The organism is Herbaspirillum sp., from assembly GCF_035644555.1.
GTDB lineage: Bacteria > Pseudomonadota > Gammaproteobacteria > Burkholderiales > Burkholderiaceae_D > Herbaspirillum.
Genome location: NZ_DASQOH010000012.1, coordinates 171603 through 229273, shown reverse-complemented (window position 1 = coordinate 229273; position 57671 = coordinate 171603). Strand labels below are relative to the sequence as shown.

At 64.0% G+C, this 57671-nt stretch carries 43 protein-coding genes (2 of these 43 cut by a window edge); 21 read left to right on the top strand and 22 right to left on the bottom strand.

Translation table 11 applies throughout. The annotated features are described in order from the left end of the window. Positions 1 to 902 carry the end of a VTT domain-containing protein gene (locus tag VE092_RS04875; RefSeq protein ID WP_324874361.1) on the top strand. The gene continues 1459 nt to the left of window position 1, outside the view, so only the last 902 of its 2361 coding nucleotides appear in the window; its start codon lies beyond the left edge, outside the window; the stop codon is at positions 900 to 902. Continuing rightward, positions 902 to 1693 (top strand): endonuclease/exonuclease/phosphatase family protein, encoded by a 792-nt coding sequence (locus VE092_RS04870; protein WP_324874359.1) that lies wholly within the window; start codon positions 902 to 904, stop codon positions 1691 to 1693. The genes VE092_RS04875 and VE092_RS04870 overlap by 1 nt, the downstream gene beginning before the upstream one ends. A gap of 12 nt (positions 1694 to 1705) precedes the next feature. Here VE092_RS04870 and VE092_RS04865 read toward each other — a convergent pair whose 3' ends face one another. From VE092_RS04865 to lepB, 3 genes are all read right to left on the bottom strand, one after another. Then, a complete protein-coding gene (locus VE092_RS04865) occupies positions 1706 to 2041 on the bottom strand; it encodes a hypothetical protein (protein ID WP_324874357.1) in 336 nt (111 codons plus the stop codon). A gap of 406 nt (positions 2042 to 2447) precedes the next feature. After that, complete coding sequence (locus VE092_RS04860; protein WP_324874481.1) at positions 2448 to 3020, bottom strand: TetR/AcrR family transcriptional regulator; 573 nt, start codon at positions 3018 to 3020, stop codon at positions 2448 to 2450. 182 nt (positions 3021 to 3202) lie between these two features. Beyond that, entirely contained in the window at positions 3203 to 3898 is a 696-nt protein-coding gene (lepB, locus tag VE092_RS04855) for a signal peptidase I (RefSeq protein ID WP_324874355.1), read from the bottom strand. 361 nt (positions 3899 to 4259) lie between these two features. Between lepB and VE092_RS04850 the strand changes: the two genes are divergently transcribed. From VE092_RS04850 to VE092_RS04825, 6 genes are all read left to right on the top strand, one after another. Further along, complete coding sequence (locus tag VE092_RS04850) at positions 4260 to 5720, top strand: efflux transporter outer membrane subunit (protein WP_324874353.1); 1461 nt, start codon at positions 4260 to 4262, stop codon at positions 5718 to 5720. Positions 5721 to 5778: 58 nt separating this feature from the next. Beyond that, positions 5779 to 6993 (top strand): efflux RND transporter periplasmic adaptor subunit, encoded by a 1215-nt coding sequence (locus VE092_RS04845; RefSeq protein ID WP_324874351.1) that lies wholly within the window; start codon positions 5779 to 5781, stop codon positions 6991 to 6993. Next, a complete protein-coding gene (locus tag VE092_RS04840) occupies positions 6990 to 10157 on the top strand; it encodes an efflux RND transporter permease subunit (RefSeq protein WP_324874349.1) in 3168 nt (1055 codons plus the stop codon). The genes VE092_RS04845 and VE092_RS04840 overlap by 4 nt, the downstream gene beginning before the upstream one ends. Positions 10158 to 10249: 92 nt before the next feature. Next, a complete protein-coding gene (locus tag VE092_RS04835) occupies positions 10250 to 10942 on the top strand; it encodes a heavy metal response regulator transcription factor (protein ID WP_006462301.1) in 693 nt (230 codons plus the stop codon). Next, complete coding sequence (locus VE092_RS04830; protein ID WP_324874347.1) at positions 10935 to 12371, top strand: heavy metal sensor histidine kinase; 1437 nt, start codon at positions 10935 to 10937, stop codon at positions 12369 to 12371. The genes VE092_RS04835 and VE092_RS04830 overlap by 8 nt, the downstream gene beginning before the upstream one ends. 118 nt (positions 12372 to 12489) lie before the next feature. After that, positions 12490 to 13410, top strand: coding sequence for a bestrophin family protein (locus VE092_RS04825; protein ID WP_324874345.1), 921 nt, complete (start codon positions 12490 to 12492; stop codon positions 13408 to 13410). Between the two features lie 22 nt (positions 13411 to 13432). On the opposite strand, the gene VE092_RS04820 is transcribed toward VE092_RS04825, so the two are convergent. Together VE092_RS04820 and VE092_RS04815 are read right to left on the bottom strand one after the other, a co-directional pair. Further along, positions 13433 to 14383: a glyoxylate/hydroxypyruvate reductase A gene (locus VE092_RS04820; RefSeq protein WP_324874343.1), complete on the bottom strand. Its 951-nt coding sequence runs from the start codon at positions 14381 to 14383 to the stop codon at positions 13433 to 13435. Continuing rightward, the gene (locus VE092_RS04815) at positions 14380 to 14796 is read right to left on the bottom strand and encodes a VOC family protein (RefSeq protein WP_006462307.1); all 417 of its coding nucleotides are present in this window, start codon (positions 14794 to 14796) and stop codon (positions 14380 to 14382) included. Before VE092_RS04815 ends, VE092_RS04820 begins: the two co-directional genes overlap by 4 nt. 256 nt (positions 14797 to 15052) lie before the next feature. On the opposite strand from VE092_RS04815, the gene VE092_RS04810 reads away from it, so the two are divergent. Then, the gene (locus VE092_RS04810) at positions 15053 to 15877 is read left to right on the top strand and encodes a universal stress protein (RefSeq protein WP_324874340.1); all 825 of its coding nucleotides are present in this window, start codon (positions 15053 to 15055) and stop codon (positions 15875 to 15877) included. 16 nt (positions 15878 to 15893) lie between these two features. Here VE092_RS04810 and VE092_RS04805 read toward each other — a convergent pair whose 3' ends face one another. After that, positions 15894 to 17144: a PepSY-associated TM helix domain-containing protein gene (locus VE092_RS04805; RefSeq protein ID WP_324874337.1), complete on the bottom strand. Its 1251-nt coding sequence runs from the start codon at positions 17142 to 17144 to the stop codon at positions 15894 to 15896. A gap of 444 nt (positions 17145 to 17588) precedes the next feature. Here VE092_RS04805 and VE092_RS04800 point away from each other — a divergent pair, with 444 nt between their 5' ends. The 3 genes from VE092_RS04800 (at position 17589) to VE092_RS04790 (ending at position 18527) form a co-directional block, all read left to right on the top strand. Continuing rightward, complete coding sequence (locus VE092_RS04800; protein WP_324874335.1) at positions 17589 to 17822, top strand: hypothetical protein; 234 nt, start codon at positions 17589 to 17591, stop codon at positions 17820 to 17822. A 2-nt stretch (positions 17823 to 17824) separates the two neighbouring features. Continuing rightward, positions 17825 to 18145, top strand: coding sequence for a hypothetical protein (locus VE092_RS04795; RefSeq protein ID WP_324874333.1), 321 nt, complete (start codon positions 17825 to 17827; stop codon positions 18143 to 18145). Between the two features lie 61 nt (positions 18146 to 18206). Then, positions 18207 to 18527, top strand: a complete 321-nt coding sequence (locus VE092_RS04790) for a hypothetical protein (protein ID WP_324874331.1) — start codon at positions 18207 to 18209, stop codon at positions 18525 to 18527. A 16-nt stretch (positions 18528 to 18543) separates the two neighbouring features. Here VE092_RS04790 and VE092_RS04785 read toward each other — a convergent pair whose 3' ends face one another. The 3 genes from VE092_RS04785 to VE092_RS04775 all read right to left on the bottom strand — a co-directional run bounded on the left by VE092_RS04785 (position 18544) and on the right by VE092_RS04775 (position 23270). Next, a complete protein-coding gene (locus VE092_RS04785) occupies positions 18544 to 22365 on the bottom strand; it encodes a PAS domain S-box protein (protein ID WP_324874329.1) in 3822 nt (1273 codons plus the stop codon). Positions 22366 to 22711: 346 nt separating this feature from the next. Next, positions 22712 to 23077, bottom strand: a complete 366-nt coding sequence (locus VE092_RS04780; protein ID WP_324874327.1) for a hypothetical protein — start codon at positions 23075 to 23077, stop codon at positions 22712 to 22714. 13 nt (positions 23078 to 23090) lie between these two features. Continuing rightward, the gene (locus VE092_RS04775; RefSeq protein WP_324874325.1) at positions 23091 to 23270 is read right to left on the bottom strand and encodes a hypothetical protein; all 180 of its coding nucleotides are present in this window, start codon (positions 23268 to 23270) and stop codon (positions 23091 to 23093) included. 554 nt (positions 23271 to 23824) lie between these two features. Between VE092_RS04775 and VE092_RS04770 the strand changes: the two genes are divergently transcribed. After that, on the top strand, positions 23825 to 26023 hold the full coding sequence (locus VE092_RS04770) for an ATP-binding protein (RefSeq protein ID WP_324874323.1): 2199 nt from the start codon (positions 23825 to 23827) through the stop codon (positions 26021 to 26023). Between the two features lie 18 nt (positions 26024 to 26041). On the opposite strand, the gene VE092_RS04765 is transcribed toward VE092_RS04770, so the two are convergent. From VE092_RS04765 to pgi, 5 genes are all read right to left on the bottom strand, one after another. Then, a complete protein-coding gene (locus tag VE092_RS04765) occupies positions 26042 to 27148 on the bottom strand; it encodes a hybrid sensor histidine kinase/response regulator (RefSeq protein ID WP_324874321.1) in 1107 nt (368 codons plus the stop codon). Continuing rightward, on the bottom strand, positions 27145 to 27615 hold the full coding sequence (locus tag VE092_RS04760; protein ID WP_324874319.1) for a response regulator: 471 nt from the start codon (positions 27613 to 27615) through the stop codon (positions 27145 to 27147). Before VE092_RS04760 ends, VE092_RS04765 begins: the two co-directional genes overlap by 4 nt. A gap of 32 nt (positions 27616 to 27647) precedes the next feature. After that, positions 27648 to 29255 carry a sensor histidine kinase gene (locus tag VE092_RS04755; RefSeq protein ID WP_324874317.1) on the bottom strand — a complete coding sequence of 536 codons (1608 nt, stop codon included), beginning with the start codon at positions 29253 to 29255 and terminating at the stop codon, positions 27648 to 27650. A gap of 249 nt (positions 29256 to 29504) precedes the next feature. Beyond that, positions 29505 to 30047 (bottom strand): hypothetical protein, encoded by a 543-nt coding sequence (locus VE092_RS04750; protein WP_324874315.1) that lies wholly within the window; start codon positions 30045 to 30047, stop codon positions 29505 to 29507. 32 nt (positions 30048 to 30079) lie between these two features. After that, on the bottom strand, positions 30080 to 31777 hold the full coding sequence (gene pgi / locus VE092_RS04745) for a glucose-6-phosphate isomerase (protein ID WP_324874314.1): 1698 nt from the start codon (positions 31775 to 31777) through the stop codon (positions 30080 to 30082). 745 nt (positions 31778 to 32522) lie between these two features. On the opposite strand from pgi, the gene VE092_RS04740 reads away from it, so the two are divergent. From VE092_RS04740 to VE092_RS04720, 5 genes are all read left to right on the top strand, one after another. Then, positions 32523 to 33128 carry a hypothetical protein gene (locus VE092_RS04740; RefSeq protein WP_324874312.1) on the top strand — a complete coding sequence of 202 codons (606 nt, stop codon included), beginning with the start codon at positions 32523 to 32525 and terminating at the stop codon, positions 33126 to 33128. Then, positions 33125 to 37615 carry a calcium-binding protein gene (locus VE092_RS04735; RefSeq protein WP_324874309.1) on the top strand — a complete coding sequence of 1497 codons (4491 nt, stop codon included), beginning with the start codon at positions 33125 to 33127 and terminating at the stop codon, positions 37613 to 37615. The genes VE092_RS04740 and VE092_RS04735 overlap by 4 nt, the downstream gene beginning before the upstream one ends. 346 nt (positions 37616 to 37961) lie before the next feature. Further along, a complete protein-coding gene (locus tag VE092_RS04730) occupies positions 37962 to 38174 on the top strand; it encodes a DUF2892 domain-containing protein (RefSeq protein ID WP_324874307.1) in 213 nt (70 codons plus the stop codon). After that, a complete protein-coding gene (locus tag VE092_RS04725) occupies positions 38164 to 38700 on the top strand; it encodes an RNA polymerase sigma factor (protein WP_324874305.1) in 537 nt (178 codons plus the stop codon). Before VE092_RS04730 ends, VE092_RS04725 begins: the two co-directional genes overlap by 11 nt. 299 nt (positions 38701 to 38999) lie before the next feature. Continuing rightward, entirely contained in the window at positions 39000 to 39347 is a 348-nt protein-coding gene (locus VE092_RS04720) for a carboxymuconolactone decarboxylase family protein (protein ID WP_324874303.1), read from the top strand. Between the two features lie 44 nt (positions 39348 to 39391). Here the strand turns inward: VE092_RS04720 and treY are convergent, their stop codons facing one another. The 7 genes from treY to VE092_RS04685 form a co-directional block, all read right to left on the bottom strand. Continuing rightward, a complete protein-coding gene (gene treY / locus VE092_RS04715; protein ID WP_324874301.1) occupies positions 39392 to 42373 on the bottom strand; it encodes a malto-oligosyltrehalose synthase in 2982 nt (993 codons plus the stop codon). After that, complete coding sequence (gene malQ, locus VE092_RS04710; RefSeq protein WP_324874299.1) at positions 42373 to 44652, bottom strand: 4-alpha-glucanotransferase; 2280 nt, start codon at positions 44650 to 44652, stop codon at positions 42373 to 42375. The genes treY and malQ overlap by 1 nt, the downstream gene beginning before the upstream one ends. Then, complete coding sequence (treZ, locus tag VE092_RS04705; protein ID WP_324874297.1) at positions 44649 to 46535, bottom strand: malto-oligosyltrehalose trehalohydrolase; 1887 nt, start codon at positions 46533 to 46535, stop codon at positions 44649 to 44651. The genes malQ and treZ overlap by 4 nt, the downstream gene beginning before the upstream one ends. Further along, a complete protein-coding gene (gene glgX, locus VE092_RS04700) occupies positions 46532 to 48793 on the bottom strand; it encodes a glycogen debranching protein GlgX (RefSeq protein WP_324874295.1) in 2262 nt (753 codons plus the stop codon). The genes treZ and glgX overlap by 4 nt, the downstream gene beginning before the upstream one ends. 1 nt (position 48794) lies before the next feature. Further along, positions 48795 to 51218 carry a 1,4-alpha-glucan branching protein GlgB gene (gene glgB, locus VE092_RS04695; protein WP_324874293.1) on the bottom strand — a complete coding sequence of 808 codons (2424 nt, stop codon included), beginning with the start codon at positions 51216 to 51218 and terminating at the stop codon, positions 48795 to 48797. Between the two features lie 161 nt (positions 51219 to 51379). Next, the gene (gene glgA, locus VE092_RS04690) at positions 51380 to 52990 is read right to left on the bottom strand and encodes a glycogen synthase GlgA (RefSeq protein WP_324874291.1); all 1611 of its coding nucleotides are present in this window, start codon (positions 52988 to 52990) and stop codon (positions 51380 to 51382) included. Between the two features lie 563 nt (positions 52991 to 53553). Next, on the bottom strand, positions 53554 to 53781 hold the full coding sequence (locus VE092_RS04685; RefSeq protein WP_324874288.1) for a dodecin: 228 nt from the start codon (positions 53779 to 53781) through the stop codon (positions 53554 to 53556). Between the two features lie 447 nt (positions 53782 to 54228). Here VE092_RS04685 and VE092_RS04680 point away from each other — a divergent pair, with 447 nt between their 5' ends. After that, the gene (locus VE092_RS04680; RefSeq protein WP_324874286.1) at positions 54229 to 54411 is read left to right on the top strand and encodes a hypothetical protein; all 183 of its coding nucleotides are present in this window, start codon (positions 54229 to 54231) and stop codon (positions 54409 to 54411) included. Between the two features lie 167 nt (positions 54412 to 54578). Here the strand turns inward: VE092_RS04680 and norR are convergent, their stop codons facing one another. Continuing rightward, on the bottom strand, positions 54579 to 56168 hold the full coding sequence (gene norR / locus VE092_RS04675) for a nitric oxide reductase transcriptional regulator NorR (RefSeq protein ID WP_324874283.1): 1590 nt from the start codon (positions 56166 to 56168) through the stop codon (positions 54579 to 54581). A 165-nt stretch (positions 56169 to 56333) separates the two neighbouring features. Between norR and hmpA the strand changes: the two genes are divergently transcribed. Both hmpA and VE092_RS04665 read left to right on the top strand, forming a co-directional pair. Then, positions 56334 to 57527 carry an NO-inducible flavohemoprotein gene (gene hmpA / locus VE092_RS04670; RefSeq protein ID WP_324874281.1) on the top strand — a complete coding sequence of 398 codons (1194 nt, stop codon included), beginning with the start codon at positions 56334 to 56336 and terminating at the stop codon, positions 57525 to 57527. Between the two features lie 57 nt (positions 57528 to 57584). Continuing rightward, positions 57585 to 57671: the 5' end (the start) of a hemerythrin domain-containing protein gene (locus VE092_RS04665; RefSeq protein ID WP_324874279.1), read on the top strand. The gene runs 321 nt beyond the window's last position; the window shows 87 of its 408 coding nt (coding positions 1-87); its start codon is at positions 57585 to 57587; its stop codon lies beyond the right edge, outside the window.

Genomic DNA, 57671 nt, shown 5'->3' with positions numbered 1-57671 from the left:
TGTTCGACCCGGAGCGGCCGGTCAGCCCGGACGAAATCGTCGATGCCTATGTCCCTCGCAGTGCCCGTAAGCCGGTGCCGCGCCGCATGATCGGACTGGGGGTGCTGGCGGTGGCACTGGTCGCCTTCGCGCTGGCCTGGCGCTTCACGCCCTTGCGCGACTGGATCAACCTGAGTTCGCTCATTGCACTTGCGCGCAGTGTCGACCAGATGCCGTTCACACCGGCCATCGTGATCGCTGCGTTCGTGGTGGCCGGCATGCTGATGGTACCCATCACCATTCTGATCGCGGTTGCGGGAGTGGTCTTCGGCCCGGTCAACGGTGGCCTGTATGCGACCGCCGGGGTCGGCCTGAGCGCCCTGCTCGGCTTCGGCCTGGGTCACTGGCTGGGCCATGATGCCTTGCGCGACATGCTGGGTCCGCGCATCAACAATCTCAGCCGCCGCTTTGCCCAGCGCGGCATCGCCGCGATGGCGGTGATCCGCCTGCTGCCGATTGCCCCGTTCACCGTGGTCAATGTGGTGGCGGGGGCCTCGCACCTGGGCTTGCGTGATTACCTGCTGGGCACACTCATCGGCATGGCGCCGGGGATCGTGCTGACGGTGGTGTTTTCGCACAATCTGGCCGAGGCGATCCGCCATCCCAGCCTGCAGACGGTGTTGGTGCTGGCGGCGGTGACGGCGGCGCTGATGTTGACCGCCTTCGGACTGCAGAAACTGCTCAAGCCACGCAACAAGGTGGGCGGCGATGCGCCTCGCAAGTCCGGTCCGGCCACTGCCGGTTCCGGCCCCTCCGGCGCTTCTCCCCCGGCAGAGCCGGGCGGACGCCGCGACGACCCGCTGCCCCGCATCAATGCCGACCGCGTCAGTGCGGAACATGCCGTGGAGGTGCGCCAGGCCTGATGCGAACCGCGACCCTGTCCCATCGTCAGCCGGCGCCGACCGCGACGGCCGAGACGCCATCGGAACTGGTGCTCACCGCCGACGTACCGCTGCGCCAACTGGATCCCTGGCCCCTGACGGTGGCCACCTACAACATCCATGGCGCCATCGGCATTGATGGCGTCTTCGCGCCCCAGCGCATCGCTCGCGTACTGGGCGAGATCGGAGCCGATGTGGTGGCTTTGCAGGAAGTCCCGCTGGGCGGTTCGGCGCAACCGGACGTCCTGGCCCAGTTACGGGAAGAAACCGGATTTTTTGCAGTGGAAGGTCCGACCATGGAAAGCCCGCAGCGGCGCTATGGCAATGCCGTCCTGAGTCGTTACCCGATCCTGGCCAAGCAGAGCATCGATCTCTCCTTTGGCAGCCGCGAGCCACGCGGCGCGCTGGATGCCGATATCGACTGCCACGGTCACATGCTGCGGGTGATCGCCACCCACCTGGGGCTCAAGCCGGCCGAGCGGCGCGCGCAGATCAAGCGCTTGCTGCAGGCCTTCGATACGGACCAGGCGCCAGTCATCCTGATGGGCGATGTCAACGAGTGGTTCATGTGGGGGCGCGCCTTGCGCTGGCTGGTGTCGCATTTCGAAGCGGCACCGGCACCGCGCACCTTTCCCTCGCGCTGGCCGCTGTTCGCGCTGGACCGCATCTGGATCAGTCCGCGCCACCGGTTGCTGCAGGTCAACGTGCACCGCACGCCGCTGGCCAGACTGGCCTCGGACCATCTGCCGCTGGTGGCTCACATCGACGGCTGAGGCGGGGATCGCTCAACGCGCGCAGCGCTTGCCATTCCATAGCTTGACCGCCAGCGCGATCCAGATCAGCAGGAACAGCATATTGCCGGGCAGCCAGATCATCTGCGTCCAGACATAGTCGCTGACCCACAGCGCCAGGACCTCGCGGCAACCGCACACCTGATCCGCATAGAACAGTTCACCGCTGCGCGCGGCCGCGAACTGCAGCCACAGAAAGGCCAGCAGCATCGGAATGGCGATCACCCCGGCCAGGCAACAACGTCGCAACTGGCGCTGCCGTCGCCAGTGTCCCTCGCGCTGCCATGCGCTGGCTGCGCCCGCGCACTCCTGCATCGCCTCGCCGTGCATATTTCCCCCTTGCACTTGCATGTATTGTCTGCCCCTGGGTCGCCGCAACGCCGCCACGAGGGCGCCCAAATGCGGAACGGCAACCATAGTCCGGCGGCCTTGCACGGCTGCCGGTGCTGCTGTCTGTATGGATCAACGTAAGGTAAAGAGAGGCCTTGCCGTGACCGGCAGGCGGAAAGAAACGGGCCGCCGGCCTGGCTGGCGGCTCGCATTTCCCATGGGAAGACCTCCGCGTGCGATGGCGGAAAGTCTGGAGGTGCAGGCCGTTTTAAGCTGACAAACGACCTGGGGACCCTTTAAATGGCCCGAACTCCTGTTTCAAAAGACAAAAAGTCTCTTGCCCAGAACCAATACGATACGTTTCGTCTCGGATTCTAGGTGCAAATTATCTGCTGCTCAACAAAATTTACGCTTGTTGGGGCGAAATTTTACTAGGTGCCAAAAAAGGCTGTGACAGCGCAATGCTGCCCAGGACCAGCTTCAGTTGGGACTGGATCTGGCGTTCGTCGATGTCGGCACTGCCGGTCAGGAGCCGCTGCAGCAAGGGGGCATACAGCAGATCGAAGACCAGGTTCAGGTCGGCATCATCCCTGAACTCGCCGCGTTGGGCACCGCGGCGCAGCACATTGACCAGCGCCTGCCGGCGCGGTTCGAGATAACTGTCATTGAAGATACGCTTGCTCTCTTCGTCGAACTGGGCCAGCGCGATCATCTCGCGCACCACGCGCCCGGACTTGCCGCGCAACAGTTGGGACAGTTGCAGCATGTGCAGCCCGATGTCTTCCCGCGCCGAACCGCTGTCGCCGATGGCGGGCATCGGTTCCACGGCACGCAGCAGGGCTTCCATGGCCAGCGCGCTCTTGTTGGGCCACCAGCGGTAGATGGTGGCCTTGCCGACGCCGGCGCGCGCCGCCACTCCCTCCAGGGAAAGCTTGTCGAAACCGATCTCCTCGAGCATCACATAAGTGGCATCGAGGATGGCGTCATGACTGACGGCATTCCTGCGGCGACCGGTGGCCGGATCGGAGATGAAGGTAAGAGAAATGATGTGCTCCAGAAGGCAATGGCATGTTTTCCGTGTCTGGTAACGGCATGCTTTTGGACAACTTGAGCAATTGACAGCAAAAAAAACGATTTTTTTGCGACAAAATTCGCGGAACGTTATTTTTTGTCGCTCACCGGGTCCAGCAGGCGGCCAAAGCGGTCCAGGCGCGGCCGGTAACTGCTGTCCGCATCCAGTGAAAAGGCGATGCGCCGGGTCCTCCCCATCAGCTCGCTACGGGCAAAGAACCCGAAATAGCGCGAATCCATGCTGTTGTCGCGATTGTCCCCCAGCATCATGTAATGGTCCGCGGGCACCACCACCGGCCCGAAGCTGCTGTGCAGGCTGGGATGCGATTCCGACAGGCGCACCAGGTGGTTCATGCCGTCGATGCGCTCATCCCGATAGACCGCCTGATCCACGCCGTCACCGGCCTGTGGTCTGACCTGGGCCGGCCCGTAGCTGGCCGGTCGGCCGTTGATGGTCAGCACGTTGTCGCGCAACTCCACCACATCCCCCGGCAGGCCGACGATGCGCTTGAGCAGCAATTCCCCGGCCTGGTGCGAATCGACGGTGACGATATCGCCGCGCCGCGGCTCGCCCAGGCGCATCAGGCTGATGTGCGTCAGCGGCAGGCGCAGGTCGTAGGCCAGCTTGTCGACCAGGATGCGGTCACCCACCATCACGGTGGGCAGCATGGAACCGCTGGGCACCACGTTGTAATCGGCAATGGCACTGCGAAACACCACCATCAGGGCGATAAAGGCCAGCAGACCCTTGTTGTGGGCGAGCAGCTTGCGGGCGGTCGAGGGCATGGTCCATCTCCTGATGCGGGGTAAGCTGCACATCCTACCGCAAGCCAGCGTCGCCATGGGTTGGCAGCTCTCGGCTGGCGGGACGGGAGCGCGGGCGGGAATGCAGTCGCCGTGCCGGCCCACCCTGGCTGACAGAATTGTCATGTGGATGTCAGCCTGACGTCGAGCGGCAACGATTACATTAACGCCGTAAGCAGGGGCCGGTCGCAGGCGCTGAGGGGTGCCGGATTGGTCTGTCCGTTATCCGCCAGCCATCTCCGTGAACCTTATGGTCGTCCCGTTTCGCCGCGTCGCAGCCAGCGTCAGTATCCGTCATTTCACTCATCCCAATAATCGAATCCCCTTCCGCGCCAAGAAGGGAATGATGGTACTGTTGCTGGCCGCGCTGCTGGGCGGTTGCGCGGTCGGCCCTGATTATGTACGGCCAACCATGGACCTGCCGACGGCCTACAAGGAAGCCGGCCCCTGGAAGGTCGCCGCGCCGCGCCAGGTTGATGACCGTCAGCAGTGGTGGGAAGCCTATGGCGACCCCATCCTCAATGATCTGATCGTCCAGGCCAATGCCGCCAACCAGACCATTCAGCAGGCCGCCGCGCAGTACCGCCAGGCCCAGGCCACCGCTGCACTGGCGCGTGCCAGCCTGTGGCCAAGCCTCGGAATACAGGCTGGCGCCACGCGCGGACAGACCAATACCAATGGCGTACAGCGCCTGGCCGACACCTATACGGTGGGCTTGAATGCCTCCTGGGAGGCCGATGTCTGGGGCCGCATCCGACGCGGTGCCGAAGCCGGCGATGCCAGCGCCCAGGCCAGTGCCGCCAGCCTGGCCGCAGCCCGTCTGGCGATCCAGGCCACGCTGGCCCAGGATTACCTGCAACTGCGCGTGACTGACCTGCAGAAGGACCTGTATCGCCGCACGGTCGAGGCCTATCGCCGCTCGCTGCAACTCACCACCCATCAATACGAAGCCGGCACTGCGCTGCGCTCCGACGTGGCCCAGGCCGAGACCCAGTTGCGCGCCGCCCAGGCGCAACTGATCGACCTCGATGCCACCCGCAACCAGCTGGAACACGCCATCGCCATGCTGATCGGGAAGGCCCCGGCGGCCTTCTCGCTGGCGCCGGTGACCGCGGCCACCGCCAGCGACGATGCCATGGATGCCAATGCCCAGCGCCTGCAGGCCAGCCTGCCGCAGATTCCTGCCGGCCTGCCCTCGGAGCTGCTGGAACGACGCCCCGACATCGCCAACGCCGAGCGCCTGGCCGCTGCCGCCAATGCCAACATCGGCGTAGCACGGGCGGCCTACTTCCCCACGCTCACCCTCTCCACCACCGGCGGCTACAACAGCCTGGCCTTTGCGCAATTGTTCGACACGCCCAGCCGGGTCTGGTCACTGGGCGCGGCCCTGGCCGAGACCCTGTTCGATGGCGGTGCCCGCAGCGCCCGCAACGATGCCGCCCTGGCCGCCTATGACGCCGCCGTGGCGCAGTACAAGCAAACCGTGCTGGGCGGCCTGCAGGAGGTGGAAGACAACCTCTCCACCCTGCGCGTGCTGGACCAGGAAAGCGCGGTCCAGGCGCAGGCCGTGCAATCGGCGCAGCTGGCCGAACGCCTGGCGTTGCGCCAGTATCAGGCCGGCACCGTCACCTATCTGTCGGTAGTGACTACCCAGGCCACGTCGCTGACCAACCAGCGCACGGCCGTGACCCTGCTGGGCCGGCAACTGGTGGCCAGCGTCGCCCTGATCAAGGCCACCGGCGGCGGCTGGCAGGCCGCGGCGCCGACGCCGGCCACGCCGCCCGCGCCGATGGCGGCCCGCTGAGCGTGGCCACGCACCCATTTCCGAATCAACAGCGATCATTTCAGGACGAGTTTCAGGCATGACCACCTCACCCCAATCTCCCCAGCGCTCTCCCCTCGCCGTGTTCGTTGCCACGGCCCTGATCCTGGCTGCCGGCATCGGCAGCTGGGTCTATGTCGAACGCGCCCGCGCCGCCGACCAGCCGGCGGCCAAGGCCCCGCCGCCGGTGGCCGTCTCGCTGGCAAGCGTGCAGGAACGCGACCTGCCGCTGTACCTGGCCGGCGTGGGTACGGTCACGGCCAATGCCAGCGTGGTGGTCAAGACCCGCATCGACGGCCAGCTGGACAAGGTCGGATTCAAGGAAGGTGAAGAGGTCAAGAAAGGCCAGTTGCTGGCCCAGATCGACCCGCGCGCCCTGCAGGCGCAACTGGCGCAGGCCGAGGCGCAACGCGCCAAGGACGCCGCCACCCTGACCAATGCACGGCTGGACCTGCAGCGCTACACCACCCTGCGCGGCCAGGACGCGGCCACCCAGCAGCAGCTGGATACGCAAAAGGCATTGGTGGCGCAGCTGGAAGCGGCGGTCAAGACCGACGAGGCCCAGGTGGCCTATGCCAAGGTGCAATTGAGCTATACCACCATCAACGCCCCGCTCTCCGGGCGCGTGGGCGCACGTCTGGTGGACCCCGGCAACATCGTGCATGCGAGCGATGCCAATGGCCTGGTGGTGATCAACCAGATCGATCCGATCACCCTGGTCTTCACCCTGCCCGAGGAGGCGGTGGTGGCCATCAACCGCGCCCAGCGCAGCAGCCAGCAGCCGCTCAAGGTCAGCGCCTATGCCCGCGACTCGCAGGAGGTACTGGCTACCGGCAAGCTGGTGCTGCTGGATAACCAGATCAACACCACCAGCGGCACGGTGCAGCTCAAGGCCCGCTTCGACAATGCCGAGCACAAGCTGTGGCCGGGCCAGTACGTCAATGCCCGCCTGCAGATGAACTCCCACGGCAATGCCCTGACCGTGCCGGCCGCCGCCATCCAGCGCAACCAGCAGGGTACCTACGTCTATGCCATCGACCAGGACGACAAGGCCAACATGCAGCCAGTCAAGGTCGATCGCATCCAGGACGGCGTGGCCGTGCTGGCCGCTGATAGCGGCGTCGCCGCTGGCCAGCGCGTGGTCATCGACGGCCAATACAAGCTCAAGCCGGGCAGCCGCATCGTCGAGAGCAAGCCGCAGCCGGCCAAGGCCCAGGTCAGCGCCGGCACCGATGCGAAAGGAAACACCAAGTGAGCGTTTCCGCCGCCTTCATCAAGCGCCCCATCGGCACCACCCTGCTGGCCATCGCCATCCTGCTGGTGGGCATCGCGGTCTGGCCGCTGCTGCCGGTGGCGCCGCTGCCGCAGGTTGACTTCCCGACCATCCAGGTCACCGCGCAATTGCCCGGGGGCAGTCCCGAGACCATGGCCTCCAACGTGGCGCAGCCGCTGGAGCGCCAGTTCTCGCTCATCGCCGGGCTCTCGCAGATGACCTCGCAGAGCACCCTGGGCACCACCCAGATCACCCTGCAGTTCGACCTGAACCGCAACATCGACGCCGCCGCGCTGGATGTGCAGGCGGCCATCAACGCCTCCACCGGGCAGTTGCCATCCAACCTGCCCAACCCGCCGACCTTCCGCAAGATCAACCCGGCCGACTCGCCCATCATGATCATGTCGGTGCAGTCCGATGCACTGCCGCTGACGGTGGTCAACGACTACGCCGACAACATCCTGGCCCAGCAGATTTCGCAGATCTCCGGCGTCGGCCTGGTCAACGTCAACGGCCAGCAGAAGCCGGCCGTGCGCATCCAGGTCGATCCGGCCAAGCTGGCCACGCTGGGCCTGAGCCTGGAAGACATCCGCGGCGTCATCGCCACCACCACCGTGAACCAGCCCAAAGGCACGGTCGATGGCGCGCGCCAGGCCTTTACCGTCTATACCAATGACCAGTTGCTCAAGGCTGACCAGTGGAGCGACATGGTCCTGGCCTGGCGCAATGGCGCGCCGATCCGGGTCAAGGACATCGGCATCGCCATCGACGGACCGGAAAACAACAAGATCGCCGCCTGGGCCTTCTCGGGGGCGGCCAACACGGCGGACCACACCATCACCAACGGCCGCTCCATCGTGCTGGCCATCACCAAGCAGCCAGGCGCCAACGTGATCGAGACCGTGGGTCGCATCAAGGCCGCCATGCCGCGCCTGCGCGCCGCGATTCCGGCCGCCATCCACGTCAACACCCTGATCGACCGCACCCAGACCATCCGCGCCTCGGTGGAGGATGTGGAATTCACCCTGGTGTTGACCATCGCTCTGGTGGTGATGGTGATCTTCGTGTTCCTGCGCAACGTGGCGGCCACCCTGATCCCCTCGGTCACGGTGCCGCTGGCCATCATGGGCACGGCCGGCGTGATGTACGTGGTCGGCTATAGCCTCGACAACCTGTCGCTGATGGCCTTGACCATTGCCGTGGGCTTCGTGGTGGATGACGCCATCGTCATGCTGGAAAACATCTACCGCTACGTCGAGGAAGGCATGTCGCCGCTGGAGGCAGCCTTGAAGGGTGCGGGCGAAATCGGCTTCACCATCATCTCGATCTCGGTCTCGCTGGTGGCGGTGTTCATCCCGCTGCTCTTGATGGGCGGCATCGTCGGGCGCCTGTTCCGCGAGTTTGCGGTGACGGTCACGCTGACCATCGGCGTATCGGTGGTGATCTCGCTGACCTTGACGCCCATGCTGTGCTCGCGCTTCCTCAAGAACGAGCACGGACAGCGCCACGGCAAGCTGTATCAATGGTTCGAACGCTGCTTCGACGCCATGCTGGCCGGCTACAAGCGCGGGCTGGATGTGGTGATGAAGCACCAGTTCATCACGCTCATGAGCTTCCTGGCGACGGTGGCGCTGACGGTGGTGCTGTTCATCTTCATCCCCAAGGGTTTCTTCCCGCAGCAGGACAATGGCGTCATCGTCGGCTTTGCCGAATCCTCGCAGGACACTTCCTCGGCGGCCATGCATGAACGCCTGCTGAAGGTGGCCGACGTGGTGCGCCAGGACCCGGACGTGATCGGCTTTGCCATGAGCGCCGGTTCCACCACCTTCAATACCGGGCAGTTCTTCATCGCCCTGAAACCCAAGGACCAGGGGCGCACCACCAATGCCGACGAGATCATCGCCCGCCTGCGGCCCAAGGTGGCTCGTGTGCAGGGGGTGAACCTGTTCATGCAGGCCAGCCAGGACATCAACGTCGGTGGCCGCCTCTCGCGCACCCAGTACCAGTACACCGTCACCGATACCGACCTCGATGAACTCAACGTCTGGGCGCCGCGCATGCTGGAGCGTTTCCGCCAGCTGCCGCAGCTGACCGATGTGGCCTCCGACCAGCAGAACCAGGCGGCGGCGGCCGTCATCACCATCGACCGCGCCCGCGCCTCCAGCTTCGGCATCTCGCCGGCCCTGATCGACGCCACCATCTATGACGCCATCGGCCAGCGCCAGGTCGCGCAGTATTTCACGCAGATCAACAGCTATCGCGTGATCCTGGAAGTGACGCCGCAGCTGCAGAAGGACCCGTCCCTGTTCGACAAGCTCTACCTGACCTCGCCCCTGACCGGGCAGCAGGTGCCGCTGTCAACCTTCGTCAAGGTCGACACGAGCAAGACCTCCTACCTCTCGATCAGCCACCAGAGCCAGTTCCCGGCGGTGACAATTTCCTTCAACCTGGCCAAGGGCGTGTCACTGGGCGAGGCGGTGGACGTAATCCAGAAGACCAAGGAGCAGATGGGCGTACCGCAGACACTGGTGGGCAATTTCCAGGGCACGGCCAAGGCCTTCGGAGATTCGCTGTCGTCCCAGCCCTACCTGATCGCGGCCGCACTGATCGCGGTCTACATCGTGCTGGGCCTGCTCTATGAGAGCTACATCCACCCGCTGACGATTCTCTCCACATTGCCCTCGGCCGGGGTGGGCGCCCTGCTGATCCTGATGATCGGTGGCTATGACCTGTCGGTGATCGCGCTGATCGGCATCATCCTGTTGATCGGTATCGTCAAGAAGAACGGCATCATGATGATCGACTTCGCCCTCACCGCCGAGCGTAGCCAGGGCATGAAGCCGGAAGAGGCGATCTACCAGGCCTGCCTGTTGCGCTTCCGCCCCATCATGATGACCACCATGTGCGCCCTGCTGTCGGGCCTGCCGCTGATGCTGGGCCATGGCGCCGGCTCCGAGCTGCGCCGGCCACTGGGCTATGCCATGGTGGGCGGACTGGTGCTGTCGCAGGCGCTGACCCTGTTCACCACCCCGGTGGTCTACCTCTACCTAGACCGGGCGCACTACTGGTATGAACGCAAGAAGAAGGCACGCCAGGCACGCAAGGCCGCCCGCCTGGCCCAACAGCCGCCGCAGGTGGAACATTGAAACGAGACCACACCGATAAAAAGCCGGGACGGTAGAATCCGGCATGGACTGATGCCGGGCGATCCTGCCCCGGCGCAGGCTATGGAGACCGCATGAAGATCCTGATAGTCGAAGACGAACAAAAGATGTCCGAATACCTCTGCAAGGGCTTGACCGAGCAGGGATGCGCGGTCGATCTGGCCTCCAACGGGGTGGATGGACAGCACCTGGCGATCCAGCATGACTACGACGTCATCGTGCTCGACGTCATGCTGCCGGGACTGGATGGCTTTGCCGTGCTGCGCTCGCTGCGCACGGTCAAGCAGACCCCGGTCATCATGCTGACCGCCCGCGACAGCGTGGAAGACCGCATCAAGGGCTTGCACGACGGTGCCGACGACTACCTGATCAAGCCCTTTTCCTTCCTGGAGCTGCTGGCCCGCCTGCAGGCCCTGACCCGGCGCGGCCGCGCGCAAGAGCCGGCGCAACTGCGCATCGGCGACCTGCAGATCGACCTGCTCTCGCGCAAGGCCTTCCGCGGTGGCCTGCGCATCGACCTCACGGCCAAGGAATTCGCCCTGCTGGCGGTGATGGCGCGGCGCCAGGGTGAGATCCTGTCCAAGACCGCCATTGCCGAACTGGTCTGGGACATGAATTTCGACAGCAACACCAACGTGGTTGAAGTCGCCATCAAGCGTCTGCGCGCCAAGATTGACGCTCCCTTCGAGCAGAAGCTGCTGCATACCGTGCGCGGCATGGGTTACGTGCTGGAGCCCCGGGCTGCGGCCGATGCCGGCGATGACTGACGCGGGCGCCACCTCCGACAAGCAGCCCCGGCGGCGCCGGCTGCCGCTGCGGCAATCGATCACGGCACGCCTGGTGCTGATGTCGGCCGCCTCGGCCCTGCTGATCTTCGCCGTCGCTGGCGTCGTGCTCTACACCGTCCTCAAAGGCGAATTGCTGCGCCACGAGCGTGACGCCCTCTTCACCACCCTCAATGACATCAGCTACCAGATCGAGCGCGCCGGCAACACCGAGCGCTGGGGACGCGTGCAGCTGAAGCTCTCCACCCTGTCGCAGGCGGACCAGCACGTCTTTTTCTGGATCGCCAGCGATGACCCGCGCTTTACCTATGGCGACCTCACCCGCCTGACCCCGACCGCCATCAGCCACGACGATGGCAAATCGGTCGGCCGGCTGCATCTGCCAGGGCGACGCTTCCCCCTGCACATCATGACGCGCACCCTGCCGGCTTTCGAGGAGCGACCTGAAGTGCGTGTGACCGTGGGCGTGGATGGCGCGCCCTACTTCGAGATGCGTCGGACCTTCCTACTGGCGACCAGCATTTCCTCACTGCTGGGCATCGTGCTGGCGGTCATTTCCAGCTACTGGATCGCCCGCGCCGGGCTGGCGCCGCTGCGCCGCATGTCGGTCCGTGCCCAGAGCTTTTCGCCACGTAAGCTGTCTGCACGCATGCCGGTGGAAGCCCTGCCGGAAGAGCTGTCGGTCCTGGCCGACGCCTTCAATGGCGCGCTGGAGCGCATTGAACAGGCCTATACCCAACTGGAGGCCTTCAACGCCGATGTCGCCCATGAACTGCGCACGCCCCTGGCCAACCTGATCGGCGAGACCCAGGTGGCACTGGCGCGCGAGCGCAGTGCGGGCGAATTCAAGGACGTGCTGCAATCGAACCTGGAAGAACTGGACCGCATCCGTTCCATCGTCAACGACATGCTGTTCCTGGCCCGCTCCGACCAGGGCGAGGCCGCCACCGCCCGGGTCGCGACGCGGGTGGCCGAGGAGGTGCAGAAAACTGCCGATTTCTTCGAGTTTGTGCTGGACGATGCCGGCATGGGCATCACGGTGGCCGGCGACACCGAGGCCACGGCCACCATGGAAACGGCGCTCTTCAAGCGGGCGCTGACCAACCTGATCCAGAACGCCATCCAGCACTCACCACAAGGCGCGATGCTGCGCATCGATATTTCCGCAGGTGAAGAAATGGTCAGGGTGGCGGTCACCAATCCGGGGCCCGCCATCGACGAACAGCACCTGCCGCGCCTGTTCGACCGCTTCTACCGCGTCGACAGCGCCCGCCAGGACATCAACGGCAGCCATGGCCACGGCCTGGGGCTGGCCATCGTCAAGGCCGTGGCACGCATGCATGGCGGGAGGGCCTTCGCCAGCAGCGGCGGCGGACATAACACCATCGGATTTACCATCGCCCGTCAGTAAGGGCTGGACGTCTGTCGGCTGTATGTGCGGACGCTGGCGTCATCTGTCTACGCCTGCCGGTTCAGCACGGAATTACCATGGGGCTTCGACTTTTTCGTTCCTGTTCCAGGAAACCAATATGATCGTTCGCCCCCAGCCCCACTGGTTCCGCATGCTCTTCGTCTGGAACGGCTCAGTGCTGCGCACCATCATGCCGCAGATGCTGATGATGACGGCCTTCTCGACTCTGGCGGTCTTGACCGACGGCAAGATCTTCGGCGACAAGCTGCCGCTGAACACCTCCACCTTCACCCTGCTGGGCGTGGCGCTGGCGATCTTCCTGGGCTTTCGCAACAGCGCCAGCTATGACCGCTACTGGGAGGGCCGCAAGATCTGGGGCGCCCTGCTGATTGCAGCGCGGGCGCTGGCGTCACAGGGCTTGCGCTATGGCGTGACGGGCGAGGATGCAGCCCACAGGAAGCTGTTCATCCATCGCATCATCGCACTGGCCTATGCGCTCAAGCACCAGTTGCGCACGACTTCGCCGCAAGAGGACATGGCGCGCCTGCTACCGGGCGCGGCCGATGAATCAGTCGGCAAGGCACAATACCTCCCGGTGTACCAGATGGATCAGCTGCGCGCCATGCTGGCCCACGCCAACCGGCAGGGACGGCTCAGCGACACTGGCCTGTGGACATGCGACCAGCAGCTCAACGAGATCAACCACTGCATCGGCGCCAGCGAGCGCATCGCCTCCACGCCCATCCCCTTTGCCTACGGCGTGCTGCTGCACCGGACCGTCTACATCTATTGCCTGCTGCTACCGTTCGGGCTGGTCGATGCCATCGGTGTCGCCACACCGCTGATTTCGGTCTTCGTCTCCTACACCTTCCTGGCGCTGGAAGCCATCGCCAGCGAAATCTCCCTGCCCTTCGCCTGTTCCCCCAATGGCCTGGCGCTGGATGCCATCAGCCTGGAAATCGAGCGATCTTTACTGGAACTGGCGGGCGAACCGCTGCCACCGGCGGCAGCGTGCGGGAAGGATTATCGGCTGGATTGAGCAGGGATACCTTCCACCTCAGTCAGTACCCCCGCCCGATATCCACATTGGCTGGAATCACCCCACTCTCCCGGAAATACCGGATATTCCCCGCCACAATGGCCGAGGCCGTGGCGGCATCCGTGGGGGCCGAGCAATGCGGCAAGACCGTCACCGCGGGATGGGTCCATTGCCAGGAAGCCGGCGGCAGGGGCTCGGTGGCGAACACGTCCAACACCGCATGTTTCAGCTGGCCGGCGTCCAGCGCCTGGCGCAGCGCGCCGTCGTCGATGATGGGGCCACGGGCGAAGTTGATCAGTTGTGCCTGTGGTGGCAACAAGGCCAGGCGCGCCGCATCCAGCAGGCCATGGGTGTCGTTGGTCAGCGGCAGCAGGCAGATCAGGATATCGCTACGTGAGAGCAGTTGCGTCAGCCCCTGCATGCCGCTGAAGGTCTCCACGCCGTCCAGCTGGCGCGGACTGCGGCTCCAGCCCGCCACCGGGAAGCGTGCCTGGCGCAGTGCCACGGCGGCTGCCTCACCCAGCGCGCCCAGGCCCAGCAGGCCGATGCGACGCTGTTCCGGCGCGACATAGTCCAGCTGCTGCCAGCGCTGCGCGCGCTGCTGCTGCGCATAGCGCGGCATGTCGCGATGCAGGTAGAGCGTCCAGGCCAGCACCGCCTCGGCCATGGTCGCCGCCAGCCGCGGATCGACCAGCCGGGTGATCTGCAGGTCGGACTGACCAAGATCGGCCACCAGCCGTTCCACCCCCGCCCACACGCTATGCACCCACTGCAGTTGCGGCAACAGCTTCAACTGGGCCGGGTCCGGGTTGGCGACGATGGCCAGGCGGCACTGGGCGCGCTGGGCGTCGTCCAGATCGGCGAAGGCCACCACTTGCTCCTCCGGCATGGCATTGCGCAGGGCCTGCAGCCAGGCGGCGACCGAGGCAGCATCGCCCTGGCTGACGAAGGGGATAGTCGTGCCTTGACTCATTTGGCGTACACCTGTGCCAGGCTCCTGAAGCCTTTCACTTCGATCGGGTTGCCCGAGGGGTCGAGGAAGAACATGGTCGCTTGTTCGCCCGGCTCACCGGCAAAGCGGATCTGCGGCTTGAGCACGAATTCGACCTGGCCGCTGGCCGTCAGGCGATCAGCCAGTTGCTGCCACTCGGGCAGCTCCAGAATCACACCCAGGTGTGGCATGGGGACCATGTGCTCACCGACCTTGCCGGTGTTGCTCACCGCAAAGGGTTGCCCCAGGTGCAAGGAGAGCTGATGACCGAAGAAGTCGATGTCGACCCAGGTGTCGGTACTGCGGCCCTCTTCGCAACCCAGAAGGTCGCAATAGAAGCGGCGCGACTGGTCGAGGTCGCGCACGTGGTAGGCAAGATGGAAGATCGATGGCATGCAAGCTCCTCGCTGAGGCAATGTCGGAAGGGCGGAAAAACCGCAAAGCTGACAAGGATAACCCAACCGCGGTCACCGTACTGCAAGCACCTATCGTTGACGTGCCGAGTGCTGCCGGAGAAGGGATGCCGCCCCGGATTGACATGCGTCAACCGGCGCCACAATTGCGCTGGACGCCTGCCCGTCAGCGGCCTAGTCTGGATACATGGCGTCCAGCCCCGGATGCCGTCCCACCTGAAATCTCCGAGGAGTCACCATGAGCTACAAGTCCATTCTGGTCCACGTCGACCAGTCGCGTCACGCCGCCCAGCGCATCCGCATCGCCGCCGAACTGGCGCGGGACCAGCAGGCCCATCTGATCGGCAGCGCCGTCAGCGGCATTTCCAGCTTCATCACCATGGAAGGCGCCGCCTACGTGGCCGCGCAGATGGATGGCTTCCGCGACCGCGCCCTGGCGGCCCTGGAGAACTTCGACAAGATCGCCAACAGCGTGGGTGTGCCTTCCTGCGAAAAGCGCTTCGTCGATGACGACGCCGAAGGCGGCCTGGCGCTGCAGGCCCGCTATGCCGACCTGGTGGTGGTCAGCCAGGCCGACCTGGACGATGCCGACGACAGTTTCCTCACCGACCTGCCCGAATACGTGATGCTGAATGCCCCGCGCCCGGTGCTGATCATCCCCAGTGCCGGCGAATTCAAGCACGTCGGCAAGAACGCACTGATCGCCTGGGACGGCAGCATGGAATCCACCCGCGCCATCACCGCCGCCCTGCCGCTGCTACGCCAGGCCAACAACGTGACGGTGGTGATCTTCAATTCCGACAAGCGCCTGGGCACCCATGGCGAGCAACCCGGCGCCGACATCGCGCTCTATCTGGCGCGCCATGGCGTGAAGGTGGAAGTGGCGCAGGAACAGACCCCGCTGGACATCGGCAACGCCCTGCTCTCGCTGGCCGCCGACAAGGGTTCCGACCTGCTGGTCATGGGCGGCTACGGCCACACCCGCTTCCGTGAAGTGCTGCTGGGCGGGGTCACGCTGACCATCCTCAAGACCATGACGCTGCCGGTCCTGATGGCGCACTGACGCAGCACCGAGCCGCTTACCGCAGTTCCGCCACCGGCCCCTCGCGGGCCGGTGTCTTTTGTGCAGCCAGCCGTTCACGCTGCTGCAGTCGAGCCTTGCGCTTGCGCACCCAGATGATCACCCCGGTCACCGACAGCATGGCCACCAGCGCCCCCAGCAAGGACACCATCACCCGCCCGGCCAGCCCCAGGATACGACCCGAATGCAGCGGGAACTGTGCCTGCAGGAAGATATCCCCGGCACTACCCCGGCCTGGAATCTTGCCGCCCTCATAGGCGCCCGTCATGGCATCGAAATATAGCCAGGCATTGCCCAGCCCGACGTCGCCATGGTCATTGCCCGGCTGGAAGAAGCCCACCCCATAGACGCCGAACATGCCGGAATAGAAGACCCCACCCACCGGCTCATCCAGTCCCAGCTTCTGCCCTTGCGCCCGACCCAGCGCCACCACTTCTTCACGCGAGATGCGCGGTTCCGGGACCTTGTCGGCTGCCAGCGGCGTGCGTGTCTCAAACGGACCGGCGGTCAGCGTGGAGACCGTCTGCAGGATCGGGCGCATCACCTGGCGCTCCAGGTTCATCGATACCGAGGTCACCGCCAGCACCAGCAGCAGGCCCCAGACCCACACGCCGCCGGAACGGTGCAGATCGAAATTGAGCTTGTGCCCGCCCTCACGCCAGCGGAACGCCAGCGACTTGCGCCAGCTGCGCCAGTTGGGGAAGGACAGGTAGAGCGCGATGAAGCAGTCCAGCATCCAGACGATACCGATGATGCCCATGAGCCAGATACCGGTCTCGATGCCGCCCATATCAGGCAGATGCATCGTGTAGTGCAGCTTGTAGAGGAAGGGCAGCAGGTTTTCCCGTGACAGCGAGATGGCACCCCACATGCGCCGGCCCTGGATCTCGGCGGTGACCGGATCGACGGCGATCTGGTTGTAATCCAGCGCAAATGGCTTGCCGGTCGCCGGGTCCAGGCACGGCTCGACCATCATGTTCATGGTGTGCCCCGGCTCGGCCTCCGTCAGCACATAGGTCACCCGCAGGCGCGGTTCGGCCTGCTCCACCCTGCGCGCCAGCTCCAGGCCAGGCAACGGCGCCCCGGCACCGGGTTGATCGGCACTGCGGGCATTAAACAGCTGCGGATTGAGCCAGGCGTCGAGTTCGTGGTCCCAGGAGATCAGCGCCCCGGTGGCACCGGCGATGAACAGGAACACGGCAACGGCAAGGCCGAACCAGCGGTGGAGGAGGACGAGCAATGCGCGCATGAGGGTCAGTGATGCTGATTGGGCAGGTGGCTAAACCGCAGAACGGTAGAACGGCTGAGCGGAAATGTCGGGCTGAATCAAGCCGCCTGCCCGCCGAGAGCGTTGCAGTATTGACTTCCCGGGCAGACAGATGAGGCACTCGCCCGAAAAGGCAGCGCGATCAAAAATTTCCCTTCAGCCTTCAATAATTAAATAAGAACGAGAATGGTTGCTATTAATTGTAAGAAATCTGAAGGCAAAAGGAAACCACCGTGTACAGTTTTTTGCATCCGCTCGCTTCGTCGGCCCTCCCCGTCAGGTCCTGGCCCATTTTCTGGTTCATCGAATCCCTTCGAGCCTGAATCGCAAAAATTACCGTATTTCCATCCTTCCTTCGGTGGCGGTGCTCAAGGCCGATGGGTTGACGCTACTGTCGCTGCTTTTTTGACCACAAAGGAGGAGCACATGTCCAAGGCCATCATTCGGGCGGGAGACCCGAGCTCCCACGGCGGTACCGTGGAGGACGGATTCCTCCATTTCAACATGTTCGGCAACGCAAAGGGCATAGCTTCCGCGACAGCATCGGCTTGGTCTTATGGCTATCAACACGGGGGAAGCCAAAAGATGGAAGCTGAATTTAAACGACGGGTAGAGCTGGACAGGCGCCTGGTCAAAAAGAACGATTATCCGAAGAGATGACAATGACGCTTCCCCAATGGTTAAAGGGCGCCATCCTCGGATCGCTTGTCAGCTATTTTGGACACGCGCTCCTGATCGATTCACGGTTTCATTTCGCGACTATCGATCTTGAAAAAGTAAAATTCATCTCGGAACGACTCGACGTCTTCAAGACCCAGGATTCGAAGGAAGTAGCCTTTACCGTCTTCAAGGAAACGGAATGCTACCGCCTTTACGAAATAACCTGGTCTTTCGGCGTGTTTGACCCAAAGGACGGAACGACCCTGGAAGAGTTCATCATCTGCCCGGGCCTTGGCACGGGCTGGTTACGGGACGGCCTATGAATTTATCTTTGCCTCGTCACTTGCTCCCGATATCCAGCCCTGAATCATCGCGAGCGAATCCATGACAATCAAATCACTACTGATCGGCGCCGCCATCGCCGCTCCCATTGCGCTCTACTGCAAACTGATCCTTGTCCCTCCCGACTTCTGGCATGGGCCAGTCGACGTGGTGGCTTTTCGCGTCGTCTCGGAGAAGATCACCGTCTTCAAGAACAGGCACTACAAGCAGGCTGCGTTTGAAGCCGGCAAGGGCATGCTCTGCTACCGCCTGGAAGATGACGCCCATTCCTTTGTGATCGTGGACTTCAAGGACGCAACGGTAAAGGAGTTCCTGATGCTGTGCCCGGGCTACGGCGCTGGCTGGAGCAGAGACGGTATCTGAGACCCGACCCAACGCCTCAAGTCGACGCAATCTTCGTCAAGATCTCCTGCAACTGATCGATATCGTAAGGTTTGGGCAGCGAATACGACGGGAAGCCCACGTTGCGTGCCACCATTGCACCGTAACCCGAAGCAAAGATCACCGACATGGTCGGGAAGCGTTCCAGGGCGCGCTTGGCCAACTCCACGCCCGACATGCCTGGCAGATTGACGTCGGTGAAGAGCACGTCGAACTGCTGCTCGTCCAGCGCCTGTTGGGCGTCCTCGCCACTGGCCACGCCGCGTGCCTGGTGTCCCAGGGTCTCCAGCAACTCGCAGACCAGTTGCTGGGAATCGATGTTGTCTTCCACCACCAGCAGTCGCAAGCCATCGCCGCTGACATCGGTTGCCTCGGACCCCCCGGTCGGCATCGCGCTGGTGATACTGCCGCCGGCGGCGATGGCGCCGTCGGTGCCATAGGCTTCCTGCGGTGGCGCCTCGGCAACGGACTCATCCTGGCGCTGGCGTTCGGCCACCGGCAACACATGGATGGTGGCCGAGGCAGCCGCCAGGTCACGTTCGCGTGTGACCTGGGCCAGTTCGATACGGTGCGCGCGGTTGGATAGCATCTGACGGATGCGCTGCGCCAGCTGGTTGATGCGATAGGGCTTGGAAAGCAGTTCCACCCCGGCATCCAGCCGCCCTTCATGGACGATGGCGTCGCGCGGATAACCGGAGGTGAACAGGATCTCGATATCCGGTAGCAGTTGCCGCGCCTGGCGCGCCAGCTCGGTGACGGGTACGCTGCCGGGCATCACCACGTCGGTAAACATCATGTCCACCTCCATCCCGCTCTGCAGGATGGCCAGGGCGCGTTCGCCGTTGTCGGCCTTGAGCACGCGGTAGCCCAGCGACGACAGGGTATCGATGACGGTGAGCTGCAGGTTGGGATCGTCCTCCACCACCAGGATGGTCTCGTCACCGCCACGGACCTGCAGGTCGCGGCTGTCGTCGATGACTACCTCATCGTCGACGCAGCGCGGGAAGTAGATGCGGATGGTCGTGCCCTTGCCCGCTTCGCTGTGCAGACTGATATGTCCCTTGCTCTGCTTGACGAAGCCATAGGCCATCGACAGGCCCAGCCCGGTGCCCTCGCCTTCACGCTTGGTGGTGAAGAAGGGTTCGAACGCACGCTCGCGTACCTCGGGTGACATGCCGGCGCCATTATCGGAGATCTGCAGTTCCACATAGTCGCCCGGCGCCAGGTCGGCCTGCGACAGGAATACCGGATCGGTGAGCTGCACGTTGTCGATCTGCAGCGTCAGACGGCCGCCGTTCGGCATGGCATCGCGGGCGTTGATGGCAGTGTTGATGATCAGGTTCTCGACCTGGTTGGGGTCCAGCATGCTGTTCCACAGGTCGTGCGTGATGACGGTGGAAATTTCGATGTTTTCGCCCACGGCTCGCCGCAACAGGTCGTCCATGTTCTGCACCACCCGTTCCAGGTTGATGCTACGCGGCTGCAGCGGCTGGCGACGGGCAAAGGCCAGCAGTTGCGAGGACAGCTTGGCGCCCCGATCGACCGCACCGATCGCGGTACGCACCCGCTGCCGGCTGCGTTCATCCAGGCGTGGATCGGTCTGCAGCAGTTGCAGATTGCCGCCGATGATCTGCAGTACGTTGTTGAAGTCGTGCGCCACGCCGCCGGTGAGCTGGCCTACCGCTTCCATCTTCTGCATCTGGCGCAGGGCCGCCTCTGCGCGGGTGCGTTCGATGATCTCGGCCACCACCCGCTGCTCCAGGGTGTCATTGAGTTCGCGCAGCGCGTCCTCGGCGCGGCGGCGCTCGGTGATATCGGTGGAGACCGCGATCATGGCCTGCGGGCGGCCTTCGCCATCGACGATGCGGCTGATGTCGCTGGATACCCAGAAGGTCGAACCATCCGGGCGCAGGTAGCGCTTTTCCAGGGTGAAGGAGCGACCGTCCTCGATGCAACGGTTGAACAGGGACATGTTCATCGGCACATCGTCGGGATGGGTGACATCAGCCAGGGTCATGTCCAGCATGTCTTCTTCGCTGCGGCCGAGCATGCGGCACAGCGCCTGGTTCACGCGCAGGTAGCGCCCTTGCAGGTCCATCTCGGAGAAGCACACCGAGGCCTGGTTGAAAATGGCGGTCAGGCGGTTCTCGCTCCACGACAAGGCCTGCAGGCCGCGGCGCCGCTCGGTCAGGTCGATGAAGGTGCACAGGGCGCCTTGCAGCTGGCCGTCCTGCCACACCGGATGCGCCTGATATTGCACCGGGAAGCTGCTGCCGTCCACGCGCAGGAATTCTTCGCTGTCGACGTGGGCAGTGACGCCTTCGCGGGCCGCCTTGAGCACGGCACATTCGGCACGGCTGACCGGTTGCTCGCCCTGCGGCGCCATGATGACCTCGTGGATGGAACGGCCCAGCACATCCTTCTCGCCGGCATACCCCAGCATCTGCAGGAAGGCGGCATTGCACAGCGTGACCGTGCCGTCACGGTCGATCGAGAAGAAGCCCTGGTCGGTGGAGTCCAGCAACTGGCGCACGAAGGCGTTGTTGGCACGCACACTGGCCTCGGAGGCGGCCAGTGCCTGCTCCATCAGCTTGCGCGAGGTGACGTCGAACACCACGCCCACATAGCGCGATCCGGTACGCGGGTCGTCGTCCACCACCTCGCCCTTGCGCGCCAGCCAGCGCTGTTCGCCATCCGGGCGGGTGATGTGGTATTCGGTATATTCCAGCGGATTGCGCGGGCCGCTCTCGCGGATGCGAGCGGTTCCCAGGTTGGGATGGAATTCTTCATCGATCATATCCACCAGCTGCTGCGAGGTCACCTCGCCCTCCGGCTCCAATCCCCACAGTCGACGGAAACGGTCACTCACCGCCAGCTTGCCGGAACCGGGGAACCACTCGAAGATCCCGATGCCGCCGGCCCGGTCGGCGATGCGCAGGCGCTCCTCCGCCACATGACGTTCGGTGACGTCGTTGCCTTCGATGAAGATGCCGGCCACTTGGCCATCGCGCCCCTTGATGGGCTGAAACACGAAGTCCAGCACCGCGCCATCGAAGCCGCTATCAGCCCCGCGTCGCAGAAACAGCCGGGCGCCGCGTTCGGTGTAGGCCTGACCGGTCTGATAGACGCGATCGAGCAGCGCGAAGAGGTTTTCGTCGAGCAGTTCGGGCAAAGCCTCGCGTGCCGGCAGGCCCAGCACCGGACGGTCGCCGAACAGCTTGAAATAGGCGTCGTTGACGCGCTCGAAGACATGCAGCGGGCCGCGTACCACGGCCTTGAAGCTGGGCGACTGTTCCATCAGGTCGCGCAGCAGGTCGGTATGGGCCAGCGCCGCATCCAGGCCGCTGGCCCGCACCAGCGAGCACAGCACCCCGGCCACGTGGTCCTGGCCACCACTGCCGTCTTCCCAGACCGGTACGCAGGACAGGTCCCATTGATTGGCGGTGGCCACGGCCTGGTTATCATCGTGGAACAGGGATAGCCGGCCCAGTTGCTGTTGCCGGCCCGCGAAAGCCGCTTCGATGGCGGCTTCGCACTGGTCGCCGGCGCCGGTCCACAGGAATGAACCGAGCAGCGGCGCACCGAAGGCGGCCGGATGCGCGGTGCCGATACAGGCCGCGAATGCGTCGTTGTAGAGCATATGCCGACCAGCGCCCCATACCAGCAGGCTGGGCATGGGCGAATGCAGCACGATGTTGAGGGTGGTTCGCAAGGTCGGCGACCACTGCGCCGGTGCACCCAGCGGGCTGGTGGTCCAATCGCTTGCTGCAACGATTTGCGCGGTCAGGCCCGCTCCGCGCAACCAAGAAATTTCTGCCATGTCGTGAAACTTACCTTTAAGCCTAGCTATGAGCACCGAGGTCGGTCTGGTGGGCGACAGGATGAGCTGTCCATTCCCACGGGTCCCTTCATTGTTGTTCGCATCCGCTTGGGCAGGTCGATGTTGATCCGATCCACACTATCGCCCCTGCCGCGTGCCGCGGTCGATTATACGGGAAGGCAGTGCAGCCTCCTGTGCCGTCCTGGCCCGTGGGAGCGCTGACATGCAGGCGCAAAGCCGCCTGGCATAGCCCCCCGCGAAGGCTTCCTGTTTTCCTACACGAAATCAAGGCATGCACCTACATGCCTGCAGGCCGGGACGGGCGCCACCAGGAACGTCGCAGGCTTCAGCCGGACTTCTTTTTCAGCGCACGTTCCTCACGCAGCAGGCGGTTCAGCTCCGCCAGTTCCTGCACCGCTTCCTGGGTCAGGATCACCGGCTCGTTGGGACGGTAGGCACGACCACCGAGGCGGCCATTCATGCCGATGTAGGCGCGGGCGCAGCGCCGGCGATAGGCCAGGATGTCTTCCTCGCCATGCAGCGGCTGACCGGCCGAATCCTGGGAGGGCTCGGGATAGACGGACAGGCGCTCGTCCTCGCCATCGGCGACGACACCGCCCTGGGTGGAGATGTGGTTACGGTAAGCGGTCCAGTCGCCCTGCTGGATGGCGATGAGAGGATCGCAAGGATGGGTGGAATCAGACTTGTCCATGAGGCTACCCTGCTCAAAGATCCGGCGCGTGCTGCTTGCGCCGGGCTGGTTGCAACGTAAGCTTGCCATTGTCCGCGTCGGTCCCGGCCGCCATCGGCAGGCCACCTTGCCTGCCTTGTTGCGCCAGCCGGCTGGGCTGACCGACACTGCGTTCGATTTTTTCCCGGTAAGTCATCGACATCATCGACAGCATACTGATTCGCTCCCTGGTGTGCTCCGGCCACGATGCTATCGACGACTTCATTGTAGCCATGTCACGCAAAACTGGAAGAGTCCGCACACCCCCAGTCGACACGATTTGACGCATCCTCACGAAGTCTCAGCATGCAACCGGGCGGTCTTTTCCCTTACGGCATCTTCCAGCGCACCGGCGCCGGCAGGCCGCGTTGTTTCTGCGAGTTTTGCGTGATCTTAAAAGCCCACATGGATGAGTTCTATCGGACTGCGTCCGATTGCCTTGTAGGACAAAATGGAAGTCTGCCCCGATGCCGCCGAGACAGCGCGGATCGCCAGTCCGGCGGTGCGTCAAATTCAGCAGTAATGTGCACTAAATCGGCCATGACGCATATAATTGGCATTTCCCGACAACAAGGGTCGCGCGCCCTGCCCCTGGCCGCCTTGCTCCGCCGATGGACGCAAGGCCTGCGCCGAATGCGGCGCGACCTCGGGCCGATTCCAACTGCGTTCGTCGCGACATGTGCGCGAACGCAATTCGACGCCGTTTTACCGGCTTCGGGAAAGTAGTGCATGAGCAATCCGTACCATGAAAATCGCCGGCGATCGGTCGACCTGAGCAACTGTGACCAGGAACCGATCCACATCCCCGGCTCCGTCCAGAACCATGGCGCCCTGCTGTGTTTCACGCCGGATGGCCGCCTGGCAACCCGCAGTACCAATGCCGAACTGCTGCTGGGCCCGCTGCCAGAAATCGGCCAACCCCTGGGCCCATCGCATCTGGATGCGGCTGCCCGTACGGTCCTGCTCAGTGCGCTGGAAGACAAGCACGGCTACATCGATGCGCGCATGCTGACGCTGGAATCGGGTGCCTTCGACCTGGTCACGCACAAGTCCGATGGCGTGCTGATCGCCGAATTCGAAAAACGTCCGGCCGATGCCTTGTCGCTGGATGCCTTCGCTCTGGCCGCACACCAGGCCATCCAGCGCATCCAGCGCCAGCAGGGCGTGGAAGACCTGCTGAGCCTGGCGGTGGATGAGATCGCCCGCATCACCGGCTTCGACCGCGTGATGGCCTACCGCTTCCTGCATGACGACAGCGGCGAGGTCATCGCCGAACACAAGCGCGAGGAACTGGAGCCCTTCCTCGGCCAGCGCTACCCCGCCAGCGATATCCCGGCCCAGGCACGACGCCTGTACGTGATCAATCCGATCCGTCTGATCGCCGACGTCGGCGCGCCCAATGTGGCACTGGAACCCGACCTCAATCCGCTTACCGGCCGGCCGCTGGATCTGAGCCACAGCATGCTGCGCAGCGTCTCGCCGGTGCATATCGAATACCTGAGCAATATGGGCGTGGGCGCCTCGATGAGCCTGTCTATCGTCATCGGCGAGCGCCTCTGGGGACTCATCGCCTGCCATCACATGAGCCCGCACCTGGTGCCCCATGCGGTGCGCATGTCCTGCCAGTTGCTGGCCCAGTTCGTGAGCGCCCTGGTGGAGCGCAATCTCAATGGCGAACGCTCCCGCGCGCTGGAATACAGCTCGGCGCTGCGACGCGAGATCGTGGCCCGCATCACCGACCGCGAAGATATCGTGCTGGCCCTGGCCGGCGAACATGAAGGTTTCCTGCGGGTGATGAACAGCCACGGCGGCGCCATCTCGATGGACCGCAAGACCCAGGTATTCGGCAAGGCTCCCTCGCGCGAAAGCGTCAACGCCCTGATCAACTGGCTCAACGAAAACGAACCCGGCGACATGTTCTACACCAGCGCCCTGGGTGCCGATGCACCGGCGCTCAAGGCGGTGCTGGGCGATATCTGCGGCGTGCTGGCGGTGCGCTTCTATCGCGAACAGGATGGCTATGCCTTCTGGTTCCGCAACGAACAGGTGGAAGACGTGCGCTGGGGCGGCAATCCCGAGAAGAAGTACAGCATCGGCCCGCTCGGCCCACGCCTGACGCCGCGCGGCTCCTTCGCCGTCTGGAAGGAAACCGTGCGCGGCAAGAGTCTGCCCTGGGACAAGACCGAACTGGAAGTGGCCGGCCAGCTGCGACTGGACTTCCAGGAAGTGGCGCTGTCCAACGAAAACATGGTCAAGCGCGCCCGCGAAACCCTGCTGGCCACCCTGGGCCACGATCTGCGCGATCCGCTGCAGGCCATCATGATGGCGGCCCGCATGATCGAGGTGCGCGAGCACTCGCCGTCCAGTTCCAATCTGAGCAAGCGCATCTCCTCTTCCTCGAGCCGCATGCACCGCCTGATCTCGCAGGTGCTCGACATCAGTCGCCTGCAGAGCGGGATGGGACTGGACATCCAGCGCCGGCCGGTAGATGTGCGCAAGATGGTGACCGAAATCGTCAACGAAGCGCGCATGGCCTATCCGGACAACGAGATCATCCTCGAAGCCGAAGACTGCGGCGAGATCCTGCTGGACGGTGACCGCATCAGCCAGGTGGTGTCCAACCTGCTCTCCAACACGCGCCACCATGGCGAGATCGGCAAGCCCTCCACCCTGATCGTGTTCCGGCGCGAGGACCTGCTCACGGTCTCGGTGTCCAACCATGGGCCGGCGATCCCGGCGGAGGTGCGCAACAATCTGTTCAAGCCCTACAAGAAGGAATCGATGGGCAACCAACGTAATGCGCGCGGACTGGGACTGGGACTGTACATCGTCAGCGAGATCGTCGGCGGGCATGGTGGCAAGATCGCAGTGGACTGCGACAACCACATCATCACCTTCACCGTCACCCTGCCGGTCCTGGCGGACTGAGGGCGCGCCGCACTCGCTTCAGTGGCCGGCGGCCAGCGGCAGCGTCACGAAGAAGCGCGCGCCCAGGCCCGGCCCCGGACTTTCGGCGTGCACCCGGCCACCGTGCAACTCGACCAGCTGGCGCGTGATCGCCAGGCCCAGCCCCAATGACGGATCACCCTCGGCGTCGGCCATGCCGGCCGCTTCCTGGCCGAAACGTTCGAAGACGCCGGTCAGCCATTGCGGCGGAATACCCCGGCCACTGTCGGCCACCTCCAACTGCCATTGGTCGCCGGGCCGGCGCAGGGTCGCCTGCACGCTGCCCTGAGGCGGGGTAAAGCGGATCGCATTCATCAGCAGCTTACCCACCACCTGCTGCAGACGTTGTGGATCGCCCACGACCGGCGCCGGGGTGGCCAGTTCCGAACGGATGCGGATGTCCTTGGCCTCGGCCGCCGCCTGCACCGACGCGATGGCCTGCTCGACCACGCCGGCCAGATCGATCGTCTGCATCTCCAGTTGCAGACTGCCGGACAGGATGCGACTGAGCTCCAGCAATTGCTCGACCCGCTGTGCCTGTCGCCGCGCGTTGCGTTCGATCACCTGCAGGCCCTTGTTGAGCTGCTCGGGATCGGAGGCGTCGCGCAGCAGGTATTGCGCCCAGCCGATGATGGCATTGAGAGGGGTGCGCAGTTCCTGCGACAGCGCCGCCATGAATTCTTCCCTCGCCCGTGCCACGCGTTCGGCCTCGGCCAGTCGCTGCTCTGCCTGCCGGGCCAGCAGGCGCTCCACCGCAGCAGGCAGGAAATCGAGATAGTCGCTGGTCTTGGGCAGCACGTCGGCCACCCCCGCGCGCAGCGCCTCGATGATGCGGGGTTCGTCGGATACGCCCGAGACCATGATGGCCGGGATCTGCAGCCCCGTCGCCCGCAGCTGGCGGAAAAAATCCAGCCCGGTGTCCAGGGCTTGCAGGTAATAATCGATGATCAGCAGGTCGGGCCGCTCTTGCTGGACCGCCGCCAGGGCAGTAGCGACGTCGGCGGCGGCGGTCACCCGATGGCCGTGCTTGCGCAAGACCCGGGTGGCCAGAGCCAGCAGGCCGTCATCGTCTTCCAGCACCAGGATGTGGGCGGCCCCGGCGCTCATCGCGACTCGCTCTCGCGCCGCCCGCTGCCACCTCCCGCCTGCGGCAGCTTGACCACCTGCAGGAAGAAGCCCAGGCGCCTTACCGCCTCGATGAAGTCGTCGTATTCCACTGGTTTGGTGATGTAGACATTGCAGCCGGTTTCGTAGCAGTGGGCGATCTCGCGCGGATCATCGGTGGTGGTGAGCATGATCACCGGGATGGCCGCGGTGGCGGCGTCCTGCTTCATCCGGCGCAGCACTTCCACGCCGTTCACGCGCGGCATGTTGACGTCCAGCAGCACCACCAGTTGCTGCAGCTCGGTCCGTACCAGGTCGGCGCCAAAGAAATAATCCAGGGCTTCCTGGCCATCGCGCAGCCGCGTAAAGCCGTTGACCAGACCGGCGCGCCGCAGGTTCTTCTCGACCAGCAGCGCATGGCCGTCGTCGTCTTCGACCAGGATGATATTGACGCTTTGTTCCGTGGGCATGATCCCTCCCTGTGATGTGTAGAGGCAGCGGCTCAGGGCGCCACCGGCGGCCGCGCCGGCAGGGCCACGAAGAAGCAGCTGCCCTGGCCTTCCACCGATTCCACCCAGATGCGGCCGCCGTGGCGTTCCACTACGCGCTTGACCAGCGCCAGCCCGATGCCCTCGCCCGGCGCGGCATTGCCGTGCAGACGCTGGAAAGCGATGAACATCTTGTCCAGATAGGCGGGCGCGATACCCAGGCCGTTATCGCGCACGAAATAGGTCACCAGACTGGGCGCGGTGGCGATATTGTCGGCCTGGCGGACATGCCCGACCGTGATGTGACCGGGGCGCGCCGGGTCGAGGTAATTGACGGCGTTGCCCACCAGATTGCCCAGCACCTGCTCCACCGAGGTCGGGTCACCGAAGGCCGGCGGCAGGTCCGCCGCGATATCCACCAGCGCGCCCTTGGCGCGGATGGTGCTGCTCATGGCGGCGACAATGCGCTGCACGATGGCGTGCATGTCCAACATCACCGGCTGATATTCCACCCGCCCGGCACGCGAAAGCCGCAACATGGCGTCGATGATCCCGGCCGACCGCGTCACCGCGTTCTGGATGAAGCGCAGCGAGGTATGGATGTCGTCCTCGACCAGGGTCCGCAGGCGCATCTTGTCCTGCTCCGGCAAGGCCAACTGCTCGACGGCGTCCAGCAGATCACGGGTGGCATGGGTGATCTCCTTGCTGAAACCCTGCAGGTTCACCAGCGGCGAACGCAGGTCGTGCGAGACGCTGTAGATGAACATTTCATTATCCTGGGTCTGCTGGCGCAGATCGGCATTGACATCAGCCAGCTCGCGCGCCCGCTGCTCCACTTCGGCGCGATAGCCTTCTGCCTGGCGCGAGGCTTCGTTGAGCCGTTCGCTGCTGCGGTGCAGGGCGTCATCGAGCTGGCAGATCTCGTCATCGCCACCCACCCGCGCCGCCAGCGGCTGACCGTCGGCCAGGCGCTGGGCATTGGCAATCAACACCGCGATACGGTTACCGATATTGCGCGTAAAGGCCAGCGAGGCCAGGCCCGCGGTCACGATGGAACCCAGCACCGCCGCGATCAGCAACCAGGTCTGGGACTGGCGCGCGGCCTGCAGTTGCGCCGTGCGTTGCTGACCCAGCCGGCGCTCTTGCTCGACGAAGCCGTCCAAGCGGTTGAGAAAGTCGGAGAGCCGGTGCGGCCCTTCCTCGTCGCGCAATTCACGGATCAGTGCATCGCGCTGGCCGTTCTGCATGCGCGCGCGGGCGCTATCGGCCCACTGGCGGTAGCGGGCGATGGTATTGTGCAGGCCGCGCGCGGCAGCGCTCTGCTGCGGATTGTCGGAGACCAGCCGGGCCAGCTCGCCAGCCTTGACCTCCAGGTCGGCCCACAATTCGGGACGGCTGATCGGCTCGGACTGGTCCAGCAGGATGGCATTGCGGATACGGGCCGATTCCAGCAGCATGGGCTGGCGCACCTCGGCCGCCTGGTTGACCACCTGTGCCGAATGCGCAGCCCAACGCTCGGCGTCTTCGGCATCGGCCTGCGACTTGAACAACGCTCCCAGCAACAGCACTTCGAACAGGCTCGGGATGGCAACGATCAGCAAGCCCTTGGTCAATAATCTCATGTGCGCTCGTCCGCTTCATGATCATTCTCACGGCGCAACCGCCTGCGATGGCAGTGCTCCCCTCTTGGCGTTCCTTGTTCTTCTGTACTACGCCTTGCCCGCTGAATTTCTGGTAATCGATTATTACGGGCAATTATAAACTCACCTGCCGGCGATGCGTGCAAGCGTGCGCTGGCGGCCGGCAGGCCATGAATGCAAAAGGCCCGACAGTACGCTGTCGGGCCGGAAGTGTTGCCCGGGGGAGGGAGATCAATCGATGAGGTCTTGCAGTGGCTGCGGTGCGCGCAAGGGATCGAAGTCGATCCAATCGCCCTGCTCGATCTGACCCTGCGCCCGTTCCACCTCGCTGCCCCGCAGCTGCTGCAGCACGCGTACGGCGCGCTGCTCTTGCGCCGGCTCCGCCAGCGCCACCGCCACCAGCATGCCAGCCAGGCGACGCGGGGCCGGGTCATCATCGGTGGCACTCAGACTGCCGACCAGGCCGCCCAGGTGTCCCCCGACCAGCCCGCCCAGTACCGGCCCCAGCGGGCCGGATACAGGCGCGGCGGCCAGCCCGGCGGCCGCACCAGCACCGGCACCGGCCGCGACCCCGGCGGCGGCGCCTTTGTCGGTTTCCTCGGCACCAGGCGATTTGTCGCGATCGCCGCCGACGGCAAAGCGGTCATGCTGACCGGCCGGATTGACGAAGAAACTGCTGACGCGCTCACGCGCAAAGCCCGCCTCCACCAGCGCCTCCACGGCGTGTGCGGCCTGCTCCTGCTGCTCGAATCGTGCGGCGATGATGGTGCTCATGGTGTCTCCTCCTTGAGGACGCGCCGGGCGCTTCAATCGGTGCGCCGGGTGGTCTCCCCCTGTGAGCCGCGATAGCGGCGGATCAGTGCGTTGGTGGAACTGTCATGATGCAGCGGCTCGGCGTGATCGATCAGCTGGCGGGCGGTGCGCTTGGCCAGCTGCTTGCCCAGTTCCACGCCCCACTGGTCGAAGGAATCGATATTCCAGATCACGCCCTGGGTGAAGACGCTATGTTCGTACAGGGCCACCAGGCTGCCCAGGCTGTAGGGTGTGAGCTGCTCCAGCAGCATGCTGTTGCTGGGCCGGTTGCCCGGGAACACGCGATGCGGCACCAGTTCTTCCGGCGTCTCTTCCTCCCGCACCCGCTGTGCGCTCTTGCCGAAGGCCAGTGCCTCGGCCTGCGCAAACATGTTGGCCATCAGCAGTTCATGCTGCTGACCCAGCGCGTGCGGCGGGCGGCAGAAGCCGATGAAATCGCACGGCACCATCTGCGTGCCCTGATGCAAAATCTGGTAGAAGGAATGCTGGCCATTGATACCGTTGTCGCCCCAGTAGACCGGCGAGGTCTGGTAGTCCACCGGCTCGCCGTGCAGCGTCACCTGCTTGCCATTGCTTTCCATGGTCAGCTGCTGCAGATAGGCCGGCAAGCGCCGCAGGTATTGGCTATAGGGCAGCACAGCCTGACTGCGGGCATCGAAGAAGTTGCAGTACCACACGGTGAGCATGCCCAGGATGGCCGGCAGGTTGCGTTCCAGCGGCGCGGTGCGGAAATGTTCATCCATGGCGTGCATGCCGTCCAGCATCTCGCGGAAGTGCTGCGGCCCGATGGCGATCATGGTGGACAGGCCGATGGCGCTGCTCATCGAATAGCGGCCGCCGACCCAGTCCCAGAACCCGAACATGTTGCACTCATCGATCCCGAAGCGGCTGGCTTCCTCGATATTGGTGGTCACCCCCACAAAGTGCCTGGCCACCGCCGCCTCGTCGCCCAATTTCTGCACCAGCCATTGGCGGGCGGCCTGGGCATTGGTGATGGTTTCCAGGGTGGTAAAGGTCTTTGAGCAGACGATGAAAAGCGTCTCCTCCGGCGGCAAGCCGCGCACCGTTTCCAGCAGTGCCGCCGCATCGACGTCGGAGAGAAAGTGCAGCGACAGATCGCGCTGGCTGTAATGGCGCAGGGCCTCGTGCGCCATCATCGGGCCCAGGTCCGAGCCACCGATACCGATATTGACCACATGGCGGATCGGCCGGCCGGTATGCCCGGTCCACGCGCCGCTACGCAGCTGTTCGGCAAAGGCCTCCATGCGCGCCAGGACTTCCTGCACCTGCGCAATCACGTCATCACCCTCCACCACCAGCCGCTCCGTCGCCGGCTTGCGCAGGGCCGTGTGCAGCACCGCACGCTGCTCGGTGGCATTGATGCGGTCGCCGCGGAACATTGCCTCCACCCGATCCTGCAGGCCGCACTGGCGCGCCAGTTGCATCAGCAGGGTCATGGTTTCGGCGGTGATGAGATTCTTGGAATAGTCGAGATAGATACCTGCCGCTTCGGCGGTCAGGTTTTCGCCGCGCTGGGGGTCGGCTGCGAACAGGCGTTCCAGGCGGAAGTGGCGGGCACTGTATTGGTGGTGCTCCTGCAGGGCGATCCAGGCGCTCTTCTCGGTCAGCGACTCACGCTGGCTGTAGACGAACAGCGGTAGTTGAAGATCGGCGGCGGGCAACTTTGTCATGCGGACTCCTTGAGCGGGATGGCAGCGCCAGCGGACTTGCCGGACAGCATGCCGGATCGCTCGATGATAAGGCTCACCCCGTTCCGGAAGGCATAGGACGGCGGGACATTCGCTTGTAGGAAACGAGGAATCTGCGCTCCTTGTTTTGCTTGGATGCCGATTTGCTTTTATCAACGGAAAGCCAATATGCACAAGGCTTTGCGGCGATCATTCCGGTCAGAAAATGTCAGCCGGCGAGTAGTTTTTCTAACTAAAGTACAGCCGTCAAATCAATGGATCATAGTGCTGTAACGATGAAGTATCGCTTGCAGTCACCCTCATTTATGAACACCACTGTCGCCACCAGCCCGCATACGACATCTGCCGGAATCATCCCGTGTGTGTCGACTACCGCCATGCCTGAGACCAAGACAAATGTGACGCCGCTCTGCGCAAACGGTGCAGCGGCTGGCAATGCGACATCCAAGGATGCGCAATCGCTCTTCAATCGGTAAGAGAGTCTGGGCTGGGTCGAATCGCAGGACGACCCGTTGGTCAAGACAGGCTCCTCCTAGAGAGACTGCGCGACGCCGGCATCGTGCCCGGCCGATTCCTCGCCGTTGCCGCCCAGAATCACGAAACGAAATGAACTTTTATATCTTTTGATTGGAGATAAGGCTTCCGATCCGTCACTCACTTCGGCCACAGGCTTCCCTATCAGGCTCTTCGAGAGTGACTCGAAATCCTTGTCCGAAGGGGTGCGCGCATGAACCTGAATCGTCCTCTCAGCCGACGGCAGCGATTGATAGACAAGCTCTCCGGTCCGCCCAACGAAGCGGTACTGGCCACGCGCAGGGGCAAGCCATTCTGGCGTCGATACCCTCAGACTTCGTGGGGAATGCTCCTTTCCCTGGTGCTCCTGATCATCCCCGAGTGCGTCAATCAATGGAATCGTGTGCCTGATCCGGCCACCCTCCAAACATTGCAGGTGCGCATTCTGCACACCCAACTGACCGAGCCGCATCTCTTTGTCGAGTTGCCTAACGGCGAGCGGCGTCAGATGGAGTGGCCGGTAGATATCAGCGCGGGTGGCAGATTCCGTACTTACGTCTGGACCGACGCTCAGCGAAAGAGCCTTCCGGGATGCATGGCCACGGTGCAAGGTGCTCCGCTAAAGCTGACGCCCACTGAACGGTTTCGGGTGTGGACCCTCGATTGCCCCGAACGAGATATCAGCGTCAATTTCGAAGCCACGAGCACGAGACACTCCAGGGACTTGATGTCCAGTCTGATGATCGGACTATGCCTTTTGACCCCGTACTACCTTTTTTATGCATTCATTTTTATTCGTGAGAAAAGAGGACAACTATGAGCAATGAAAATATCGGATTGATAATTCTGACTGGAGGATTTGGTACGCATTTGAATGCCGCCAATACCGGCGCTGGTGTAAAAAACTCTGACGGCAGCTTCAATACCACGGGCACGGTAATAGGCATAGGGCAGACCACACACTCGATAGTGGAATTTGCCACGATAGGTAGCAGCGTGGCGAAATATATGCCGCCGGTTGGAGGAGTATTGGGTGCGCTGAGTGGCTGGGATAGCGGAAAAAAGATTCTCAAAGCCTATAGCGATGGCACTCCCATCCAGCAATCCGACCTCGCAGGCGTGATCGGCGGCGTGGCATCGTTGATCGGCGCAGGCGCAGCACTCATCACCATGAGCGGAGCAGTCATTCCCCTGGTTGTGACCGTAGGTACCATTGCAACCGTGGTCGGCGTAGGCGCAAGCGCCTATCAGTTGGTCGCTGGTGCGGCTGGCTGGAAAATCGATGCCGATCGCAATGTCACCCCGCTGCCGGTTACGGATGACGGTGGACGCAACATCGTGAAGAGCGGGGACCGCGCCACTGACCAGATCACCAAGAGCGTGGTCAAGGCAATCGACGCCCTGACCAAAGCGGGGATGGAAACCGACACGATTGCAGAGATCATCGGTCAAGCCATCACTCAGCACGCGGGTGAATCCGGCGCTGGCATTTTCGGCACGCCCCTGGATCTGGACAGGAACCACGATGACGCCATGGGCCAGATCTACGATCGCTGGGCGGCCAGCAGCAACATCATACCGCGGCGTGACCCGCTTATTCTCGATCTCGATGGCGACGGGATAGAAACCATCGCGCGCAGTGCCAACGTCCACTTCGACCACGACCTGAACGGCTTTGCCGAACAGAGCGGCTGGGTCGGTGGCGACGACGCCCTGCTGGTGCGCGACCTCGACGGCGACGGCAAGATCACCAGCGGTGCCGAACTGTTTGGCGACCATACCCGGCTCGGCAATGGCGCGTTTGCAGCCAATGGATTCGCCGCACTCGCGGATCTGGATAGCAATCAGGACGGCGTGCTCGATGACAACGACAAGGCTTTTGCCAGTCTCAGGGTCTGGCAGGACCGCAATGGCAACGGCATCACGGATGCCGGTGAGCTGAGCGATCTGGGCGCGGCGGGTGTCAAGACGCTCAATGTGCATTTTTCCCACACCAACAAGACCGATGCCGCCGGTAATGCCTTGCGTCAACTGGGCAGCTATGTCGCGACCGACGGCAGTACCCGCAGCCTGGGTGATGTCTGGTTTGCCACCAACACCATGCGCAGTGTGGCGCTAACTGAAGTAACGCTCAGCGAAGCCATTGCGCAACTACCGGAGCTCCCCGGCATGGGCAATATCCTCAGCCTGCGGCAAGCCATGGCGCAGGAAGCCAGCGGGTTCCTGCAACGCCGGGTGGAATCGATCATGAGCATGAGCGATCCGACTGCCCGACGCGCTGCCTTCGATGACCTGTTGTTAAACTGGAGTGGCGGCGATCGTCGGGCCGCCAACAGTCGCGGCAACTTCATCAACGGGCGCATCCTCTACGCGCTCGAATCCCTCACGGGCATGGCCTGGCCGGGCGGAGGCAACCCCATCAATGAAGCGACGGCACTCAGTATCCTGGCGATCTGGCGGGACCTGGGTGAGCGCCTCTATGTACGCTGGGAGGTCCAGACGACCTACAAGGAGGATTTCAGCCAGTTCGGTCTGGCCTGGAACATCTCGGAAAAAAGCCTGGTGCCGGATGCCATGCCGTTGGTCGCATCCTTGAAACAAGCCATGCAGAGCGCTCCGGAGTCGACCAGCTTGCACCTGCTTGGCCTGGGCGAGACCTTGCGCCAGCTCGGTGATAGCGGCCGGCTTTACCTTGATGCCCTGCATCGCGCAGGCCAACAAGATGCATCCGAATTGGGCAAGCTGCTGGTTTCCACAGGCAAGCCGGGCGCCCTCATACGCGGCACCAACGGGGATGACACGCTCAGCGGAGATGGAAGCAGCAATTACATGCTCGGTGGCGACGGTAACGACAGGCTTTACGGCGATGCCGGCAACGACACTCTCGTAGGTGGCAAGGGCAACGACTACCTGAACGGCGGCATCGGCAATGACATCTATGTCTTCAATCAGGGCGATGGCACCGATACCATCAGCGACTATGACTACACTGTCGGCAACATTGACACCCTGCGCCTGGGCAAAGGGATTCAGGCGGCAGACACGGTCGTGGCACGATCCGGCGCTCATCTGACCCTGACATGGGGGATAGATGCCATCACCATCGAGAACTTTTTCGTGGGTGGTTATTGGCACATCGAGAGGATCATCTTCGACGATGGCACGACCTGGGACTATTTCGAGCTGGCGTCCAGGCTCACCCAGACAGGGACTTCCGAGAATGAATATTGGACCGGTCTCAGTGGCGTGAGCAATCGCATGTATGGCATGGCTGGAAATGATTCGCTTACGGGTGGTCAATTCGCCGACATCCTGGACGGCGGCGATGGTAACGATGTACTCAGTGGTGACCGAGGGAGCGATACGCTCTCCGGCGGCAAGGGCAAGGATTACCTGAACGGCGGCACCGGAAACGACATCTATGTCTTCAATCAGGGGGATGGCGTCGATACCATCAATGACTATGACTACACTGCCGGCAACATTGACACGCTACGACTGGGCAAAGGCATCCAGGCGGAAAATACCGTTGTCAGCCGATTCGGCGCTCATCTGACACTGACCTGGGGGACGGATGCCATCACCATCGAAAACTATTTCATGGGTGGCTATTGGCACCTTGAGAAGGTCATCTTCGATGATGGCACGACCTGGGGCTATTCCGAGCTGGCGTCCAGGCTCACCCAGATAGGGACTTCCGAGAATGAATATTGGACCGGTCTCAGTGGCGTGAGCAATCGCATGTACGGCATGGCTGGAAATGATTCGCTTATGGGCAGTCAATTCGACGACATCCTTGACGGCGGGGATGGCAACGATGTGCTCAATGGCGATGGGGGCAGCGATACACTCTCCGGCGGCAAGGGCAATGACTATCTGAACGGCAGCACCGGCAACGACACCTATCTATTCAATCAGGGTGATGGCGTCGATACCATCAGCGACTATGACTACAATGCCGCCAACATCGATACTCTGCGACTGGGCAAAGGCATCCAGGCAGAAAATACTGTCCTGACACGATCAGGCAATCATCTGACTTTGACCTGGGACACTGACGCCATCACCATCAGAGACTATTTCGCGGGCAGCTCATCTTACTTCATCGAGAAGACCGTCTTTGACGACGGCACGATCTGGGGCTATTCCGAACTGGCCTCCCGGCTCACCCAGACGGGCAGTTCCGAGAATGAATACTGGATCGGTCTTAGTGGCGCGAGCAATCGCATGTATGGCATGGCTGGAAATGATTTCCTTACCGGTAGCTACCTTGCCGACACCATCGACGGCGGAGTCGGCAATGACAACTTGTCGGGCTACGGCGGCAATGACACCCTCATCGGTGGCGAGGGCAATGACGGGCTCAATGCCGGCGAGGGTGACGATACGTTATTCGGTGGCAAAGGCGATGACTACCTGAACGGCGGCACCGGCAACGACATCTATGTCTTCAATCAGGGCGACGGCATCGATACCATCAGTGACTATGACTACAATGCCGCCAACATCGATACTCTGCGACTGGGCAAAGGCATCCAGGCAGAAAATACTGTCCTGACACGATCAGGCAATCATCTGACTTTGACCTGGGGCACTGACGCCATCACCATCAGGGACTATTTCGCGGGCAGCTCATCTTACTTCATCGAGAAGATCGTCTTTGACGACGGCACGATCTGGGGCTATTCCGAACTGGCCTCCCGGCTCACCCAGACGGGCAGTTCCGAGAATGAATATTGGATCGGTCTTAGTGGCGTGAGCAATCGCATGTATGGCATGGCTGGAAATGATTCCCTTACCGGTAGCTACCTTGCCGACACCATCGACGGCGGAGCCGGCAATGACAACCTGTCGGGCTACGGCGGCAATGACACCCTCATCGGTGGCGAGGGCAATGACGGGCTCAATGCCGGCGAGGGTGACGATACGTTATTCGGTGGCAAAGGCGATGACTACCTGAACGGCGGCACCGGCAACGATATCTATGTCTTCAATCAGGGCGACGGCGTCGATACCATCAGCGACTATGACTACAATGCCGCCAACATCGACACGCTCAAGTTCGGCGCGGGCATCACCAGTGATCGCCTGAGGTTCAGTCACATCGGCAACAACCTGGAAATTTCGGTGAGCGGGACCGAAGACAAGGCGATCATCCAGAACTGGTATCTCGGGAGTGCTTACCAGATCGACCGGATCAGTACCGCCGACGGAGTCACCGTCTTCAATACAGCGCTTGAACGCCTGACTCATCCCATGACCGGTTCCGCCTTCATGGCATTGAACACGGCGGTGATGCCAGCTTAGCGAGGCGCTCCTGCCCTTGCTGCGCCGTACGTTCGGCATGGGGCGGCAGACCCCCGCTACGAATGCGGGTCAAGGCGCCCAGTCTTGCCCCACATTCGCGCCCAGCACTTCATCCCAAACCGAACCCGCTCGTACTCCTGCCTATTTATCCAACGAGTTCTAGCAACAATGCCTACGTAAGGGCAATTGGAGTGCATCCCAGAGCAGGTTACGCTCCACATGGCGATACGCTAGCCCACCTGAACAACACTACTTCCGGAAAAAAATTCGCTGCGCCTTGAATCCTTTGCGGCCTTTGCCGCCTCTAGTCAGTTAGGAATCGTTACCTACCACTGAAAGGAATCAGATGTTTTTCAAGAAAAATCTAGCAAAATGGGAGCGCGCCCTCCGCTTGTGCGCTGGCTTGGCCGTGGTGGGAGCCGCGTTCCTTATCCCCTTTTTGCACGAGATCCAATGGCCGACAATAGGTGTCGGCGCCCTCGTGGCCTGTACCGGCTGCATCGGATTTTGCCCAATGTGCGCGCTTTTCGGTCGCAAGCTGAAAGATCATGGACATTGATATCCAGGTGGCTGAAGCCGCGCTCCGAGGGGATGCCAAGGCGCTCGATCTTTTGCTCGCCCGCATGCAACCTGACCTAAGACGCTTCGCCCGGCGAACCTGCGCTAGCAGTGAAGATGCAGAAGATGCGGTGCAAGAGGCACTATGGAAACTTCATCGCAAATTCAATACGGTAGAGAAGCTCTCTGCACTGGCGGCCTGGCTATTCCGGATCATAGAACGGGAATGCTACCGGCTCTTCGCAAAACCGCGTCGCACTGTTGAACTGACGACAGCGCAGGAAGAAGGTTTGCAAGCGCCCTCTTCGCCATTGCAACTTCGTAGCGACCTGGTCGCGGCGTTGGCCAATCTGGCTCCGCATTACAGGGAAATTCTCATCCTGCGTGATATCGAGAAATTGTCCGCCCCGGAAGCGGCGGCGCACCTTGATATCTCGGTCGCGGCGGTAAAGAGCCGGCTGCACCGGGCACGCCATCTGATGCGCGAGCAGCTGGCAGCAGGCGGCTATCGCATCGACGGATTCTGATAGGCATCGGATGTTATCCGGATCACGAGAAAGGAACAGGAAATGTTTTGTAGTCGCTCCGTCACGGTGCATTTAATGAAAGGCTTGTGTGCCTTTGCTTTAATCGGCCTTTCGATCTACATATTGCTGCACCACCAAGCTTATGGACTCCTCGTTTCATTGATGCTGGCAGGGGCCCTTGTATTGCTTAGAGGTTGTCCCATGTGCTGGCTTCTAGGTCTATTCGAGACCATCAGGAAGCGAACGCCCGGCAAGGCAAGCAATGACGCCCCCATTGAAATTGGACACCAAGGAAAAACATGAGCACCTATCAATCCCCGGATGACCTGCTTTTTGCCAAGCAACTGATCCAGGCCGCGCCGAAGGAGGCCGCAGCCTTTCTCCATTTGAAGGCCACTGCCGAACGCAAAGACGGAGAAATACCCGAGAAGTACCGCGAGTTGATCTCCATCGCGGTAGCACTGACGACCCAGTGCAGCTACTGTATCGACGCGCATGTCCGGAGCGCCGTGAAAGCGGGTGCATCCAGGGAAGAGCTCGCTGAGACGGTGTTTATCGTTGCGGCGCTCAACGCCGGGGCCGCAGTTGGTCATGGACTGATGGCAACCCGCCTGTATTCCGAAAAGCAGGCAGGTCAGCCTACTTGACCCGTTGAAGGAAAAGGCAGCCGTTTTCCTCAGGCTGCCTTCCCTCACTCCAGATGCAACTCCAGCATCTCCACCGGCAAACTCCCCAGAATCTCCGCCACGGCGATGTTGCCACCCCGTTCGCCATCAGGCATCGCGCATTCCTCCAGCTGACCCTGGCCGCTGGTGAGCACGCTGCGCCAGAGGCGCATGCCTTGCCCGGCCGCATGCGACAGCGACTGCGGGAGCGCGATGCTGGTATCGCCCCAGGCCTGGGCAGAGATCAGCGGCAAGGCCTCTTCACGACGACCTTCGAAGGACAGCAGGTGGCCCGCCAGTCGGGTACAGATGACGACCACCGCCTGCAGGCCCTGCGCTTCATCGCCCTGCTCCACCGGCAGCAATCTGGCAAAGGCGATGACGTGACGCGCCAGCTTGCCATGGGCGGTAAGGGGGATGTATCCACCATCGGCGAAGAGTGGCGCATGCCGGCGCCGGTACTGCAACACCGCATGGATCAGTTGCTGCTTGGCGCCGCCGCTCTGCCATTCGCGCAGGGAGACCGGGCGACTGGTCGCCTCGTCCAGGCGACGGGCGCGCAGGGCGAAATCCACCGGTCGGCGATTGTCGGGGTCGACCATGCTCAGGTCCCAGAGCTCGCTGCCCTGGTAAAAGTCCGGCACCCCTGGGCTGGCCAGCTTGAGCATGGTCTGCGACAGGCTGTTGATGGCGCCCAGCGGTCCCAGGCGACGGACGAAGTCTTCCAGTTCGGTGAGGAAGGGATGATGGCGCGGGTCCAGTCCGGGGTCGCATAGCAAGGCGCGGGTGAAGCGTTCGCAGGCTTCTTCATAGTCCTGCTGGGGCGCCACCCAGTCGCTGCGCCGCTTGGCTTCGCGCAGGGCCTTGCGCTGCCATTCGATGACGCGTTCGGCCAGTTGGCCCAGGGCGCTCAAGTCGTCGTCGCCGGCACGCATGCCATCGGGCCAGGCACCCACCAGCGTCTGGTAGAGCATGCTTTCGTCGACGGCGTCGATGCCGCCCTGCGGGCCGGCGGTGGCTGCGACGATGGGGGCGTTGAGTTGATGCCAGTGGCGCAGTACGGTGGCCCATTCCTCAGCGATCTCGGAGAGCGCGGCCAGGCGCATGCGCGCATCTTCGCCACGCTTGTGGTCGTGCGTGCCGGTGGCCAGCAGGCTGTAGGGCGTCTGTTCGGCGCGGCGCGCAGCCAGTTGGTGGAAGTGCGCCACGGAGAGCGAGAGGTGGGCCGGTTCGGCGCCCACTTCGTTGCGCGACAGCAGGCGCCCATAGCGATAGAAGGCGGTGTCTTCCATGGACTTGGCCGTCAGCGGCGGCGTCAGTTGCTGGAAGCGGGCGATGGCGCGCAGTTGCAATGCGCGGCGGCGGGCATCGCTGCTATTGAGCAGCAGATCCCCGCCCAGCCAGCCTTCCACCACATGCAGCGTCGGGTGGTCGGCGGCGTGCAGGGTGGTCGCCGCCGTGCGGGCGGTGCGGGCCAGCAGTTCACGGTCCAGGGCGGGCATGCCTTCGGCGTTGGCGTAGGTGCGATAGACCGGGAAATGCACCAGCAATTCGGCCACGCAGCGACGGATGGACATCAGTGTCAGGTCGCGGGTCTGCGTTGCCGTGCGGGCGAGCTGGTGCAGGCAGTGCGTGAGGGCATTGAATTCGGCGGCGAAATTGCGCACCAGAAAACTGCGGCGCGCCTGCTGCACGATGGTCGGGAAATGGCTGAGCTCGCCCGCCGCATGGCCCTGCATGTGATCCACCGTTGGCGTCACTTCGCCGACGATGTCGCGCCACAGCTCGTCCAGCACCGGTTCGCCTTCGCCGTCGTGCAGGACGGCGGCGCACTGGTCCATGAATTCATAGCCGGTGCTGCCATCGAGCGCCCAGCCGGGCGGCAACATCTCGTCGCCGGCCAGGATTTTTTCGGCGATCAGATAGGGTTCGTGATCGGGCCGCAGACTGCGCAGGCGCGCCCGCAGGCGATGGCAATAGGCGGCCGGGTCGGTCAGCCCGTCGATGTGGTCCAGGCGTAGACCGTCGATGAGGCCTTCCCCATAGAGGCGGAAGATCTCGGCGTGCATGGCCTCGAATACATCCTCCCGTTCGACCCGCATGCCGACCAGCTCGCTGACTTCGAAGAAGCGGCGCCAGTTGATTTCGTCAGCCGCATTGCGCCAGTAGGCCAGGCGGTAATGTTGGCGTTCCAGCAGTTCGTGCATGGCGCTACGTCCATGCGGCTGCACGGCGGAGAAGGCCGCCAGAGCCGCGTCGATGTCGGCCAGCGCATCGGGGTCGGCGGCCAGGCTGCGCATCAGATTGCAGGCCTCCGCTGCCTGGCGGTACTGCTCGGGGTGACCGGCTTCGACCGCCTGGAAGGCGCTGATGAGCTCCGCCAGACGTGGGCTGCCGGCGGTCTCCAGCACCACGGCGTGGTCTTGCATGGCCAGGGGGAACACGTTGTCGTGGTGCGCCACGTAGAGCTCGCCCCGTTCGGTATCCAGGCGTAGCACCAGTTCGCCGGCTTCCAGTGCCTCGGCATAGGGCTGGCCGAGGAAAGGCAGCAGGACCTTGCCGGCCAGGGTCGGGTCGGCACTGTCCCATTCGATGTCGAACCAGTCGGCGTGGTGGCTGTGACGGCCCCAGCGCAGCACATCCTGCCACCAGGCATTGTGTTGGCCGACGGCCATGTGATTGGGGACGATGTCGACGATCACCCCCATGTCCTTGGCATGCAGACGCTGGCACAGCTGGCGCAGGCCTTTCTCGCCGCCCAGTTCGGGGTTGATGCGGGTGGCGTCCACCACATCGTATCCATGGGTGGAACCGGGACGGGCTACCAGAATGGGTGACAGGTAGTAATGGCTGACACCCAGGCGATGGTAGTAATCCACCACCTCGGCGGCATGTTCGAAACGGAAATCGCGATGCAGTTGCAGACGTGCGGTGGCGCGCGGGATGTCATTGCGCTCACGGCGGTCACTGCGGTCACCATGCGGATGGGGTGCGGTCGGGTCGGGCATCAGGTCTCCTTGGGGCCGCAGCCGCGCACACGGCGCAGGCGTTCCAGCCTGGCCCGGGCGGCATAGGCGGCAAACAGCTGTGGCGTATCGGCCGGCAGGCGGCGGCGCCAGTTGGGGTGAGGGTCGGTCAGGCCGGGCAGATTGGGTTGCTGGGTCAGGCCGAGGATGTCTTCCACCGGCACCACGGCCAGCGGTGAAGGGGTGGCGGCCACCATCTCAAGCGCGGCGTCGACGGCGATGGCGCAGTCTTCCAGGGTGGCAGGATGGCGTTCTTCCGACACCTCCTCGACGACGGCCTGCGTCAATTCGGGCAAGGGACCGCTGGCCCATCCCTGCTCCACCAGACTGTGCCAAAGCTGGCGGCGATCCTGGCTGCGCTGTTCCTGCGCGGCGGCCACGCCTTCATCCAATTGGCCCAGACGGTCGCGCCAGGCGATGTCGGCACCGGACCACCATCCGGCCACGGTGGGCAGGTCGTGCGTAGTCGTCACGGCAATGGCCTGATCCGACCAGTCGGCCGGCGGCAGGAAACCGGTTTTGTCACGCTGGAACCAAAGCACGCGGATGCCGGCCACGCCCGCCGTATCCAGTGCCTGGTCGAAGCCGGGTGGCACCGTACCCAGGTCTTCACCGATGACCACCGCGCGGTGGCGCCAGGATTCGAGCGCGATCAGGCGCAGCAGGTCCTGCTGCGGATAGCTGACGTAGGCACCCGCATCGGCGTCCCGTCCTTGCGGTACCAGCCAGAGGCGGTTCAAGCCAAGCACGTGGTCGATGCGCACGCCGCCGCCCTGGGCGAAGCAGGCGCGCAGCATCGCCAGGTAACCCTGGTAGCCGGTGCGGCGCAGGGCCAGTGGCGAGAACGCGCCCAGCCCCCAGTTCTGGCCTTGCGGGGCCAGGCGATCCGGCGGCGCGCCCACGGTCAGGCCGGCGGCGATCTCGGCCTGATGGCTCCAGGCCTGGCTGCCGCCATTGTCGGCACCGACTGCAAGATCGGCGATCAGTCCGATGGGCATGCCGGCCGCGCGCGCGCATTGCTGGGCCTGTCCCAGCTGACGCGCCGCCTGCCATTGCAGGAACAGGTGAAAGTCGATTTCGCCGGCGTGCTCACTGGCGAAGGCGCGCATCTCGGGGGTATCCGGATGCAGACCCGCCGGGCCCCACTGGCGCCAGTCGCAATAGCCGACCGCACCCTGGTCAGCCAGATGCTGGCTGTAGGCTTCGTACAGGGCATGGGCACGCAAAGCCGCCCCGCCCTCGGCGACGAAGGCGGCGAAGGCCGCCTGCTGGGCCGCTTGGCCTGCCTGCTCGGTGCGGAACAGCGCATACAGCCGACGCAGCAGGGTCAGCCGGTGCGCACCGGCGCGCGGCCAGTCGATCAGGCTGGCCTGCTGAAGGCGTTCATGGGCGGCGATCATTTCCGAGCCGCCCTCGACCAGCACCTGGGCCTGGGCCTCTTCGCCAAGGATGCCGGCCGGGTCGATCAGGTAGGGATTGAGGAACAGCCGGCTGGAGGGGGAATACGGACTGCTGCGCCCGGGGTCAGCGGCGAACATTGCGTGCAGCGGCGACATCGCCAGCGCAGCCGCGCCATATTCGGCGGCGCTGTGCGCCAGCGCCGCCAGCGCGCCGAAGTGGCCGATGCCGCCATCGCCATAGATTTTGCGGGCCGGGTTCAGGCTCTCGCTGCGCAGGCCGTAGACCTGCCCAGCCAGCGCCCAGCCGCGTCCCTTGCCGCGCTCGGCCAGGGTATCGGCGATGGTATAGCAGCGGGCCGGGGCAATGGCCAGGGTCAGAATGTGACCGGCCACCAGCAACCGGTGGTAGCCCGGGACATCGATGGGCGGCAAGGTGGGCGGCCGGTTCAGGTCGGACGAAATCAACAGCATCAGGCGCGCGCCGTTTTCCAGTTCGACCCGGCAGGACAGGCCGTGCAGCCGCGAATGCATGGGCAGGGTCAGCGGCTGGTGCTGCACGCCGGTCAGCAGCGGTGGCAGGTAGCCGACCGCCTGCTGCCGATCCAGCTGCGCCAGGCTGTCGCGACAGTCGCCAGGTGTATCGCAGGGCAACCCGAGCGCCGCCAGGATGGCGCGCAAGGCGTCTTCCTGCACGACCTGGGGCTGGTCATAGGCGTCCGTCCAGTGCACGGCGATGCCAGCGCGGCGCGCCAGCCGATAGAGATCGTTTTCCTGGCGCGCGGGCGCGGCGCGCTGGCCGACCTTCGCGGACGGGGAGGATGCGACTGAGGCGCCGGCAGTGCGCACGGCGGCGCCGCTCATGATGCACTCCTGGCGGTTTCTGCCGGCTCGCGCAGCGCGAGGATGGCGTGTGCCGGTAAGCTGCCATCAGCCAGGGTTTCCAGCACGGCGCCGCTGTCGAAGAGCACATCGGCCCCGGCCGGGTGGGCCAGGTGTTCCAGCGATTCCCGCAGCGGGGCTGCATCCAGGTTCACCGTGATGTTGAGCACGCTGCCGTTGGACAGGCGCCAGCGCGCCTGCACCGCCTTGGGCCCGATGGCACGGGCCTCCAGCGCGCGCGCACCGCGCAGGTAGGGCGCGATATGCAGCTTGCGGATGTGCAGCAGCTCGGCCACGCGGCGCAGGCAGGCCGCCGAACCCGGTGCCGGACCCGGCTCGGGGATGGAAGAAACGAAAGTGGCAAAGCTGTTGGGATCGGGAATCTGCTCCAGCAACTGCGGATCGGCGAATTGCGGGAAGCGGGAGAACTCGCGTCGCCGCCCTTCCCGCACGGCCGTGGCCAGGGCCTCGTCCTGATGACTGGTGAAGTACAGGAAAGGCTGCACGGCGCAGAATTCCTCGCCCATGAACAGCATCGGCACTTGCGGTGCCAGCAGGATCAGGGCCTGCGCGGCATGCAAGGCCAGCGGGTGGGCCAGCACGGTGAGCCGTTCACCGAAGGCGCGGTTGCCGATCTGGTCGTGGTTCTGCAGGAAGTTGACGAAGGCCGTGGGCGGGAGCTCGGCGCTGGGTTCGCCGCGGGGCTCCCCGGAGTACGGAGAGACCTCGCCCTGGTAGACGAAGCCCTGCTGCAGGCAGCGCGCCAGCTTCTCGGCCGGCTGTTCGGCGTAGGCGCTGTAGTAGCCGCCGTCTTCACCGGTCAACAACACATGCAGGACATGGTGTGCGTCGTCATTCCATTGGGCGTCGTAGACATGGCTGGTGCGTGTGCGCACCTCCCCCTGGTCGGGATCGGCGACCTGTTCGCCCTGGCCACCATAGCCCAGCAGATGGGCGGCATTGCCGTCGTGTTCCAGCACCAGGTGGACGTGACGTTCGGTGCCGATCTCCTGGCGGATGCGATGGCCCAGGCTGACCAGCCAGTCCGGCTCGCAGATGGCGTGCACGGCATCCAGGCGCAGGCCGTCGAAGCGGTATTCCTGCAGCCAGTAGAGCGCATTGAGGGTAAAGAAATCGGCCACCTCGGGGCGGCGGAAATCGATGGTCGCCCCCCACAGGGTGTTGCTGTCATGCCGGAAGAACTCCGGGGCGTAGCTGTTGAGATAGTTGCCGGCCGGGCCGAAGTGGTTGTACACCACATCGAGGAACACCATCATCCCCAGGCCATGTGCGGTATCGATGAGCGCCTTGAGTTGTTCGGGCGTGCCGTAGCTGGCGTCCGGGGCGAAGGGCAGCACGCCGTCATAACCCCAGTTGTGGGCGCCGGGGAACTCGGCCACCGGCATCAGTTCGATGGCGGTGATGCCCAGCTCGGCCAGCTCCGCCAGGCGCTGCTGGATGCCGGCAAAGCCCCCCATGGCGCCGGGATGAAGCTCATAGAGCACAGTTTCTTCCCAGGGCCGGCCTTGCCAGTGCGGGTATTGCCACTGGTAGGCATGGGCATCCACCACCACGCTGGGATCGAAGACGTCCCCGGCCTGTCCGCGCGAGGCCGGATCGGGGACGGTGACTTCGCCCTCCACCTTTGAGTGCAGGACGTAGCGATAGAGGGTGCCGGGTTCGCAGGCGGTGTCCAGTACGTACCAGCCCGGCGCCGCGGAATCGGGTGACATCGGCAGGCGGCCGCCTCCGGTGATCTCCACGGCAGCGGCATCCGCGCCAGGTGCCCAGATGCGAAAACGGACCTGGCCAGGCGCCGTGACCTGGGCGCCAAAAGGCAGCGGCAGCGAAAAGCGGGCCGTCATGCGCGTTCTCCCCATTCGTTGCGGGCAATCCATTCATTGGCCGCCAGCGGATAGATGGCCGACGACAGGTGCAAGGGCCGATTGGCGAAGACCTGCAGGCTGTGTGCCTGCACCTCTACCGTGGCACTGCCGGGCAGCCTGGCCGGAACGCCTTCGTCTTCCGGCATGCCGGTAGGCTGAGCGCTGTCCAGCAACAGACAATATTCGCCCTCGGTGCGCGGGAAATGGAACTGGATCGGCTCATGGCCGGCATTGACGAAGATCATCAGTACGTCCGGCGTGGCCTCGGTTGCTTCACCGGGGGCATCGATATTGGCGGCATCCTGGATGCGCGAACTCAGTTGCTTGTGCGGTTCCTGGCGTTTGCCTGCCAGTTGCAGGGTGATGGCGCGGGCCACCGGGTTGTTCCAGTCTTCGCTGGAGACCGGGCGCGCCGCCTCGTCGAACCAGGCCACATCCGGCAAGCCATCGGCCACCATCTGCGCGCCATGCAGGAAATAGCTGGCACGCAGGACTTCGAAGTCACGGCGGATGGCGGTGACGCGGCCCACGAAGGCGGTCAGCGCGACGCCCTCGGGCGAGCGGGCCTGCTCCCAGTTGATCCAGGAGATTTCATTGTCCTGGCAGTAGGCATTGTTGTTGCCGCCCTGGCTGCGATTGAATTCGTCGCCGGCCAGCAGCATCGGAGTACCCTGCGCCAGCAGGGTCGAGGCCAGCATGGAGCGTTGCACATTGGCGCGGGTGGCCTGGATGGCGGCATCGTCGGTCTCGCCTTCGGCCCCCCAGTTGTAGCTGGCATTGTCGTTGTGGCCGTCGTTGTTGTTCTCGCCATTGGCCTCGTTGTGCTTGCCGTTGTAGCTGACCAGGTCACGCAGGGTGAAGCCGTCGTGCGAGGCGATGAAGTTGATGCTGGCCCAGGGCTTGCGGCGATGGTGTTCGAACAGCTCGGCCGAACCCAGCATGCGTTGGGCGAAACCACCGCGCATGGCCTCGTCGCCCTTCCAGAACTTGCGCATGTCGTCGCGGAACTTGTCGTTCCATTCGCCGAAACGGGCCGGATGGTTGCCCAGCTGGTAGCCGCCGGGGCCGATGTCCCAGGGTTCGGAAATGAGCTTCAGGCGCGACAGCACAGGGTCCTGCAGCAGCGCATCGAAGAAGCCCGAACCCGGATCGAAGCCATGCGGCTCGCGCCCCAGGGTGGAGCCGAGGTCGAAGCGGAAGCCATCGATATGGAAGGACTGCGCCCAGTAGCGCAGCGAATCCAGCACCATTTGCAACACGCGAGGGTGTGACAGGTTCAGCGTGTTGCCACAGCCGGTGTCGTTGATGTGATAGCGCTCCTGGCCCGGCATGAGACGGAAGTAGCTGGCGTTGTCCAGGCCACGGAAGGACAGCGTGGGGCCCAGTTCGCTGCCACAGCTGGTGTGGTTGTAGACGACGTCGAGGATGACCTCGATGCCGGCGCTGTGCAGGCGTCGCACGGCCATGCGCAGCTCGTTGGGGTCGCCCATGGACATGTAGGATGGCTCCGGCGCGAAATACGAGAGCGTGCTGTAGCCCCAGTAGTTGCTCAGGCCACGCTCGACCAGGAAGCTGTCCTGCAGGAAGGCATGCACCGGCATGAGCTCCAGCGTGGTCACGCCCAGCCGCAGCAGGTGGTCGATGAAGGCCGGATCGGACAGCGCGGCGAAGGTGCCGCGTTCGTGCGGCAGCAGGTCTTCGCGCATCTTGGAGATGCCCTTGACGTGGGCCTCGTAGATCACGGTCTTGTTCCACGGCACCTGCGGCAGGCGGTCATGCTCCCAGACGAAGGCGTCTTCGGTGACCATGGCCTTGGGCATGGCCGCCGCGCTGTCGCGACGGTCGAAGGACAGGTCGGCGCGGGCCGAATGCAGGCGGTAGCCGTAGAGCGCATCAGTCCAGCGCACCTGGCCTACCAGGCGCTTGGCATAGGGGTCCAGCAGCAGCTTGTTGGGGTTGAAGCGATGGCCCTTGTTGGGTTCGTAGGGGCCATGGGCGCGGAAGCCGTAGACCAGCCCCGGGGCGGCACCTGGCAGGTAGCCGTGCCACACCTCGTCGGTGCATTCGGGGAGCTGGATGCGCTTGAGTTCGCGCTTGCCGGAGGGGTCGAACAGGCAGAGATCCATGCGGGTGGCGTTGGCCGAGAACACCGCAAAATTGACCCCCAGGCCATCAGAGCTGGCGCCCAGGGGGTAAGGCAGGCCTGGCATCAGGCGATCAGGAAAGGCGACACTCATTTCAGGACTCTCTACGCAGGATCAGGGTGGACAGCGGCGGCAGGTTCAGTTCGATGGAGTTGGGGTGGCCATGCCAGCCCATGTCCTGCACCTCGACCCGGCCCATGTTGCCGCTGTTGCTGCCGCCATAGACGGCGGCATCGGTATTGAGCACTTCGCGCCAGATACCGGGCTGGCCCGGTGCGATGGGTGGCACGCCAATGCGGTAGTGGGTGCGCGGCACCGGGGTCAGGTTGACCACGATGAGTACCGGTGGCCCCTCGTCGGCGTAGCGGAAGTAGGCCAGCACGCTGTTGACACTGTCGTCACCGACCGCCCAGGAGAATCCGTCGGCGCGGCAATCGCGCTGATGCAGTGCCGGTTCGCTGCGGTAGAGATGGTTCAGGTCGCTGACCAGCTGGCGCAGCTGGCGATGGCCGGCCGGGTGGCCGCCATGCTCGTCCAGCAGGTGCCAGTACGGCGACTTGTCATGGTCGAATTCATCGGGCTGGCCAAACTCGCTGCCCATGAAGAGCAGCTTCTTGCCCGGATGCGTCCACATGAAGCCGTAATAGGCGCGCACGTTGGCAAAGCGGCGCCATTCATCGCCCGGCATCTTGTTGAGCAAGGCGCGCTTGCCGTGCACCACTTCGTCATGCGAGATCGGCAGGATGAAGTTTTCCGAGAAGCCGTAGAGCAGACCGAAGGTCATGTCATGGTGGTGATAGCGGCGGAACAGCGGGTCATGCTGCATGTAGCGCAGGGTGTCGTTCATCCAGCCCATGTTCCACTTGTAGTGGAAGCCCAGGCCATGATGGTCGGCCTCGTCCCTGACTTCGGCGGTCACGCCCGGCCAGGAGGTGGATTCCTCGGCAATCATCAGCGCGCCCGGGCAGCGCTGGGTCACGACGGTGTTGAGCTCGCGCAGGAAGGCCACGGCTTCCAGGTTTTCGCGGCCGCCATGGATGTTGGGTACCCACTCGCCGGACTTGCGGCTGTAGTCGCGGTAGAGCATGGAGGCCACCGCGTCCACGCGCAGGCCGTCGACGTGGAAGTGTTCCAGCCACTCCAGGGCGCTGGCGATCAGGAAGCCGCGCACCTCATTGCGGCCGAGGTTGAAGATCAGGGTATTCCAGTCCTGATGGAAACCTTCGCGGGGGTCGGCGTGTTCGTACAGCGCGGTGCCGTCGAACTGCGCCAGCCCGTGCTGGTCGCTGGGGAAATGCGCCGGCACCCAGTCCAGCAGCACGCCGATGCCGGCCTGGTGACAACGGTCGACGAAGGCGGCGAAGCGCTCCGGTTTGCCGAAGCGGGCACTGGGCGCGAACATGCTGATCGGCTGGTAGCCCCAGGAGCCGCCGAAGGGGTGCTCCATCACGGGCATCAGTTCGATATGGGTGAAACCCATGCCGACCACATAGGGGATCAGCTCATCGGCCAGTTCATCCCAGGTGAGGTTGCGATGCGCCTGTTCCGGCACGCGGCGCCAGGAGGCGGGATGCACCTCGTAGATGGACATGGGCGCCGAGCGCGACTGGCGCTGGGCGCGTTCGGCCATCCACTGCTGGTCCTGCCAGACATAGGGACGGGCATCGGCCACCACCGAGGCGGTGGCCGGCGGGGGCTCGGTGGCGCGCGCCACCGGGTCGGCCTTGAGCGGCAGCAGTACGCCGTCACGGCCGAGGATTTCGTATTTGTAGACATCGCCAGGGCCGATGCGCGGGATGAACAGTTCCCATACGCCCGGCTCATGACGCAGGCGCATCACGTGGCGGCGTCCGTCCCACTGATTGAAGTCACCCACCACCGAGACGCGCTCGGCATTGGGCGCCCACACGGCAAAGCGGGTGCCGGGCACGCCGTCGATTTCCATCGGACGCGCGCCCAGGCAGTCGGCCAGCTGGCGATGGCGACCTTCCTGCAGCAAGTGCAAATCCAGTTCGCCCAGCAACAGGCCGAAGGCGTACGGATCTTCGGTGCTCTGCACACTGCGGTTGCCGTCGGGAATATGCCAGTCCACTTCCAACACATAGGGGACCTGGTGGCGACGCTGCTCCAGGCCGGTGACGACGCCGCTGAAGAAGCCGCTGGGAGCACCGTTGAGCGGATATTGCTGTAGCTCGCCCAACAGCGCGCCGCTATGACGGCAGCGTACACGGACCGCTTCGGCGCCAGGGTGGAAGCAGCGGATGGCGCTCACGCCGCTGGCCTCGCGCGCATAGCGGGGGCCGAGCAGGCAGAAAGGCTGGTTCAGGCGCCCTGCCAGCAGGGCTTCCAGCAGGCCCTGCTCTTCAAAGGACAGGGACAGCGCGGTTTTTTCAGGGGGAGGAAGGGACTGCTCCGGGCTTGCGCCGGGGGCATGGTGGGGGGGCGCCGAGCTGGCGTCGGTAGACGAATCCGCAGAGTCCAGGGATTCCCTATACGCCATGACAGACATGCCGGACATGCACACTCCTGTTGTTGTTATCTGGGTTGATCGAGACATCGATAATCAAGAACCAGCACGCAGCGGAGCGGCGCGCCGGCAAACACCTCCCCTGGCGCGTCCACACGGGACGTGCTCGGGCAGGCAAGGAAACAGCCGAAAAAGGTCGCCAGGGGGCGCGGTCAAGCCGCCGCCACTGCGGCCGGCGCCCCCACCACCCCGGCCAGGGCGGCTGCAATCGCTGCGGCCGGACTGACCATGCTGGCCATGCGCTCGTGCGCAGTGGCCATCTGGGCGGCGGGACGCTCGACCGGCAGCGGACGTGGCGCGAACAGGGGCCGCACGGCCATGTCGGCCACGTGCGCATAGGCCTCGATATAGGCACGGGTAGGCCCGGCCCAGTCGCACTCGATCTCCATCGCGTTGCGCTGGATGGTCTGCCAGCGCTCACTGTCGGCATACAAGGCAAAGGCGCGTGCCACGGCATGCTGCATGTCGGCTGCGGTGTCGCCGTCGAACAGCACACCGGTGGCACGCTGGGAATCGAGGTCGGCATCGCACACCGTATCGACCAGCCCGCCCACCCGCGAACCGATGGGGATGGCGCCGTAGCGCATGGCGTACAGGGGCGTGAGGCCGAAGGGTTCGAAGCGGGTCGGGTGCAAGAGCATGTCGCTGCCGGCATGCAGCGCATGGGCGCGACGCTCGTCATATCCGATGTGCACGGCAATGCGGCCGGGATATTGACGGGTGAGTGCCAGGAAAGCGTTTTCGTACTCATGGTCACCACAGCCCAGCACCACCACCTGCAGGCGCGGATGACGCTCCAGGATGCCCGGCAGTGCCTCGATGACCACATCGGCCATCTTCTGGTGCGAGATGCGGCTGCCCAGGCCCATCACCGGTGCAAAGGGATCGACCGGCAGGCCGAACAGCTTTTGCAGATCACGCTTGCAGGCAGACTTGCCCTTCATGTTGCCGACGCTGAAATTTCGGGCGATCAAAGGATCGTTAGCGGGGTTCCATAGCTCGGCGTCAATGGCATTAGGGATGGCACGCAGGTCCAGCTTGCGGAAGGACAGGATGCCGTCCATGCCGCAGCCGAAGCGCGGGGTCATGATCTCTTCGGCGTAGTTGCGGCTGACGGTGGAGACGCAATCGGAGAAGCGGATGCCGGCCTTGAGGAAGGACAGCTTGCCCCAGTATTCCACGCCATCGCCGGTCAGCAGATGCTGCGGAATGCCGATCTGTTCAGCCGAGGACAGCGCAAAGTTGCCCTGGAAGGCCAGGTTGTGGATGGTCAGCATGGTGCCGATGTGATCGAGCCCGCGCAGCTTGAGCAGGCAGGGAATCAGCCCGGCATGCCAGTCATTGGCATGCACCACGTGCGGGGCTGGCAGGCTGGTCTCGCCGGCGCAGATGGCCACGGCCGCATGCGAGAGGTCCGCGAAGCACAGCGCGTTGTCGCTGAACTCCACACCATCGGCATCGAGATAGGGGTTGGCGCCGCGCTGGCGGAAACGCGCCGTATCCAGCAGCAGGGCCGGCACGTCGGTGCCGGGGATGGTGCCATGCAGAAGCCGGCCGGCACCGCCGGGCAGTCCATGCTTGAGACCGATCTGTACCGTATCGCCGAGATTGCGCACCGCCTCCGGATAGGCGGGCATGAGGATGCTGGCGTCGATGCCGACTTTGCGCAGCGCTACCGCCAAAGCGGTGATGACGTCGGCCAGGCCACCGGTCTTGACGAGCGGTACGGCCTCCGAGCTGACTAACAGAACTCGAGCTTGCAAGATGGACCCCTAATGTGTGAAAGCACCTGAGATGGAAAGCACCCTTGGCTCGTCGCATCGCATTGCGTGATCTCCTCGGCCGGGCTTGATCCGGAGGCCGGGGCGAACTCGCGTCCTTGTTGTTATGTTGGACTGGACAGTCTTTTGAGCGCCGATGATTGACGTTATACGGGTCAGGACGTGCGCTCACTATCGGACAGCGGCCAGAGATGGCGTAGGATGAATCCTACTGTTGCAGCGCGGCGAAAACCCGCACCGCCTGTCCACGGTAGATGACTGGGCTGACCAGGCTCAGCCGTGGAAGACACGCTGGAGGACAAACGGAGACAAACGCGGAAAACCGCGGCGAAAACGGGGTGACGACGCCAGAAGTCGCCCCGCAGGTTGGGCTGCGAGGCGTGAGGTGAAGTGCTGACACTGTAATGGACCCTGCGGCAGCGGGCAAATTGAGCCTCGCTATGTGGCACTGCAACTCATTGCCTGCCTGTATCCCTCATCCGTGGGCCAGCGCGACCGCAGTGCGGCAAGCCGGCGGGAATCGTCACCCATGACGACAGCCAGTCTCAGGCTTCCACCCGGAAGCCGATCTTCAGGCCCACCTGGAAATGGCCGATGCTGCCATTCTCGACGTGGCCCCGGCACTGGGTGACTTCGAACCAGTCGACATTCTTGACCGTCTTGACGACGTCGGCCAGCGCATTGCGGATGGCTTCGTCGCTACTGTTTGGCGAACTGCCCACCACTTCGATGATCTTGTAGGTATTGGAATTGTCGTGCTTGCGTTCGGTCATTGCGACTCCTTGCGGTTGACGTGAGAGGCGCCGCCATCGAGAGATGACGGCCTGTTTAAAGACTAGCGCCTCGCGTCCACCATCGGCATCGGCCAATACCCGCAGCTGGCGTAGGACAGGATGCCTCGCGGACAAGACGTCACCTCTGCATTGCCTTGCAGCAAACCAGCCAGCCTCATGAAGCTCTGCTGGCCCTCTGCCCGGCTGCAATCGTTGCCCAGCCTCAACCCTGCCGGCCTTCCTACAGAAATTTAGGTTGCACGATACCTGTTGCAGCGCACATAAAACGGCTAATATGTGCTCATCTGGCTTGCCAAATCATTCATATAGTTTCGACGTCAACCACTCCGACAGGGGCCGGACGACCGTCGACCGGAATGAGCAGCCCTGCCCTGCGGACCTCTCGGCCGCGGGCCTGCACAAGATTTTCATCCCTTGGAGATCATCATGTCGCAACTCAACCCTGGCGTACCCAGCAGCCCGCAGCAAGGGGCTCCCGTCAAGGCCATCAGTGCACCGCCGGAAGACCTGCAACACGTCAACGACGATGCCGCTGCCGCCCGCCACCTGACCGCCATCCGCATCCGCGGCCAACTGGCGGAACTGGACGGAGAACGGCAACAGGCCTGAATCCGCCCCGCGTAGAGGTCCGGCCCTCGCGGCCGGCCCGCTCTGCCACGGCCGCTCATTTCCCGCAGTCGGCAAGCGGAAATGAGCGGCCGTTTCCTATGGGACCGGCGGCCAGCGCAGGAGCTGCATCCGATGGCCCTGCCCGGCCCCTCTCCGTCCCGGCTCCCTTATCGCAGCCCCAGCCGACGCGCCAGCCGGTTCAGGTTGGCCCGGTCCAGCCCCAGCTCGCGCGCGGCTGCGGCCAGGTTACCCTGGTGGCGCTGCAGGCTGTCGCCGACCAACTCACGCTCGTAACGTTCGACCGCCTCGCGCAATGCCGTTGGCCTGGCTTCCTGGCCCTGCCCTGTGCCGGTCGGCGCTGCGGCGGCAATCTCCCCTGATGCCGACCGTGCCGCTGGCGTATGGAGCTCCAGTGCAGTGGCATCCAGGGTCAGGATGGCGGGTCGCTCCGCATGGGTTGCCAGGGCACGCAAGGCGCTGCGCCCGACCAGGTGCTCCAGTTCGCGGATATTGCCCGGCCAGGGATACTCCAGCAGGGCGCGTTGTGCATCGGGAGACAGGCGCAGGCTGGTCAGGCCGAGCCGGGCGCGGTTCTGCTCCAGGAAATAGCCGGCCAGCAGCAGTACATCGCGGCCACGCTCGCGCAAGGGCGGCACACGGATCGGAAACACGGACAGGCGGTGGTAGAAGTCCGCCCGGAAGTGGCCGCGTTTGACCTCCTCGGCCAGGTCGCGGTTGGTGGCGGCGATCAGGCGCACATCGACCCGGTGTTCGCGGTCGGAACCTACACGCTGCAGCTGACCACTCTGCAGCACCCGCAGCAGCTTGGCCTGCACCGCCAGCGGCAATTCGCCGACCTCATCCAGGAACAGGGTGCCACCATCGGCCATCTCGAACTTGCCCCGGCGGTCGGCCACCGCGCCCGAGAAAGCGCCGCGCACGTGACCGAACAATTCACTTTCCACCAGGGTATCCGGCAAGGCGGCGCAGTTCAGGCTGATCATGGGCTTGTGTGCGCGCGGCGAGGCCGTGTGCAGGGCATGCGCGACCAGTTCCTTGCCGGTCCCGGTTTCGCCGCTGACCAGCACTGTCATGTCGCTGGGGGCCGCCATGCGGATCTCTTCCATCAGCTGGCGCTGGGCCGGGCTCTGGCCGATCAGCTCGCGCCGGCCCCGGCTTTCTTCCAGCCCCAGGCGGTAGGCCTCGGCGCGCTGGCGCGCCTGCTCACCGGCCTGCGACAGGTGGTTGATGCGCTCGGCCACGTTGACGGTGGCTGCCGCCAGCGCGGCGAAGGCCTGCAGCGATGCCATGTCGACCCCGTCGAAGCGGCCCGGCCCAAGCGCGTCCAAGGTCACCAGCCCCCAGGGCCGGCCGTTGACGGTCAGGGTGCAACCCATGCAGTCGTGCACTTCCAGTTCTCCTGAGCGGACGTCGTTGAGCCCGTCCACCAGGCCGTCATAGGGATCGGGCAAGGCCGAATCGGAAGGAAATCGCGTCGGCGCGGCATGGGCCAGCAGCACGCCGAAACGCGGGTGGTCGGCGATACGGAAGCGCCGTCCCAGGGTATCGCCGGAGAGGCCGTCGATGGCCAGCGGTACCAGCACGTCCCCTTCCAGTCGCAACAGCGCGGCCGCGTCGCAGGGAAAGAGCGCGCGCAGGGTGTGCAGCAGGCGCCGGTAACGCTCGCGGTCGTCGATTTCGCTGGAGAGGTCCGCCACCAGCGGCAGCAAGGCATCGAGCAATGCTTTAGAAGTCATATTGACTACCAACAAAGTGAATAGAAGTCATTATAACACAGGTCAAAACAACTGGATTGTTCCGTAAGTTGCTGATTTTATTGGAATGTGCCGGTGGCACGTCTTTTGTAATACAGAGGGCAGACCGGTATTCCGGCTAATCCCTCCACTCCTGAAAGGCCCAGCATGTTGACCGAAGCCCAGCTTGCCATCGTCAAGTCCACCGTTCCCCTGCTCGAATCCGGCGGCGAAGCCCTGACCACCCACTTCTACCAGATGCTCATGCGCGATTACCCGCAGGTGCGTCCGCTGTTCAACCGTACCCACCAGGCCAGCGGCGACCAGCCACGCGCGCTGGCCAACGGCGTGCTGATGTACGCCCGCCACATCGACCGGCTGGAAGAACTGGGGCCGCTGGCGGCCCAGATCATCAACAAGCACGTGGCCGTGCAAGTGATGCCGGAGCACTACCCCATGGTCGGCGATTGCCTGCTGCGCGCCATCCGTGAAGTGCTGGGCGCCGAGATCGCCACCGACGCCGTGATCGACGCCTGGGGCGCCGCCTACGGCCAGCTGGCCGAGATTCTCATCGGTGCCGAGCGCCAGCAGTACGATAGCAAGGCCGAGGCGCCCGGCGGCTGGCGCGGTGGCCGGCCTTTCGTGGTGACGCGCAAGGTGGCCGAGAGCGAAGAAATCACATCCTTCTACTTCATGCCCCAGGATGGCGGCGCGCTGCTGGACTTCGCGCCGGGCCAGTACATCGGCCTGCGCATGACCGTCGATGGCGAGGAACAGCGGCGCCAGTATTCGCTGTCGGCGCCGCTGCACGCCAACGGCCAGCCAGCGCAGTACCGCATCAGCGTCAAGCGCGAAGCCAGCGGCAAGGTGTCGCGCCAACTGCACGACCAGATCCATGTCGGCTCGGTGGTCGAACTGTTCCCTCCCGCTGGTGAATTCACCCTGGCCGATGGCCTCAGGCCGCTGGTGCTCATCAGTGGCGGTGTGGGCATCACTCCGATGATGACGATGCTGCTGGCTGCCCTGCCCAGTGGCCGTCCGGTGTACTTCATCCATGCTGCCCGTCACGCCGGGGTGCATGCCTTCCGGCGCCAGGTCGAAGAGCTGGCTGCCCGTCATCCGCAACTGCAGGTGCGCTTCTGCTATGAGCACAGCCGCCCGGGCGATACTGCACCGCATGCGCAGGGTTTCATCGATACCGCCCTGCTGCAGCAATGGCTGCCGCCGGTACGCGATGTCGACGCCTATTTCGTCGGCCCCAAGCCCTTCATGAAAGCAATCAAGCACGCCCTGGTCGAGCTGGGCGTGCCGACCGCGCAGGCCCGCCACGAGTTCTTCGGACCGGCCGCCGCGCTGGAATGAAGCCGCCCCAATCGACTCCCGCGCCTGCTCCGGCAGGCCCCTTTACAAGGAACCCCTATGAATCTGGACAAGTACCGGCGTGAACACGCCGACATCATCGGTCACGTGCAACAGCTCAAGACCCTGTGCGCCCAGGGCATCGCG

Excerpts from the sequence above, each read along its gene's own strand:
- VE092_RS04870 (WP_324874359.1), top strand. The coding sequence starts at position 902 with ATGCGAACCGCGACCCTGTCCCATCGTCAGCCGGCGCCGACCGCGACG.
- VE092_RS04865 (WP_324874357.1), bottom strand. The coding sequence starts at position 2,041 with ATGCACGGCGAGGCGATGCAGGAGTGCGCGGGCGCAGCCAGCGCATGG.
- lepB (WP_324874355.1), bottom strand. The coding sequence starts at position 3,898 with ATGCCCTCGACCGCCCGCAAGCTGCTCGCCCACAACAAGGGTCTGCTG.
- VE092_RS04850 (WP_324874353.1), top strand. The coding sequence starts at position 4,260 with ATGATGGTACTGTTGCTGGCCGCGCTGCTGGGCGGTTGCGCGGTCGGC.
- VE092_RS04845 (WP_324874351.1), top strand. The coding sequence starts at position 5,779 with ATGACCACCTCACCCCAATCTCCCCAGCGCTCTCCCCTCGCCGTGTTC.
- VE092_RS04835 (WP_006462301.1), top strand. The coding sequence starts at position 10,250 with ATGAAGATCCTGATAGTCGAAGACGAACAAAAGATGTCCGAATACCTC.
- VE092_RS04830 (WP_324874347.1), top strand. The coding sequence starts at position 10,935 with ATGACTGACGCGGGCGCCACCTCCGACAAGCAGCCCCGGCGGCGCCGG.
- VE092_RS04825 (WP_324874345.1), top strand. The coding sequence starts at position 12,490 with ATGATCGTTCGCCCCCAGCCCCACTGGTTCCGCATGCTCTTCGTCTGG.
- VE092_RS04820 (WP_324874343.1), bottom strand. The coding sequence starts at position 14,383 with ATGAGTCAAGGCACGACTATCCCCTTCGTCAGCCAGGGCGATGCTGCC.
- VE092_RS04815 (WP_006462307.1), bottom strand. The coding sequence starts at position 14,796 with ATGCCATCGATCTTCCATCTTGCCTACCACGTGCGCGACCTCGACCAG.
- VE092_RS04810 (WP_324874340.1), top strand. The coding sequence starts at position 15,053 with ATGAGCTACAAGTCCATTCTGGTCCACGTCGACCAGTCGCGTCACGCC.
- VE092_RS04805 (WP_324874337.1), bottom strand. The coding sequence starts at position 17,144 with ATGCGCGCATTGCTCGTCCTCCTCCACCGCTGGTTCGGCCTTGCCGTT.
- VE092_RS04800 (WP_324874335.1), top strand. The coding sequence starts at position 17,589 with ATGTCCAAGGCCATCATTCGGGCGGGAGACCCGAGCTCCCACGGCGGT.
- VE092_RS04795 (WP_324874333.1), top strand. The coding sequence starts at position 17,825 with ATGACGCTTCCCCAATGGTTAAAGGGCGCCATCCTCGGATCGCTTGTC.
- VE092_RS04790 (WP_324874331.1), top strand. The coding sequence starts at position 18,207 with ATGACAATCAAATCACTACTGATCGGCGCCGCCATCGCCGCTCCCATT.
- VE092_RS04785 (WP_324874329.1), bottom strand. The coding sequence starts at position 22,365 with ATGGCAGAAATTTCTTGGTTGCGCGGAGCGGGCCTGACCGCGCAAATC.
- VE092_RS04780 (WP_324874327.1), bottom strand. The coding sequence starts at position 23,077 with ATGGACAAGTCTGATTCCACCCATCCTTGCGATCCTCTCATCGCCATC.
- VE092_RS04775 (WP_324874325.1), bottom strand. The coding sequence starts at position 23,270 with ATGCTGTCGATGATGTCGATGACTTACCGGGAAAAAATCGAACGCAGT.
- VE092_RS04770 (WP_324874323.1), top strand. The coding sequence starts at position 23,825 with ATGAGCAATCCGTACCATGAAAATCGCCGGCGATCGGTCGACCTGAGC.
- VE092_RS04765 (WP_324874321.1), bottom strand. The coding sequence starts at position 27,148 with ATGAGCGCCGGGGCCGCCCACATCCTGGTGCTGGAAGACGATGACGGC.
- VE092_RS04760 (WP_324874319.1), bottom strand. The coding sequence starts at position 27,615 with ATGCCCACGGAACAAAGCGTCAATATCATCCTGGTCGAAGACGACGAC.
- VE092_RS04755 (WP_324874317.1), bottom strand. The coding sequence starts at position 29,255 with ATGAGATTATTGACCAAGGGCTTGCTGATCGTTGCCATCCCGAGCCTG.
- VE092_RS04750 (WP_324874315.1), bottom strand. The coding sequence starts at position 30,047 with ATGAGCACCATCATCGCCGCACGATTCGAGCAGCAGGAGCAGGCCGCA.
- pgi (WP_324874314.1), bottom strand. The coding sequence starts at position 31,777 with ATGACAAAGTTGCCCGCCGCCGATCTTCAACTACCGCTGTTCGTCTAC.
- VE092_RS04740 (WP_324874312.1), top strand. The coding sequence starts at position 32,523 with ATGAACCTGAATCGTCCTCTCAGCCGACGGCAGCGATTGATAGACAAG.
- VE092_RS04735 (WP_324874309.1), top strand. The coding sequence starts at position 33,125 with ATGAGCAATGAAAATATCGGATTGATAATTCTGACTGGAGGATTTGGT.
- VE092_RS04730 (WP_324874307.1), top strand. The coding sequence starts at position 37,962 with ATGTTTTTCAAGAAAAATCTAGCAAAATGGGAGCGCGCCCTCCGCTTG.
- VE092_RS04725 (WP_324874305.1), top strand. The coding sequence starts at position 38,164 with ATGGACATTGATATCCAGGTGGCTGAAGCCGCGCTCCGAGGGGATGCC.
- VE092_RS04720 (WP_324874303.1), top strand. The coding sequence starts at position 39,000 with ATGAGCACCTATCAATCCCCGGATGACCTGCTTTTTGCCAAGCAACTG.
- treY (WP_324874301.1), bottom strand. The coding sequence starts at position 42,373 with ATGCCCGACCCGACCGCACCCCATCCGCATGGTGACCGCAGTGACCGC.
- malQ (WP_324874299.1), bottom strand. The coding sequence starts at position 44,652 with ATGAGCGGCGCCGCCGTGCGCACTGCCGGCGCCTCAGTCGCATCCTCC.
- treZ (WP_324874297.1), bottom strand. The coding sequence starts at position 46,535 with ATGACGGCCCGCTTTTCGCTGCCGCTGCCTTTTGGCGCCCAGGTCACG.
- glgX (WP_324874295.1), bottom strand. The coding sequence starts at position 48,793 with ATGAGTGTCGCCTTTCCTGATCGCCTGATGCCAGGCCTGCCTTACCCC.
- glgB (WP_324874293.1), bottom strand. The coding sequence starts at position 51,218 with ATGTCCGGCATGTCTGTCATGGCGTATAGGGAATCCCTGGACTCTGCG.
- VE092_RS04685 (WP_324874288.1), bottom strand. The coding sequence starts at position 53,781 with ATGACCGAACGCAAGCACGACAATTCCAATACCTACAAGATCATCGAA.
- VE092_RS04680 (WP_324874286.1), top strand. The coding sequence starts at position 54,229 with ATGTCGCAACTCAACCCTGGCGTACCCAGCAGCCCGCAGCAAGGGGCT.
- norR (WP_324874283.1), bottom strand. The coding sequence starts at position 56,168 with ATGACTTCTAAAGCATTGCTCGATGCCTTGCTGCCGCTGGTGGCGGAC.
- hmpA (WP_324874281.1), top strand. The coding sequence starts at position 56,334 with ATGTTGACCGAAGCCCAGCTTGCCATCGTCAAGTCCACCGTTCCCCTG.